Source organism: Parabacteroides faecalis (genome assembly GCF_022809355.1).
GTDB lineage: Bacteria > Bacteroidota > Bacteroidia > Bacteroidales > Tannerellaceae > Parabacteroides > Parabacteroides faecalis.
The window spans coordinates 1-57,671 of record NZ_JAKZMM010000006.1; the positions used below are offsets into that span (position 1 = coordinate 1).

Here is a 57,671-nt window from a genome sequence, read left to right on the forward strand (position 1 = left end):
AGATAAAAAACGCTGGATAATTTTGTTTAATTTATTGATAATGATTATATTTGTGTATATGAAAGCACAAGCATTATACACAAAAGAATTAGCAGCCATGTACTTTGCGAATAGCACGCCGAAGGCTGCTACTACGCATTTAAAGCGTTGGATTGACCGGAACGAATCCTTGAAAAACGAATTGACTGAAACCGGATACATAGAAGGGCAGCGAGTGTTTACGCCACGCCAGGTAGAGTTAGTTTTTCGTTATCTGGGGGAACCGTGAAGCAATTGACAATGGACAATTGACAATTGAGAATTAGGGAAGTGAGTAGAGGCGCAAAACAATTGAAAATTGAAAATTTAGAATTGAAAATTGGACATGATTGTAGAGGCGTAGCGTGCTGCGCCTCCAGGTAACGCGACAGGATAAAACGACGAATAACATAATAAATTCATTCGTTATTTTGTTGATTGTCATTTTGTTGTGAAATGAAGTTATGAGGCGCAGCAGCGCTGCGCCTCTACCGTCGCGGAGCCTGTTCCATTGATAAATGGAAGATGGAAAAATAATTTTCAATTGTCAATTCTCAATTATCCATTGGATTGGCCTCGTTCTGGTGAGCGTTAAGCGGAGGAACGAAGTGAAGCGGCCGGAGCGTCGCTGTTTGAGCCGGAGGCGAGTTTGCGGCGCGCACAGCGAAACGCAGTGACGGAGTAGCTCAGCAGACGCAGCCTTGAACTTTTGGTTCTTTTCTTTCAAGAGAAAAGAACAGGCAATTACTTGATCTTTTGGCACTTTTGCATCAAGGCAAAAGAACGTACACAGTTTGGGTCAAGCCAAAAGAACGAATACGAATATGATTACGAATTAAAACAAGAAAAAGCGATATGAAACTACAATTAATCATAGCCACCCTGTTATGCCTTACAGGAATAACCCTGTTGTTCCTGGGCTTCTGGATACCGCCACAAGGCGAGATTGATCCTTCGGTACTGGTTGCTTTTGGCGAAACCTCTACTTTTGCAGGTGCTTTATTCGGGGTGGACTATAAATATAAACGCAAGTCAATTGACAATTGACAACTTCATCAATTGAAAATTGAAAATTGAGAATTAATTAGGCACGGATTTCACGGATTACACGGATTTATCTGGTGAATATACCGAATGTGTTTTTGTGACACAAAGCAATTCACGATTGACAATTGGTAATAGGAAATGAATGTAGAGGCGCAGCGTGCTGCGCCTCCAGCCAACGCGACAGGATAGAACAACGAATAATAGAATAAATTCATTCGTTATTTTTTTTGATTCCCATTTGATTGTGAAATGAAGTTGTGAGGCGCAGCAGCGCTGCGCCTCTACCGTCGCAAGGTCTGTTTTCCGGATAAAATTATCCATATCTTATAATTTCCAATTGTCCATTCTCAATTGTCCATTGGACCGGCCTCGTTCTGGTGAGCGTTAAGCGTAGGAACGAAGTGAAGCGGCCGGAGCGTCGCTGTCTGAGCGCAGCGAGTTTGCGGCGCGCACAGCGAAACGCAGTGACGGAGTAGCTCAGCAGACGCAGCCTTGATTTTTTGGTACTTTTGCATCAAGGCAAAAGTACGAATACGATCTTGACCTTTTGGTACTTTTGGGCAAGCCAAAAGTACGAATGTAGTATTGAAATAAAAATCAAACATTTATACCCATATGAAACTATCGAAAAACTTTACGTTAAACGAATTTACCCATAGTCAGATGGCTATCGAACGGGGTATTTTGAATGAACCCGATGCCGAACAGCGCGAGGCCATTCAGCAGTTAGTAGATCATTTATTGCAGCCGCTCCGGGAACGAGTAGGCGAAGCCATTGCCATTACCAGCGGTTTCCGGAATCAGGAAGTAAACCGTTTGGTGGGCGGCGTTCCCACCAGTCAGCACACTAAGGGTGAAGCCGCCGACTGTTACTGTGCATCGGGTCCGGAACACCTGTTGCAAGTCTTACTCGACAGCGGCTTGCCTTTTGATCAGGCTATTGTCTATAAGCGGAAACGCTTTCTGCATCTTTCGTATCGACAAGGACGATGCCGGAAGATGGTGTTGTATACATGATGGGTAAAATGTGGGGAGCGATGTAAGTAAACGTCGGCTGTCAAGAGCCGGTTGAGGGTTGCAGTTCCTATTTCGTTCAGTTTTTTTGTGTGCAGGTCCTTTTTTGTTCATAGATTCTGGCAGTTTCCTTCAGGTGATGGACGAAGAATGTTTATTTTTGAGGGGGAAGATGGGGAAAACGGATTCGGCAAACGGCTGATCCCGTCTCCATCGGGAAAGTAGATAATTCTAAAAAACAGATAAACGATGCGCAAACAGATTTTGGGTTTATTCCTCCTGCTGCTGGCAGGAGTGCTGTATGCCGGGGAAGTGGAAGTACCCCGGCTCTCTCCTTTGCCGGAACGGGTGATGGAGGAACGAGTACCGCTGTCCGGGCAGTGGTGGTTTAACCCGGCTCCGGAAGCGGAGTTCTGGGAAAAGGAAACGGTGAAGCACTGGAAGCCGATAGAGGTACCGGGCGAATGGGTGATGCAGGGATTTGAAGTGGAAAAGGGAAAGGCTGCCGGGTATTTCCGGACCTTTACGGTTCCTGCCTCGTGGCAGGGGAAACGGATCAAGCTGCGCTGCAATGCCATTTACAGTGATGCCCGGGTCTATATCAACGGACAAAAGGCGGGCTCACATCTGGGCGGTTTTACGGCTTTCGAACTGGATGTGACGGACTAGGTGCGCTGTGGTGCCGAGAACAGGATGGCGGTGGCGGTTACTTCGGAGACGGTGGCCGACTCGACGTCGAACGCCTCGCGGTATGCCGTTCATCCGCTGGGCGGTATCTCGCGCGATCTGTATTTGTTTGCCTTGCCCGAAACCAACCTGTCGCTGTTTCACGTGAGCACGGCGTTCGATTCGACTTATACGGATGCGACGCTGGTGGCCGAAGTGGATATCACCCATGAGGGAAAGACGGCTTCGGACAAGTATCAGCTGGCGTTTGAACTGAAGGATGCGGAGGGCCGCCCGGTACGGCTGAAAGACGACCGGCTGAAGCTGCGCGAGCTGGCTGCCGGCGAGACGGAAAAGCTGACGGTGCGCTTCCCGGTAACGGCTCCCCGGAAATGGGACCCCGAGCATCCGTATCTGTATCGCCTGACTTGCCGCCTGATGGATGGGAACCGCGTGATGCAGACCAGCGTGCGCCGGGTGGGATTCCGGCAGATTGAAGTACGCGGAAACCAGGTGTTTGTGAATAACCACCCGATCAAGCTGCGGGGTGCCTGCCACCATGAGGTCATGCCCCTGCGCGGCCGTTCGGTGAATAACGATATGTGGCGCCGGGATGTGGAACTTTTCCGTGAAGGAAACGTCAATTATCTGCGTACCTCGCATTATCCGCCTGATGAGGCGTTGCTGGAAGCCTGCGACGAGCTGGGTATGTTTGTCGAGGTGGAAGCTCCTTTCTGCTGGGCACACGAGGCGAAGGTGCCGGATGCGCTGCGGCAGGATATCCTGGTGAACCAGCATCTGGCGATGGTGAACCTGAACCGCAGCCATCCGTCGGTCCTGATGTGGTCGATGGGCAACGAGTCGAACCTGTATGCCGAATATTTCAAGGAAGCGGCCGGGCTGGTGAAACAGATAGACCCGACGCGTCCCCGCATCTTCAGCCAGTGGGGACCGGATGCCGACCAGGGTGAGCTGGAAGTGACCAACCACCATTATCCCGGACCGGAAGGACCGGACAAATACCGGAATTACAGCCGGCCGGTGGTCTTCGACGAGTTCTGCCATCTGAATGCCTATAACCGCCTGGAGCTGGCCGCCGATCCCGGCTTGCGCAATATGTGGGGCGTCTTGCTGGACCGGATGTGGAACGCGATGTATCACAGCCAGGGCGTGCTGGGTGGTGCCATCTGGGCAGGCATTGACGATACCTTCTTCTTGCCCGGCGAGCGTGCCGTGGGATATGGAACCTGGGGACCGATCGACGGATGGCGCCGGCCGAAACCCGAATATTGGGGTATGAAGAAGGCCTTCAGTCCGGTGAAGATCCGCTTGAAGGGAAACCAGGATGCCGACGGGAAGCTCTGCTTTGAGGTGGAGAACCGGCATCTCTTCTCGAACCTGAAAGAGACCCGCTTGGAATGGACCGTAGGAAATCAGCATGGCGTGGTGACGCCGGATGTCGCTCCGGGTGAGACGGGCGAGTTTACCGTGCAGCTGCCCGAAGAGGTCCGCTCGGCCGGAACGATCGACTGGAAGGTGATCGGGGTGCGGGGCTTTGAGATCGATGCCTATCATTTCCAGACCTTGCCCGAACCGTTGGCACAGCCGGCTCTGCTGAGTGCCGGACGTATCCAGACCGAAGAGACGGATGAGGCGTATGTGATCCGGACCATCAGCGGTGGCTTCCGGATCGACAAGCGCAACGGCTTGCTGACCTCGTCGAAAAACAACGGGGCGGTGCTGGTGAAAGCGCCCGAGCTGATGGTCTTGCCGCTGAATGCCGAAGGCGAAGGCATCCAGATGGTGGGGAAAGACCAGAAGTTCGAGCCTTATACGCCGGTGTGCAGCCGCTGGGTAGCCCGGAAGATCGGAAAGACGGGTGCGGACGACGACTGGTGCATCCGGGTGGAAGGCACGTATGCCGAAGCCGAGGGCTATTTTGAATATCGTTTCCGGGCCACAGGCGAAGTGGAGGTGACGTATCACTTCACCTTGCTTGAAGCCGTTTCGCCCCGCCAGGTAGGACTGGTCTTTTCATTGCCGAAGACATACGACCATATCCAGTGGCGCCGTCGGGGCTATTGGAGTGTTTATCCGGAGAATCACCTGGGTTCGTTGAGCGGCGAAGCGGTGGCTTATGATCCGTCGCTGCCGGTTTCGGGTCTGGCAGGACCGTCCAAGCAGCCGGCGAAAGCCTGGTCGTTCGATCAGACGGCGGCCGGTTCCAACCTCTTCCGGGCCACGAAGGAAAATATCTACGAGGCAACCTTGTCGGGTGCCGCTGCCAGCCGGGTGAAAGTCCTTTCCGACGGTACGCAGCATATCCGCGCCTGGAGAGCCGGCGAAGAGATCCGCTTCCTGGTGGCCGACTATAACAATGCCGGAAACGACACCTTCCTCACTTCCCATTCCCGCCTGGATTTCCGTCCGCTGAAACGGGGAGACCAGATCTCGGGTACAGTCACCCTGCTGATTCTGTAAGGAAACGAATATATAAGCATCAGATATGCATCCACGGCAGGCGTCACACCGTCCTGTCGTGGATGTGTTTTTTCAGGCAGCCGGCTTATTTGTTCTCTTTTGCGTATTTGGAAGGACTGACGCCGAACTGGCTGATGAAATTCGTGCTGAAATACGATTGCGAGCGGAAGCCGACAGCCTCGGCGATCTCGTAAATCTTCATGTCGCTTTGCAACAGGAGCTCGGCAGCCCGTTTGAGGCGGGTGATGCGGATGAGATCGTTGGGTGTCATGGCGGAGATCTCCCGGATCTTGCGGTACAAGGTGGGCCGGCTGAGGTGCATGTGTTCGGCGATCTGGTTGACATCCAGATCCGGATCGCTGATATGCTCGAGGATGATGCGGTTCAGCTTCTCGAGGAACTGCTCGTCCGTCTTGGAATAGGCAATCGACTTCATGTTGGCCACCGGCGATTTGAAGTAGAACTGGCGGATATGCTCGCGGTTGGTCAGCAGGTTGGAGATCTGGGCCAGGAGCAGGCTGGACGAGAACGGCTTGTCGATATAGGCATCGGCACCCGATTCCAGTCCTTCCATATGCGACTGGATGGTGGTCTTGGCCGTCAGCAGGATGACGGGAATATGGCTGAACTCCACGTCCGTCTTGATCTTCTTGAGTAGCTCCAGTCCGTCCATGACCGGCATCATCACATCACTGACCACCAGCTGGATGCTTTGCCGGTGCATCCATTCGATGGCTTGGGCACCATTCTCGGCGGTACATACATTGTAATCCTTATTCAGTTCTTCCGCAATGAAGGTCCGCATTTCCGGATGATCTTCCACCACGAGGATGGTGGGGCGTCCTTCCAGGAAGGAGAAGCGGACCGCCTCGGTCTTTGTCTCGGGCACTTCCTCTTGTGGCGGCTGGATGGATTCCGGCTGTTGCAGCGGCAGAAGCAGGCGGAAACAAGTCTGTGCCCCGTCGGTTCCCGGTTTGTCGAGCACAAGCGTCCCGTGGTGCATTTCCGCCAGCGAGCGTGCCAGCGGCAATCCCAGTCCGGTGCCCGTCTTTCCTTCCGTGTTCGGAATCCGGTAGAACGGCTCGAAGATCTTCTCCCGCAGTTCTTCCGGTATGGGCTTTCCGTCGTTGATAAAGTCCATCTCGATCTGTTCCCGGTCGTTGAGGCGGAGATGAATCCGGATGCTGCTCCGGGCATATTTGATGGCATTGGCCAGCAGGTTACTGAAGATCTTCGTCACGGCTTCGCGGTCCACATAAGCATAAAGCTCTGCTGCGGAAGACATCCAGTTGAGCAGCAGCCCTTGCGAGGCGGCAGACTCCTGGAAGCGGTCGGTCGTCTCTTGCAGCAGTTCCACCAGGTTGGTGCGGACAAAATTCAGACGGAAGCCTTCGATCTCGGTCCGCCGGAAGTCGAGCAGCTGATTCACCAGCGACAATAGCCGGGATACATTCTTGTCCATCAGGCGGAGCGACTCTTCCACCTTGTCCGGCAAATGCCCGTCCTGCAACACCCGTTCCAGCGGATTCTTGATCAGCGTGAGCGGTGTGCGGATCTCGTGGGCGATGTTGATGAAGAATTCGATCTTGGCCTGATAGAGCTCTTTCTCTTTCTGGTCTTCAAACAGGCGCATGTTGTAGGCCATTTCCTGCCGGGTCTTGTTGCGCCACCAATAAAGAGCCGATCCGACGAGGGCGAGGGCGACCAGCGCATACACGACCTTGGCCGGGAACGAAGCCCACCAGGCGGGCAATACTTCGATCTCCAGCTGCGTCACCAGCGGACTCCAGCGGTTGGACAAGTTGGTGGCTTTCACCTCGAACAGATAATGCCCCGGCAGCAGGTTGGTGAAATAGACCACATTGCGCTCGTCGATATCGATCCATTTGGGATCACTTCCTTCCAGGCGATACGCATATTGGACAGACGCCGGCGCCATGAAGCTGAGGGTCGAGAAACTCAGGCTGAAAGTCGATTCATCGTCGTTCAGCCGGATCTTCCGGAGCGGAGAATCCGGCGATATGTTCAGGACCTGTTCGCGGTTGCCCAGTTCCAGCGTATGCAGATAGACCCGCGACGGCGCATTGTCCTCTCCTACTGCGTCCGGCCGGAAATGAATGAACCCTTTGATCGAACCGAAGTAGAAATTCCCTTCGGTATCCGTAAAAGCCGAATTCTCGTTGAACTGACGGGAGATCAGTCCGTGACTTTCGGTATAGGTCGTGATCAGTCCGCTTTTCGTCTCGAGCCGCACCAGTCCGTTTGCCGAGCTGATCCACAGGCAGCCTTCCTGGTCGGGCAGAATCTTGAACACCACGTTGCTGGGCATTCCGTTCTTCACCGTGTAATGGACGGACTCGCCGGTCTGGAAGTCGTATTTGATGACACCTTCGAGCGTGGCAAACCACATGTTCCCGTCCGGATCCTCACAAATATCGTTGACGAAGTTATGCCGCTGGGTATTCAGCTTGTCGTACGGAAGATACATCCCGGTGTTGCTGATCGGGTTGTAATAGAAGCTGCGGTTGAACATGCCCGTCCAGATGCGGCCCAGGCGGTCTTCGTAGATACAGCGGACCGAATAAGCCGGAAACTGGGGCGCATAGCGGAAGCAGTCGTTCAGATAATCATATTTGAACACGCCATCGTCGGTGCCCACATAAATCTGTCCTTCGCGCAAGACCTTGATACAACGCACCGAGCTGTTCTTCGTGCTGGTGGAATCTTTGAGCAGGCTGTATCGCTTGACCACTTTCCGGCTCTGGATATCCATCTTGTCGATCCCATGGATGACATGGCCGATCCACAGATAATCGTCGGAAGCTGCCAGACTGCGGATATTGGTATGGGCAATCCCCGAATTGTCCGGTCGCGGCTGATAGTTCGTGAAGAGCGAAGTCTTCTTGTCCAGGCAGTTGATGCCGGCATCTTCGGTGCCGACCCAGATATTTCCCAGCTTGTCTGTACAAATATCGCGGATCACTTCCCCTTTCATGGAGTTGGGGCCGTCATCGGGATAATAGATACGGAAAGGCTGGAACGGCGAGCAGTAATTAATTCCGTTCTGGTGGAAACCGATCCAGATGCCCTGTTCACGATCCCGGTAAAAGGCCGAGATATACTGGCTCGACAAGGCATACGGATCGCGCGGGTCCTGTTGTACCCGATGACATTCTCCGGTATTGACCTGATAGATGATGAGGCCTGAATCTGTTCCGATCCAAAGCTCATTCTCTTCTTTCTCCATCAGGGCATTGATCAGGAAAGTAAGCCGATTGGCTTCCTGGATATGCAGGTCCTGGAACAAATGCGAATCCGTATCAAATATCTTGACATCATCGTGCTCATAAGCCACATAAATCCGATGGGCGAAAGGCGACGGATAAAGCATCAGGATCTTGCGGGCCGGCTCATTGGGAAAGAGCGGGAACGTCTCGATCCGGTCTTCTGCCTCCACGATACGCGAAAGAGAACCGTTGCTGTCGCTCACCCAGATTCCCTGGTTGGATGTGATGCAGAACGAGGTGTAAGACAAATGCTCCGGATGGGCGAAGATGCGGCAGGTCGTGTCGGTCTGGTCATAGCGGATCAGGTTTCCGTCCATCAGCAGCCACAACCGGTTTTGCTGATCGAACTGGAACAAAGAGATGCGCTTGTTGGCTGTCAGGGATAAATGGTGGAACGATTCGCGCTCCTTGTCGTACCGGAAAAGTCCGGCCAGCGTTCCGACCCACAGATTCCCGGTCTGGTCACAGTTCAATGAAGTAATCCAGTTGCTGCCCAGGGTGGAACTGACTTCCGGGTCGTGGCGGAACACCTTGAAGGAATAGCCGTCGAAGCGGTTCAGGCCGTCGCGTGTACCGATCCAGACAAATCCGTCGTTGTCCTGGATGCAGGCAGTAACCATATTATCGCTCAGGCCATGTTCCACCTGATAATGACGGAAGATATAATTCGTCTCTTGGACCGCCCATGTAAACAGCGGAAGAAGACAAGATAAGCAGACGATCCACCAAGTGTTCCTCATACGATTGATTCAAAGATTGACAGCCGAAAGATACATAAAAATATTCCAATCCAAGCGGTCCGCCTAAGGAAAAGAAGGTATGCCGGGCTTTAGATATCGTATCAAAAGTATGCAATATTGTATCAGCCATGAGCTTCCATGCCGTAAATGAGACAAATATGAAAAAGAAAGGTATGATTTCAGGCCGGCATCCAAGCGCCTCCGAACTACATTTGTGATACAAAACCGCGAGATATTAAGCACTAATTTTTATATGTATTATGATTAACACAAGCAACAACGCGACGAGTATGGGCACGAAGATTCAGCTTTGCGTCATGATGTTTCTTCAGTACATGCTGAGCGCCGTATGGTGGGTTCCCTTAGCAGCCTATCTGTCGCATACCCTGAAACTCGAAGTTTACCAGATTTCGCTGGTACTAAGTTCGATGGCCATTGGCGCCATGGCCTCATCTTTTATCGGAGCGATAGCCGACCGCTATTTCGCCGCCGAGAAAATCCTGGCAGTCCTGAATGTACTGACAGGCATCTTCCTGCTGATCGCTGCCCGGCAAGACGCCTTTCCGGGACTGATGGTGAGTGTGGTGCTGGCTATGCTTTGCCACATGCCCACGCAGAGCCTCACGAGTACGATTGCCATGCAGCATGCGCCTGCCGAGCAGTTCCCGCGTATCCGGATGTTTGGTTCGGTGGGCTGGGTCGCATCGGGCATCTTCAGTATCGTCGCCCTGCATTGCCTGCATCTGCCGGCTTTCGATGATACCAATCTCCCGATGTATTGCGGAGCGGCAGTCTGCTTTGTGGCTGCCCTGATGAATCTGCGTCTGCCACATACGCCTCCGGCCACTTCGAAGGCGACTTCCCTTTCCTGGATGGACATAACAGGCTTCAGCGCTTTCTCGCTGATGAAAGACAAGAACTACCGGATCTTCATGATACTGACTTTCCTGTCGATCATCCCGTTCACGCTGTATCATGTGTATGGCTCGATGATTCTGGCCGATGAGCATGTGCAACATATCACCGTCACCCTGAATCTGGGTCAGCTGGCGGAGATGTTCTTTCTGGTCATTACTACTTCTATTCTGGTGAAGTCTGGTATCAAGAAGACGCTGATATATGGTCTGGTGGCCCTGTTTGTGCGCTATTTCGCCTTCTTCCTGGGAGCCGAGACCGACGCGCAGTGGTTTTATTACATCGGAATTATCGTACATGGGCTGATCTTCGGCTTGTTCTATGTAGGCGGACAAGTGTACACTGACCAAGTAGCACCGAAAGAGATGAAAGCCCGTGCGCAAGGACTTTTATTCTTCCTCGTATGGGGAATCGGTTTTCTGATTGGTACGTTATGGAACGGATGGCTGATTGATTTATTCCGGGATGGCGACAAATGCGATTGGCCCGTGCTGTTCCTGATCTCATCGGGTGGATCCTTGATCTTGCTGTTATTATTTGTGTTTGCTTTTAAACCCGTCGAGTTGAAACGGAAAGAAGAATGAGTAACCTCATACGGGGGAGTGAATGGGCGGGAAAGAACAGGCGTGTTTTTTCCCGCCTTTATTATCTGTCGCTGCGATGTGGAATTATTCCGGCATCGGTGGCATAAAGAACAGGTTGTTACAATAATAATCCTGGAAATCGGGCGAAGCTTCCAGGGCAAAATGCCGGGTGGCGGAAAGAATCTCGGCAATGTCCGGTCGGGTTTCCCGATAAAGAAAGAGTTTGCAACCGGCCAGCGCACTGTTGCCAGCCTTCCGGATTTGTTCGGGCGATGAGGCCTGCAGTAATCCGACGGCCAAAGCGTGTTTTACATCCAGATATGTTCCTAATCCGCCCGACACATAGATATGTTCCAAGTCGTCAGTCGTGATGCCCAGCTCTTTCAGCAGCAGTTGGAATCCCGTCGCTATGGCTGCTTTCGCCAGCTGGAATTCCCGGACATCTTTTTCCCACAGTGATACTTTCGGCGTGAGAGGCAGTTCGCCGTGGCGGGATTCGTCGGCAATCGAGCCCGACATATCAATAGCTTCCTGCTGGCAGAAATAATGAATGGCATCGATCAGTCCGCTTCCGCAAAGACCGGAAGCCTCTCCGCCGCCGATCACTTCTACGTGACCGTCCGATTCATTCACCGAGCAGATGGCTCCTGTCACAGCCCGCATTCCTTGTGTGATATTGATTCCCTCGAATGCTGGACCGGCAGCTGTGGAAGTACACAGAATCTCTCCTCTTCGTCCGACGACAATCTCACCATTCGTGCCGAGGTCGATCAGCGCCTGCCATTTCTCCTGCTTGTGGATCTGGATGCTTTCCATGCCTGCCAGGATATCGCTGCCTACGAAATGACTGATGTTTGGCAGGAAGACCACTTCGCACGAGGCCGGAAGCGCCCAATGTAATTCGTCGGTCGAGAAACGGCGGGCAGCATTGTTCGGCGACTGGAATGGATAGGCGGATAAAGGCGTGACATCGAGGTCACAGAACAGATGGTGCATCACGCTATTGCCCACCAAGACCACGCGTCGGACTTCAGCCCGGATTTCCGGCTGCACCAGCGAGGCTATCTGTTCCCCGATTTGCTCCCGGATCAATTCGGAGAGCTGTTTCCGTTCGGCTTCTCCCTGGATGGCATACGATATGCGCGAGATGATATCAGCTCCATGGCGACTTTGCCGATTCAGTTCAGCCGACGAACCCAAGATTTTCCCTGTACTCAGATCAACGAGTTGTACTACGACTGTGGTCGAACCCAGATCGACAGCCAAGGCATAGCCTGTCTCCTCTCCCAGCCGGATTTCCGTCTCGTCGGTCAGAATTTGCTGTTCACCTTGCGGAATACGGATGGTCAGATCGTCCGTCACCAGGCTGAGGCATGCCAGCCGCCAAGAAGCGGGCGATAATCCTTGCCGTTCCAGCAGTGTGCGATGCCATTCGGTCAGTTCCACTTCTCCTTTCAGCAGTTCCACCCGGCACTTGCCGCAGACACCTCGTCCGCCGCAGGCAAAGTCCACGCCCTGCTCGCCAACAATCTGCCCCAATGATGTTCCATGTGGAACTCTCCGTTCGATACCCGCCGGTTCCAACCGCACGGTATGTTCTTGGTTGTTTTGCATGATTTTCCTTTGATTTTGAAGTCTCAAAGATACCGAATTTCCTTCTATTCTACTTGTTTGTCTGCATAAAGAATGGTGTATCTGAGAAGACTAAATTGTAACGAGGCAGAAACCGTCCGGCTCCTGCCTCGTTTGTGTATGCTTTGGTTGCTTTTATTCGTGAGTTGTATTGGATTCACCTACAACAAGCTTCACGGTACCACCAATGGAATCTCCTGTTTTCAAGGGTTTGCGGTAAGGTGCGTAATAACTGCTGAGGAACATCTCGTCGCCCGGAGTGACAAAGTCGGCTACCAGGAAGCGGATCCGGTCTTGCTGTAACCACGAGCGCCAGTGTTGATGACCTTCTGATACGGCAGTAACGGTGTTTCCATCCTCGTTTTTCAGTCCGGCATACCAGATATTCCGGCGGGTAGAACGGAAATCGTTACTTCCCAACTCGTTGAAGTCGCGGCTCCAGGCCCATGAAGGTTTTACCCGTGGATGAATGGTTTCCGGCAGACCTGTATAGAACAACGCCGCCTCTCCTACCGGACGACTGATATGATCTTCGGGATAAACCGTCCATAAACCATCGCGCCGCCAGAAAGTACGGTCGAACGATGCCGGGGCTTCGAATACCAAACCCCATTGACGCGGATTCACGTCCTGCAGTGCTTCGAATGTGTAGCTGACCGCTATCTCTCCGCTGGCATTAATACGCAGTGTATAGTTCCCTTTGAATTCTTTGTATGAACCTTGTACGGTGATGCAGACATCTTCCCCTTCGGTACGGGCTTCGGTTGAAGAAACCGTCCATTCAGTACACAGATCGTTGAAGATAGGTGTATTCGCATTATGATTCGGATAGCAGCCTCCACCTGTCAATGGCAGCGCCATCAGCCACGGACCACCGACGAGACATTCCTTGCCGTCTTTCTTCAACGAGAGAATCTGTCCGTTTGTCCGGCTTACTTCGCAGGTGAAATGCGATCCTGATACAAGATACTGGTCTTTCTTCTCCTTCAGGCGAGTTGGCAGTGCTGAAGGAATTGCCCATACATTTTGGGATTGTTCTCCTACGGGAATCCGATATTCATCGGCTAAGAATCCACGCGGATCGACAAATGAAAGATATAATCCGTTGGCCTGTTCCGGATGTTGCACGTCAATGGTAAACTGTCCGTTCTGTCCGGCCGGGCAATCCACGAAAGCCACTCCTTTCTCATCGCCGAACTGCCAGTTGATCCGCAGTTCATTCAGGTTGGTATATGTATAACGGTTTTCTACTTCGACGGTAAATGTGGAGGCTGGTGATAAGGTTGTCGTCTTCACCCGGATCGGACTGTAAATCTTCTTCATGTCCCAGTATTCCGGTTTCGGACGACGCCAACCGTCAATCGGTCCCCACGGTCCGTATCCCACGGCATCTCCGTTCGGCATTTGGAAAATATCATCAATTCCCGACCAGATAGAACCACCCAACACGCCCGGAGTCTGATACATATTCTCCCAAGTCGGAGCCAAGGCCAAAGCCCAGTCGCTTCGGATACCCGGATCAGTAACCAGTTCGCTTCGGTTATAAACATTCAGGTGACAATATTCGCCATAGATCATGGGGCGTTCGCTTTTTGCTGCCACCTTATATCCGTCCGGTCCCGGATAGTGGATATTCGCAATCGGAGCCGTACTTCCCTGATTATTGAAACCTCCATACGCCTGATCGTGGAAGGTATGCGGACGCGACGGATCGGCTTTCTTTACATAGACTTCCACTTGGGCAAACTCCTTGTTCCAATACGATTCGTTGGCCATCGACCAGAATAGAATGGACGGATGATTCCGGTAGAAATGAATGGTCTCCATGTTGGCTTGCAAGACAGACGCGTAGTATTTCGGGTCACGGTAGTTCAGGCGTTTCCAATTCTCGTTGGCATGATGTCCGATCCAGCAGACAGGAGATTCCACTTCGACAAACATACCCAACTCATCACATACTTCCAATAATTCTTCACAAGGTGGATAATGCGATGTGCGGATGAAGTTACAGTTTCCGCTCCGGTACAGTTCCACGTCTTTCCGTACTAAATCCGGATTCATCACGCGTCCTGTCAGCGGATGAACCTCGTGCCGGCAGACGCCCCGGAGTTTGACCGGAACACCGTTTACCAGTAATCGGTTTCCTTTCAGTCCCACTTCCCGGAAACCAAACCGTTTCTCGGCGATTTCCAGGGTTTCGTCTCCCTGATGCAAGGAAGTCTGCAAAGTATATAAATGCGGATGCTCATTATCCCATTTCTGCGGGTTTGATACTTTCCCGCTGATCCAACCACTCCATGAACCACCGGCAGCTATTTCCGGAACAGGCGCATGCAGATCCACCGGCAGTCCGTCGATGGTTAACTGAAGATGAATATCTTTCTGAGGCTGGTCACTCTGATTCGTAACAGTTGTATAGACTTTCAACTCGGCATCCTGATAATCCGCATCCAAGTCTGTCAGAATCCGCATATCGGATAGATGTACTTTCGGAACAGCCATCAAGGTAACCTTTCGGGTGATACCACCCAACTGATGCGCCGCGTATTGGGTCAGACTGCCTAACATATCTGCCAACGACTCACTTCGTACCCGAAGAGACAGGATATTATCGCCCGGTTGTAAAGCCTGAGTGATATCCAGTTCGAAGGCAGTCATACCGCCCATGTGCGAACCTATTTCTTTTCCGTTCAGATAAACAATCGATTCACTGGAAACTCCGTCGAAACGAAGCTTGATTTGTTTCCCTTTCCAGTCGGCCGGCAACGAGAATCGGGTTTGATATCCGGCAAAAGTAGCTGAGTCCACCTGGAATCCTTGCATGGACCATTCACCCGGGACGGTAATAGGCTTCCATCCTTTGTCTGTCTGGAATGACTGATAGAAGTCTGGAGCCGGTTTCTCATGGAATTGCCAGGTTCCGTTCAACGACATCAAGGGTTGATAGACTCCCGTTACTTGTGAAGGCTTGACCGAATAAACCGGAAGCACCTTTTCGGCACAAACCGTCGTGTCAACTACGTAACTTTGTGTATGAACCAAGTCCGCTTTCTTATCTCCTTCAAATGGAACAGTCTTCAGGGAACTGTTCGTATATAGATTCACTTCCGAAACCAAGGCATTTGGTCCTTTCAAGGCTTCGAATACGAGGACCAGCTGTCCGTACGCATACGCTTTCTTCGGTAAGTCGATCCGATACCTTTGTTCCTTCCCTGCCTGGAGAACAACAGGAGCCTGAACTTCATTTCCGTCGGCAACGATTCGCTGTTCCCGTTCGCTGTCTGCCAGGTAAACGACTTCCAACTGATATGCAGCGTTAATGTCCATCTGGTTAAAGGCATAAATAACAGTCCCTCCGAAGTTACAGGTAAGGGCCTCTTTACTACCTGTAAACTTCTCCGGGAGCGTGTAGTTCTCTCCTTTGATCAAATAAGGCTGGGCGCCTTCTACACCACAATCATTCCGGGCAACGCACGACATCTGTTGTGCCTGGCTGATAGAGAACCATCCGCATGCAGCGGTCAATAAAATACATTTGCGTGTTATGTTTATCCGTTTCTTCATGTTATTTCGATTTACTGATTCAAAGATACGATATTCTACAAAAGAAAACCAGGCATTTGAAACAGAGAAAATAAACGAAAAAGGAACGGATTGGGCCAATCAGGCTTGAAAAACGGAACAAACGCTTTCGGTCTGGCTTTCTCCGCCTGATTGAATCTCTTTATGTCAGTATTGGATTGACAAACTTCTGAGATTGTTTTTTCCCGTTAGCTCTACAATCAGATAACCGGATGAACTTTCCGGTGAAATGGATTGGAACTGGTAATCTGAAGCGGGTTCTATCTTGAGTTGACCTTGTTGGGCTCGCTTCAAATCCGGAATGAACCAGATACTCGCTTTGTCTCCGGAAGGATATTCTCTCCATTGACAAGAAAATCCTTGTGCTGTGTTGGAGTAAGAATCCAATATGCCGCCAATTGCCATGGGATAAGTTCTGGATAAGAACGGAAAGAAGTCTTGGGTTTCAATCTGTGGCCACCAGGAATCGTAATCTAACGATAAGTGGCTGAATATCTTTGATGTATATCTTAGCTAAAGAGGTAATCTCCCGCTATTGCTCCATCTTTGGATTGCTTTGTTTTGCACAAGGTCTCGTGGATGTTTCCTGTTGCAAGGATAGTTTTCTATTCTGAGAATCCCGCATTTCGTATAGATTTTCTTCATTTATCTTTTCAAGTTCATCTTGAAAGCGTTCCCATGTCCTTAAATCCTCATGTCAACTTTCTAATTCTTCCCAATCGTCCATAGCTCTTTATTCTATAATCTGCCAATATCCTTGTTTCCTGCCTCCTACACGTTTCAGTAAGCCAATTTCTTGAAGTCGGGAAAGATTGTACTTTACGCCATCTTCTGTAATGTTAGAAAGACTCTTGCTTATCTCTTTTCGAGTTGCTTCTGGGTGTTCTTTTAAGAATGAAAGTATAGCTTGCTGTTGTTCTGTTAGGTTTTGCATACCCTTTTGGGTAGTCTTTTGGGTAGTCTTTTGGGTAGTCCTCTGGTCGTCTTGGATAGTTGCCCTTTCAGGATACTCAAAATTGAATATAGTCCAAATGCCCGAAGCGTCATAGCGGAACTCAGGTGTGGAAAATCCGTCTTTCTTACAAGCTATAATGATACGCTCAATACCACGTCCCCATGCCTCAATCTCACCGGAACGAAAGAAGGTATTGGCAATGTCGGGGTTATATGGAAAACTGCGATGAGAAGACAACAATGTTTCTACTGTCCATCCGTCTGGCAATACACCTCCATTTACTATTTCCAGTTTGTTCTCATATACACGGATTTGTATGGGAGAAGGCTCTGCATAATCTTTGTTGATACAAGCATTTAGTAATGCTTCACGCAGTGCTTCTCTCGGCATGGGCAATGTTTCGATGCGGTGAATACCCTCGTAGGTAATAATGGCTTTCATGTATTTGGTACACAGTAAGTCCATCAGTTTTATAATTTGCTGGAACAGATTGCCATGTACTTCATCTTGGTATACCAAGTCCATTTCTTCGCGAAAGAAACCTACCTTTACGAAAGCTCCGGTTACATATCGTTCCGGATCGGTATGAAACAGCAAAGCGGCAGCACGTTTCAAATAATCACCTTCATAAAGCCGGAGCTTCTCCAACAAGCCGTGATTATCATCCATCAAATCTGCATCATCCATGCGTCCGCTCCGTTTCGCATACTTACGGAACAAGTCGAATGTGGCATTATCCAAATCCTCTACTTTCAGGTAAGGAACAGGCACACCGTCCCATGTTTTACCTTGTTTGCGAAGCATGAAACGGTCGAGTGCTGCACCTTTCAGTTCCTGATTGGTTGCACCACTTCGCTGGTAATATTTGCCGCGAAAGCTGATAGGATAAGGATATGCTTCTGCCGCAATCTCCAGATATTGTTTATCGTCTTTTTCTTTCAGATTAACCTCTACCAAGATACCAAGCATGTCACGTACCTTGTTGGGAATATCCTCCATCAGTTTCTTTGCATCCTGCACACCGCATACTTCACCACTGTCTTTTATACCGATGTATAGCATACCGCCTTGTGCATTGGAAAAGCCGCATATCCATTTCAGATATTCGTCACGCCAAGATTCTTTGAACTCTATGTTTTGGGATTCGATGTTCATCTTTTATCATAATAATAGTATATGATTATTATAACTCACGATATATCGCAATTGGGTCAATGATGCATTCATTATCAAGCCTTCCTAAAAAGAATTTTTCTACGTTTGTTAGTTTGTCTGACAGATTCAAACAAGCATTCTTTAAACTATTTGGAATATGTTCTGCTAATGGCTCCATTGTTTTTCCAGATTGAGTAACTATGCCTATCATTGTAAAATCATATTCTGTTTGCCTTGAATATTTTGAAACAAATTGCGCTTCTGTATCTCGTAAATACTCTCTATTAAGAATAGCTGAGAATTGGAACGGAAGTTCGTTTGGTGATACTCTAAATTCTAGTTCTCCATGGAATCCATATTCCATAATGTTCAACATATGCTTTATGTCATTTTCTGCTATGTGTAACCCGTTTTTTTGTAAATAAGAAGTAAGAGCTTTATTAGCTTGCTGTTTGATGTTTTTTATTTTTGCTCTTTGATTTCTATCATTCGTAGATTTTAACGCATTTGATGCGATATCATTAAGCGTTGTTATTTCTTCCTTATGCTGAAAATATCCAAAGGACTCACCAAGGCTATTAAAATGAGACATTGTAGACTGTAATGTGCGATAATCATTAAATACAGCACGCCCGATAATTTTAACAATTCCTTTTGTTTGAATTGTATCGGTTGTATCTTCAGGTGTGATGGCATACAGAATACCTCTATTTGTCAATTCAGTTTCTAAAAGATTGAACGCATAGTCGTGTAGATATTTCTTCTCGGCAGAAGCCTTCTCTATTTTCAGAAGGTCACTCATGATTTTCCCACTTGCGAACATTCCTTTCTGACTCTCTTCTTCAGTAAGCGATGCTGCATTTTCCGAGATAATATACTCTGTAAAGCCTTGAAACAATTGCGATGAAAGAGAGTATAATTTATAATCGTCCAGATATATAAATGATTTAATGTTTTGTCCCATAATTCCCAAATTCTATTTTTCTTTTTTCTTTTCTGTCGTTATATTGTTTAATATTTTCCTTTCTCGTTTTTATGATTAATCTAATACCATATACGATACAGCCTAATGAAAATACTCCGACTATTCCTACATATATACAATCAATTGTTCCCATAATAGCGTTGTATTTTTAACATGACATTCCAACTAAAAACAAAGGATGCAACACTCATCAAAATAGAGCATATATAAGTACTAGTAATACTTAAAATTTTAACGGCAAGAAGTTCAGATATATATATCATTCCCAACGTGATTGCAAGTAAAATAATTAATAATAGAGATAGTCCTAATACTCTATCTTTATTAGGTTGAGCTACGTGGCTCTCAACCTTTTTAGATTTGTTTTTCAATCCATTGAGTTCATTTATATTTGAAATATTAAGAGTTAATCCGAAAAATACAATGTCTATAGGACTGACAGCAGAGCCAACAGGATTTTTTAATACCCAAAAACATATCAGTCGAATAAATAGGGGTAAGGCCGCTACCAATACTGTATATATTAGCCAACGTTCAAATTTCATATTTCAATCAATTTGTTATATTATTTCCCTCCTTTAATCCTATTACAATTCTTACAAAGCATCTGGCAGTTCTCTGCCACAGTTGTACCACCTTCTTTCCAAGGCGTGATATGGTCAGCTTCCATTTCCTCCAGTTCAAAATGTTTACCGCAATGTACGCAAATACCTTTCTGACGTTCGTAGGCTTCACGTTTTTGTTTCTTGTCAAAAGTGCGAAAACTTAGGTCGCGCAGGTCTCCACTTAGGACATAACGATAAATACCAGACTTCTTCATAATTTCGTCATCCTCCATTAAGTCGTGTATCTGCTTTTCGAGAGTTGCTGTATTATATACGTTTTCACCAAACTCATCGTACATAGCTCCCCAATCCAAGCCTTTCATTTCGCGGCGGTATTTGATAAATGTTGAACGTATCCATGTGATGATTGATACGAAGTAAGCCCAAAGTTTATTGGCATTCGGGTCAAACTGATGTAGTGCCATGTATTTGTCGATGCTTTCCACACCGTCATGACGAGCCGCCCATTTTAAGATAGTCTCCAAGTATGTCTGCTCTATGGCATTGCCATTCAAGAAGTCGGCTCCCATTTTGTAAGCCGGACATCCATTCTTTGAAAAATGCCTACGTGCGTCTGTCACGAAAGGTCCGGCATAGACGGCATTCAACAATTCTTGGTCGAGAAGTTTTTCTCCTGCAATATTGATTACACGAAACCAATCCAGTTTTTCTTTATCTGTTCCTTCACAAAAATAGACTGTTAATTCATAATTGAGGAACTTTTCTTTTTCTTCAGCTGTAAGTGTTGAAAAATAAAGTGTACCTCGATCAGGGTCAACTATGTTGAAGTCATGAGTATAGAACCCACAGATTGAAAGAGTACGTTGTTGTCCATCAATCATTTCATAATTGTCGTTATTATCCACACTCCAATACATAATATTGAGTGGAAACCCTTTAAGTATAGTGTCTATTACAGCCTGTTGTTGTTTTTCGTCATAACGGAACTCTCGTTGATAGGGTGGACGTATATCCAACTTTCCATGGTAGCCTTTAACACCTGTATCTGGATCATTGACATAACCGTCAATAAGATCTGCTATTTTTATTGATTTTAGTTCTATTTTCATGACTGTTATTTTTTTCTGCGGATAAGTATTCTACTATATGGAACAATAACTTCATCTCCGTTCATCATATATAAATCACCATCAACTGCGCCTCGTTTCTGAACTTCTTTACGGTATTTTTTATGTTCAGGCTTATAAGGTTTGACTCCAGCAGCCAATCCTAATCCTGCGATACCTACTCCAAGAATCTCAAATTGTTCTGGGTTATATTTATCCATAAATGTAATAGGAACTCCCATAACACCATTATAGTCACAAGGAATGTCTTCTGTACGGTTTATATTAATTGCATCAAAATTCTCAAATTTAGGATATTCTTCTGGAGAATAATGCTTATAAAGGATCAAGTTTTCATGACGTTCTTTGTAATCAAGGTTTGTGAACCATCTTACTCCTTTTACCCGAATATATTTTCTACCTGTTTCATCTATTCCACATCCAGCAGCATTCAATTCATAGTCATTTGGAACCCAAAATTTTCTATCTCCGCTATGAATACTTGCACCAAGCCATATTTTATTGTTCATTATTAGGGGAAATAGTTCTTTATATTTAACAGCATTTACATTACCTATAATCAAAAACTTCTTATCATATTCAATCAATTGGGCTACATATTCTCTAAATAATGAGAATGGCGGATTAGTAACCACGATGTCTGCCTCTTTAAGCAATTCAATACATTCTTTACTCCGAAAGTCACCATCACCTTTTAATGGCATTACACCTATTTCATCAGCATTAGGAATATGATCTCCATTCTTGTCTCCTTCATAAACTAAATATACAGCTTTATCACTTTGATTTTGGCTGAATAAGTCCATATCCTGATTTTTATAACATGTGGTAATCAACTTTTTCAGTCCAAGAAATTCGAAGTTATAAGCAAAATAAGTAAAGAAGTTGCTTACACGTGGATCGTCACAGTTGCATAATACTGTTTTACCACGAAAATGTTCGCGGTAATGTTTTAGCTCATTATTGATATCATCAAGCTGAGTATAAAATTCGTCTTTCTTCGCTTCTTTAGCTTTATTCAGATTTTTGTTAGCCATATCCTTTATTCGTTTTTTCCGTTTCTAATCAATCGTCTCGCATCAATATCTAATATGGATGCTATCTTCATCAGCATTTCCAAAGATGGCTGGCTTACATTAGAACACCACCGTGAAACTGTCGCTTCATTCTTCCCTAACTGTCCGGCAAGCCATTTCCCGGTTTTTCCTTGTTCTACCAATACTATTTTTAGTCTGTTTATCTTTTCTGTTCCCATATTTGGCTTATATTGCAAATCTGCGATAATTGATTGATGATATTTGCAAAGTTAATGATTAACAATGAAAATAAAACAAAGTCTTAGCAAGAATCTTCCATTTTTATATTGTAATTGTGCCTATGGAGGTCGTATCAAGTGTCTTATACGTATCATCTACTTTGCTTTCTATTGTTTTTCACTTGTCTTACCTTCAAACTCTCCTGCATCAGGCTGTCAGAAACGGTTTTCAAATCTTTGTCGTAACCGTCAGCTTGTCCTCGTATCCATTCGATGGACTTTTCGTCACGGTGAATGTCGAACACATCATTCAGCCAAAGAATCTCTTTGGGACTGCATCCTCCCCACGAGCGGATGGCACGGAACTTCAGCGCATCGTCCGCATACTGACATCTGGACTGCCAAAGTTCGATGTTGCCCCAGATGCAAATTATTGAAAATAAATCGGATAAACTTCTTTTTCTGAATGGATTAGTTGCATAATTCGGGATACTTTGTTACTTTTGTAACGATAAGTAAAACTTTTCAGCCTAATGAGAAGTCCTTTTCATTCCTATGAAAAACACGTTTCTCCTAAGTGAAAAGCACATATCATCCAGTTGAAAAATAATGTGATAACTTGATTACAAACTCAAAAACTTAACTCAATATGGCTATTGAATTCGAATTTTACCAGTCTCCACATACATTCGGCGAGAAGACAAAAAAGTATTATCCTAAGGTTGTTAACTATCGGACGGTAACTACGCAGGAGTTGGCTGAGGAAATCCATTCCGGTTCTACCCTGACGACGGCAGATATTCGGGCAACAATCGATGCTTTGAGCTATCAAATTGCGCAGCACTTGAGCGAAAGTGAACGGGTTCATGTTGAAGGAATCGGTTTTTTCGAGGTGAGTTTGCAATGTCCGGAAACGGAAAACCCGAAAGAAACACGCGCCGGAAAGGTAAAGTTTAAGTCCGTCAATTTCCGGGCGGATAAGGCTTTGAAGGAGAAGATGCACAAAGCACAGACCATTCGTTCCAAACGCAAGGTACATTCGTCTGCTTTCTCGCCGGAAAAGATGGATGAAAAGCTGACGGTTTATTTCCAGACGAACTTGTTTTTGATGCGTCGTGACTTGGAACAGCTTTGTGGCCTGACTCAAATTACGGCGAACCGCCAACTGAAACGGCTGATCGAGGAAAAGAAACTGAAAAATATGGCCACACGTTATCATCCTGTTTATGTCCCGATGCCGGGCTGGTACGGGAAAGAAGCGGAATAGTCCTCTTTATTATCCGAGGATTAAGTCCTGTTTGAGGGATTGGTAAGGAACATCCCAAAGAATATCGGAATTTACATTTGCGTTTCAAAAGCTTGTTCACCTGCCAATTTCTCTCTAATATTGTAGTTCAAATCGAAATATCATGAATCGACGTATAGCGACACTTATTTTAGTATTTGGGGGAATGATCTCTTCGTTCCTGTATGCCGAAGGACGGCAAGTGATTCCTTTTAACGAGGGTTGGAAATTTAAGAAAGCACCCGTACAACAAGAGCTCTTGGTGAATATGGCAGCTTGGGAAAAGGGTTGGAAAGAAGTAACCTTGCCTCATACGTGGAATAATATTGACATGCAGACAACACCTAATAATTTCTACCAGGGTCCGGCTTATTATCAGAAGACATACGATTGTCCGGCCGACCTGAAAGGAAAACGAGTCTATCTACGTTTCGAAGGTGTGGGCGCTTGTGCTTGGGTTTATGTCAATAACACGTTGGCTACAACCCATAAAGGCGGATATTCGGCTTTCGCCTGTGAGATTACAGACTTATTGAAACCGGGAGCAAAGAATGAGATTGTCGTGAAGGCGGATAATGCTTCCCGTCCGGATGTGATTCCGGTCAATCATCAGTTGTTCGGCGTATATGGTGGTATTTATCGTCCGGTTTCTTTGATTGTGACCGAGGATTGTCATATTTGTCAGACCGATTATGCTTCGCCCGGTGTCTATATTACGCAAAAGCAGGTATCCAAACAATCGGCCGGTGTCCATATCCGTGTGAAATTGGATAACGGAACGCTTTATACGGTTCCGTTAACACTGGAGAATACCATTTATACCCAAGAAGGAGAGCCAGTGGCGAGCCAACAGCAACCTCTTGAATTGACACCACAGGGCATACAGGAGTTTACAGCAGACTTTAAACTTCGGAAACCGACGCTTTGGCAAGGACGAAAGAATCCTTATCTATATAAAGTGGTGACTCGCCTTTTACGTGATGGAAAAGTCATCGATGAGGTTGTACAACCCTTGGGCATCCGTAAGTATGAGCTGATAGCCGGAAAAGGCTTTTTCCTGAATGGCGAGAAGTATCCGATGTATGGCGTGACCCGTCATCAGGACCGTTGGAAACTGGGAAGCGCACTGGAGAATAAGCATCACGACGAAGACCTGTCTTTCATTATGGACATCGGTGCGACGACGGTACGTTTTGCCCATTACCAGCAATCGGATTATTTATATTCGCGGTGCGATAGTCTGGGACTGATCATTTGGGCCGAGATTCCTTTTGTCAACCGGGTAACGGGCGAAGAAGCCGAGAACGCGCGTAACCAGTTACGGGAATTGATCCGGCAGAACCTGAATCATCCGTCGATTTATGTATGGGGATTGCATAATGAAGTTTATCAACCTCATATTTATACACGAGAACTGACGCAATCATTGCATGATCTGGCCAAGACGGAAGATCCAGACCGCTTTACAGCTTCGGTCAATGGATACGGACATATGGAACATCCGGTAAACTTATGTGCCGATATTCAGGGAATGAACCGTTACTTTGGCTGGTACGAAAAGACATTGCAGGATATCGAACCGTGGGTGAAAGGATTGGAAACAAACTATCCGGAAACGAAACTGATGCTGACGGAATATGGAGCGGATGCGAATATCCATCACCAGTCGGAGTATTTGGGTGATGCGTTGAAGTGGGGAAAAGAGTTTTATCCGGAAACCTTTCAGACGAAAACCCACGAATATCATTGGAGTGTGATTGCTCAGCATCCGTATATTCTGGCCTCTTATCTGTGGAATATGTTTGACTTTGCCTGCCCGATGTGGGAACGTGGCGGCGTGGCTTGCCGGAATATGAAGGGACTGGTTACCTTTGATCGGAAGATCAAGAAAGATGCTTATTATTGGTACAAAGCGAACTGGAGTCAAGAGCCTGTTTTGTATCTGACACAGCGCCGTAATGTAGACCGGGAGAAGAAGGTGACTTCCATCACGGTGTATTCGAATATCGGAACGCCCCGGGTGTTCTTGAACGGAAAAGAATTAAGTGGTATCCAGCAAGGATATACGGAGGTACATTACCGGATCGATCCGGTTACGTTGGCCGATGGCGAGAATATCGTACGGGCACAAGTAGAGAAAGACGGGAAAGTCTATGAAGATGAGATCCGTTGGATGTACACAGGAGAGAAAAGACGAGAAGCCGACGCTTCTTATGAAAAAGAAGAACACGCCGGCTTCTGATCAACTGTCTTATTCGGGCTGGTTGACGACAAAGTCGCGGATCACACATTCGGTCCGTTCGCCTTTCGGGATGCGGAGTTTCAGTGTGTGCGATTTGTTCTCCAACTTCTTCTCAAACATATAAACCCAAGGAATGTATAATCCGGAGCTCCATTCGGTATACGTATCGATTTTCTTGTAAGGAGCTCCGTCGATGCTATACTCCAAAACGCAGGCTTTCGGACCGGCAGCGCAGAAGATACCGACGGCTGTTCCGGTGAATGAGAAAGTCAGCGATGACTTCCCTTGAGAAGCATGTAACATGGGGACATGAACGAAGCCCGGCCGGGTAGCGATTTGCGGATCATCGGGTGTCCAGTCGTTGACGATCTCGAAGCCTTTCAGTTTTTGGGCGTCGCTGATCGGAACCAGTTTCCCGTCTGCATAGCTGAACGGATTCAGGGGCGTTGGCAAGGAGTGCTTCTGTTCCTGCAAGGCATCAAACGGCTTTGTCTCCTGATCCAGCAAAAGATTGATGGCAGCCGTATAATATTTGTGTCCGAACCAGCTGGGATGCGTTCCGCCGAATTGGTTCCAGTCGAATTCTCCGGCTTTCATTCGCTCGGCCACTTCCTGTGCCAAATGAATGGAAGGCAGCTGATAATGTTCCGCTACCTTTTCATGGTTGGTAAATACTTCCGGTTGCTCACCTTTCTGTAAAGGTTCGATAAACGGATCATAAATGAAATGAAGGAAGATGATATCCATCTTCGGATTCACCCGAAGGGCATGACGGACGATCCCTTCCATGCCTTGAATCTGTTCTTCTCCCGTAAAGTAGTTGGTATCATCGTTGACAGCCGCTTCGACAAACATCAAGTCGGGCGTTCCGTGTTGCAGCACATCCTGTTCCATGCGGAAAGCATGCGGCGTGGAACCTGCCGAGGGCAACCCGGCTTTGATAAAGGTGAATTGAGTATCGGGGAAGCGTTGTTGCAAGTCTTCCCTGATTTGAGCGCACCAGCCTCTCATTTCTGTGATGGAACCGCCCAGGAAAGCTACGCATCCTTTCTTCTCGATATTGAATTTATGGAAGGCATTATTCAGATTATTCCGTGCTTGGATATGTACTTTGTCGGCATATCCCGGCTGATACCGCTTGATGAAATCGACTACCGGTTCCGGATTCTCCAGACTGTGCGGATGATGGTCGCAGTCCGGTTTGACAATCACTTCGATGACGCCACCGGCTTTCCGATATTTGTCGGCTACCGGCTTCAGATTCTCTTCGTATGGAACGACTTTATCCACTCCTCCGCAAACGGCCATGACCGGAACTTTTCCGGCCACAAGTTTATCTACCAGATAAATGACATTCCCTTGGAAGTCCTCTCCTACTTCCTCATCTTTCAGGTTCCATTCCTTTAGCAGGTCCGGCCAAAGATCCGGAGCTGTCTTTTTAGGCCAGCTGAAGACGTTACAAACGGGCGCGTCCACGTACAGGCAAGCTACTTTCTCCGGATTCTGGGCTGCCCAGTGAAAGGCATATAATCCGCCCCGGCTGAATCCTTCGACCGTTACTTTCGAGGCCAAATGATAGTGGTTCACCATTTCGGCATAGAAATCATTTCCCAGCTTGACTCCATGCGGACTTCCATACAGGTGTGTCAAATCGTAGTAAACGATATGAAATCCTTCTTTCAATAAAGCCTGATCGACCGAAGGAAATGCGCCGAAGAAAGCCGGACGCCAGATCCACGGACGGCCGGGTGCTGCCTTTTTCGGTACAACGACAATTGCATCCCGGTCCTGAAACTTGAAGTCATACCGGTCACATCCTTCCCACTGACTTTTAGTCCCGGGAAAAACGGTTTGCGGAAGTTGTGTTGCTGTCATCACATTCGGATGAGGAAAGGTTGGACTGTCCGTAACCAAAGCGTCCATACGGGTTGCCTGCATATTCGACAGACAAGAGAATCCCGCTACTAAGATACCAAAGAGTGCTCTTTTCATGATAAATACAAATTAGTCTGCTTGTTGATGACAAAGATGCAGAAAAAAGAGAAATAACCCAAAGATATGAGGACAGATTATCGTGCAGTTGGGTTTGAAAACAGAAAATAACGAGAATCGACTTCAATCTTCACCGGATTCGAAATCGATTCTCGTTACTTTTAATTCGGATAATAAGGCTTGTCAGTTTTAATTGGCCGAAATCACCTGGCCTTCTCCACGGTATAGTTTGATCGGACCGTCGAGCAAGACAGCCAATACCGTGATTTGTTCATCCTGAACCCGTTCGGGCACTTCGATGTATAAGTTACCCGGCACCTGGCTCCAGTAACTCTTGTTGTGAATCTTGAAAGGAAGCATGGCTCCGTTTCCTACTACCCAGACACGATTCACCTTATTCATCAATCCTTTGATTTCGATGGGTCCGTTCGGACGATACGGGAGATAGAGATACAGGATATCGCCGGCTTTGTTGAGAGTTGTATATCCTTGGAAGTGCTCTGCCGGAATACCAGCCTGCGTCTCATAAACCGCTTCTTTGTGTTTCTTGATCCACCGTCCGAATTCCTTCAGGATCGCCACTTGCTCTTCCGGGATTGTACCATCTTCCTTCGGACCTATATCCAATAATAAGTTACCGCCCATGCTGAGGCAATCGACAAACGTACGCAACAGGATATGCGGTGTTTTATAATTCGTATCGGCATGCTGAAAGCCCCACGAATCATTCATCGTCATACATAACTCCCAGTATTTGTCTTTCGGACGAACGACCGGAACTCCTTGTTCGGGAGTTGCATAGTCGCCATAGCCTTGGATACGCGAATTAATAATGACATTCGGATTGGTAGAACGAAGCAGATCGACAATTCCTTTGGAGTTCCAAGCCTCGGCACTTTGTTCCCAGTCGCCGTCAAACCAGTATAAATCCGGTTTCCAGGTTTTATTCAGTTCTGCCAATTGGGCAAAGTTGAACTGGACAAACTTATTCCATCGGGCCGGATCGTCTTTATACCGGGTTTCTGTCTTGGTCTTGTTCGGATAATCCGGATGCGACCAGTCGAGGAGTGAATAATAAAATCCCAGTTTCAGTCCGTGTTTGCGTACTTCTTCCACGAAAGGAGCCACCAGATCCTTTCCAGCCGGAGTCGATTTGACAACACTCAAGTCGCCGGCTTTCGTATCCCATAAGGCAACACCGTCGTGATGCTTGGTAGTCAGTACCGTATAGCGGGCACCGCTCTCCTGAATCAGGTCCAGCCATTCTTTCGGATTGTATTTCGAAGCCGTAAAGCCTTTGGTCTGATTCATATATTCCTCATACGGCAGGTAATTATTGTAGAACGACCAACTCTCTGACACACCGTTCACGGCATAAATACCCCAGTGAATGAAAATACCCAGTTTGGCTTCTTCAAACCATTCCATCCGTTTTTCCTTCTGCTCATCTACTTGTGCGCGGCTAACTTCCTGAGCCGGAAGTTGCATTGACATTGCCAGGAAAGCAATGCCTAAACTCATTAAATGTGTTCGCATTGTATTAAAATTTAATGTTTGACACACAAATGTAGTATTTTAGGAAGAATTTTCAAGGAGAATGAGGAAAAATCAGTTATTTCTTATTTCCATAACGGAGTCTGCTCGGTGATGGCTGCGTCGGTAAAGGTAAATTGTTCCAAAGAATGCTGCTTGGCTTGTACGACAATATAATGCATGGGCTCATTAGCTGTATTGCGCATCGAACGGTTTCCTTCGGGAGCTACGCGAACTACACTGCCGCTTTGGATCGGGAAACACTGATCGTCAACCTGAAAATCACCTTTCCCGCTCAGAATAATATAAGTCTCTTCATTCTGCTTGTGGGCATGGAAGAACGGAACAGCCTCATTGGGTTGTAAAGTCGAGATAGAAATCTCGGTAGCTGTTGCACTGGTAACATCTTTCAGGAAGACTTTTTCTTTCCATTCGTTCATCGATCCAGTTTCAATACTTGTAAAATTCTTACCGCTGATTGTAGTCATTTTCTGTTCCATAATCTGTTAAATTTAAAAGTGTTCTTTATATTTGTGATGCAAAGATGAACGAAAGAATAGAAGTAGTCAAGAAGGCACAAAGACGTTCGTCAGTAACATTTTTGTTACGATTATTCGCTTACAGACAGATAGTAAAGGGTTAAAAAAATGAAAGAATTTCATCATCATAAATTTTGTCCGATTCGGGATATCTTGAGTCGTATCGGCAGTAAATGGTCTATGTTGGTTTTGATTACATTGGATGCGAACGGTACGATGCGTTTCAACGAGATTCAGAAGTCTATCGGTGATATTTCCCAGCGCATGCTTACATTAACGGTACGTACGCTCGAAGCAGATGGACTGATAAAACGGGATGTCTATCCGGAAGTCCCGCCACGCGTTGAATACACACTGACCGACCGTGGCCGTAGTCTGATGCCATTATTGAAAGAATTAGTCCGTTGGGCATTGGATAATCAGGAACAGATCCTGGAGGAAAGAGCCAACCTGGATGCTCAGGAAGAAGTGAAAGGATGACTCCGGTGATGAAGGCCACTCCTACTCAATTCTCTTTTGATTTGCTTCTTCCTCTCCTTTCCCGAAGAGAGCAAAATCTCCTAAGCAAGGATCATCTGGGAATATTTCTCTTAACTGTTCCGTAATCTGCTGGGCAATATACTGTGTTTGTGATTTTGTATCTGGAATTAGTCCGAGGCGGATTGCCATTTTGATTACGTGGGTATCTAACGGAATAATCAGATCTTTGGGCTGAAGAGCCTGTTCCCAAATACCTAAATCTACAGTTCTGTCTTGTCGTACCATCCAGCGCAGGAATAGAGCCAGGCGTTTGCAGGCAGAATAGCTGGAAGGCTCAGGGATTCCTTTGATCCCGGAAAATAATGATTGCAATTTATATAGGTGAATATTCGCATGGCGATGTATATCCGACCCTATTTCTGTCTGCATAACGGCTTCTTCCAGAGAATGGTATTCGGTATATATCCGTTGGAGTCTCAAGCATAGCGCTCTTAAATCCTCATAAGAATAGAACCGGTAAAACTTCTTTCCTTTATCCATCTTAGAAATCACTTGGTTGATGTTGTCTGTATTGCGGATAAATTCGAAAGGTCTCCAATCAATAGCCTGATGAAATTCTTCTAATTTTCGAATGATGCATTCCCGTTTCCCGAAAGTAATCCAGGTTGTTATAAAGGCAGAGATCTCAATATCCTTTTTATCGGTGAAATGATGAGGAAACTGTATTGGATCACGGGTGATAAAATCAGGGGTATGATATCTCTTTGCCAGTTCACGAATTTCTTCTGCTATTGTCTTGTTCATAAATTCTTACTTCTTATAGATGATGACAAATCTACTGTTATTTCTTTCTAAGAAAAGCCTGTCTTTCCTCTTCCGGATAATGCTCAATGGCATAACGAAGAGCCGTGCGGGGCAAACGGGTGGCATACTCATCGAGGAAGTCGGTAAGGACATTCCGGTCGCGTTTGCCGATTTCACGGAGCATCCAGCCAACAGCCTTGTGCATGAGGTCGTGTTTATGATTCATCAGTTGCTTGGAAAGGGCAAGGGTGTCAGCAAACTGATCGTGACGGATGAGGGTTATGGTAGAGACAATCGCAATGCGTTGTTCCCACAGATTGTTACTTTCTGCCAAACGATACAGCAGACTATGGTCTGTCTGATGCAGGAGATAACCGCCGAGAAGAGTCGGACAACTTAAATCCACCAGATCCCAGTTGTTACAACGACGGGTATTCTTCAAATAAAACTGGTAGATGATGGTACGTTCCTCATCGGTTGTCTTTCTTTTCTTGAAGCGTTCTACAAGGATGAGAAGCGCACAAAGCCGTGCTTCATGCCATGGAGAATGAAGCAGGATTTGTAATTCTTCCAGAGGCGTTTCCAGGTTTGCCTTGGCAATGTTGCGTGTCAGCGGAACAGGAATACCTAAGAAGCTGTCGCCTTCACCATATTCTCCGGGACCAGTCTTGAAAAAGCGACTCAAATGTGCTGCTTTCTCGGTTGATGCGACCGATTGGAGTTCGTCTAAGATAAAAGATGCCGTTTGCATGAAAATGTGATATTTGGATTTTAGTTATCGAGAAAGTAATTTACAAACGTACAAAAAATCCTCGCTATCTGAAATAGCCGGATATACAAAGAAAAGCTTGGGAATGGAAAATGGAAAGATATTCTTATATTTGCTTCCTAAAAAACGGATCACATGGTACTGAATTATATTTGGATTGCTTTCTTTCTGATTGCTTTTGTCGTAGCTGCCTGCAAATTGATTTTCTTGGGCGATACGAATGTCTTTACAGAGATTGTCAATGCTTCGTTTGCCTCAGCAAAAACAGGCTTTGAGATTTCATTGGGACTGACCGGTATATTATCTCTTTGGTTAGGTATTATGAAGATTGGAGAGAAAGGTGGCGTGATTCAGGCATTTGCCCGGATGGCTTCGCCGGTATTCAGCAAGCTTTTCCCGGATATTCCGAAAGATCATCCGGTGACCGGCTCTATTTTCATGAACTTGTCGGCAAATCTTTTGGGATTGGATAACGCGGCCACGCCGATGGGACTGAAAGCGATGACACAGTTGCAGGAATTCAACCGGGAGAAAGACACTGCCAGTAATCCAATGATTATGTTCCTTTGCATCAATGCTTCCGGATTGACGCTTATTCCCATTACGATCATGATGTATCGGGCGCAATTGGGAGCAGCCAATCCTTCGGATGTCTTCTTGCCTATTATGTTGGCCACATTTATTTCTACCTTGGTGGCTATTCTGGCGGTCTGCTTTAAGCAGAAGATCAATATTCTGCAACGGAACTTATTGCTTTTCTTTGGAGGTATGGCAGCTTTGATTGGTGGCTTGATCTGGTTGTTCCATTCCATGACACAGGAACAGGTTTCCCTCTACTCTACCCTTTTTGCCAATACCTTGCTGTTTACCATTATCTGTGGATTTATCCTGAGTGGTGTCCGTAAAAAGCTGAATGTCTATGATGCTTTTATTGAAGGAGCGAAAGAAGGATTCCAGACAGCCATTACGATTATTCCTTATTTGGTCGCCATTCTGGTTGGAATCGGGATTTTCCGGGCTTCAGGAGCGATGGATTTCCTGATCGAAGGCGTTCGTTTCTGTGTAGGTTCTCTCGGTTTGAATACCGATTTTGTTGAGGCTCTTCCTACTATTCTGATGAAACCGTTAAGCGGAAGTGGTGCGCGCGGTATGATGCTCGATGCGATGAATACGTATGGAGCGGACTCATTTGTCGGTCGTTTGTCTTCTATTGTGCAAGGTTCGTGTGATACTACATTCTACGTTGTCGCACTTTATTATGGCAGTGTAGGCATTAAGAATACCCGATATACGGTTCCCTGTGCTTTACTGGCAGATTTGGCTGGAGCAATTGCGGCTATAGCCATGGCTTATTTATTCTTTGGATAAGACAGAAAACAGAGAGAAAATACTACCTTTGTAAAACGACAATCCTCAAATCAGAGAAGCTATGAACAGAAAGTATCCGATAGGCATTCAGAGTTTTGAGAATATCCGCAAGGAAGGATATTTGTATGTGGACAAGACCGCATTGATTTATCAGCTGGTTCAGACGGGAAAGTATTACTTTCTGAGCCGTCCCCGCCGTTTTGGAAAGAGTCTGTTGCTTTCAACCTTGCAGGCTTACTATGAAGGTAAGAAAGAATTGTTCGATGGTTTGGCAATGGCTTCCTTGGAAAAGGATTGGAAAACTTATCCGGTATTGCTTTTGGATTTGAATGCCCAGCGTTATGATTCGGTCGATAGTTTGACTTCTATTCTGAATGATACCTTATGTGAATGGGAACGTCTCTACGGAACACAGGAAAGTGAAACAACGTTATCTCTTCGCTTTAAGGGTGTTATCCAACGGGCAGCTGAGAAAACAGGCCGGAATGTGGTGGTCTTGATTGACGAATACGATAAGCCGATGCTACAGGCAATCCATAATAAAGAGCTTCAATCCAGCTATCGGAATATCCTGAAGGCATTTTATGGAGTACTGAAAAGCAAGGATGCTTATCTGCAGTTCGCGTTGCTGACTGGCGTAACGAAGTTCAGTAAAGTGAGCGTATTCAGTGATTTGAATAATTTGATGGATATATCCATGGATAATCGTTATGCCGCTATTTGTGGTATCACAGAGCAGGAACTTGTGACGGATTTGGGAGAATATATACGCGATTTATCCGGAACCTTGCAGATGAGTTATGAGGATTTACTGCGGGAATTACAAGAACGTTATGATGGTTATCATTTTGTAGAAGATTCAGAAGGTCTGTATAATCCGTTTAGTTTGTTGAATACTTTCGCCCGAAAGAAATTGGGCAATTACTGGTTCGAGACAGGAACACCAACATATCTGGTAGAATTACTGAAAGAGAATCATTATCCGTTGGAACATCTGACGTATGAACAGGCAACGGCCGATACGCTGACTGGTATTGATACGGTGGATTCATCTCCGATCCCGGTACTTTATCAGAGTGGTTACCTGACGATCAAGGATTATGATCCGGAATTTGAAACTTATACATTGGGTTTCCCGAATAAGGAAGTGGAAGAAGGCTTTACCCGCTTCTTGTTGCCTTATTATGCGCATATCCGTTCAGGAAGTTCTGCTTTCCATATTGTGAACTTTGTCAAGGAAGTGCGTTCGGGGAATATAGATGGATTCATGAAACGTCTTCAGAGTTTCTTCTCGGATACACCTTATGAGCTGGTACGTGACTTGGAATTGCATTACCAGAATGTTCTGTTCATCATCTTCCGTTTGGTAGGATTTTATACCCAGGCCGAATACCATACATCGGAAGGTCGTGTGGATTTGGTTATCCGCACGGACCAGTTCATCTATGTAATGGAATTTAAGTTAGATGGTACAGCCGAGGAAGCCTTGCAGCAGATAGAAGAAAAGCAGTATGCTTTGCCTTTCGCCTCCGATTCGCGTCGCTTGTTCAAGGTAGGTGTGAACTTCAGCAACGCGACTCGGAATATCGAGAAATGGCTGGTGAGATAAACATTTCTTAGAAGGAAATACTACCTTTGTAAAACGACAATCCTCAAATCAGAGAAGCTATGAACAGAAAATATCCGATAGGCATTCAGAGTTTTGAGAATATCCGTAAGGAAGGATATTTGTATGTGGATAAGACCGCATTGATTTATCAGCTGGTTCAGACGGGAAAGTATTACTTCTTGAGCCGTCCCCGCCGTTTTGGAAAGAGTCTGTTGCTTTCAACCTTGCAGGCATACTATGAAGGGAAGAAAGAATTGTTCGATGGTTTGGCAATGGCTTCCTTGGAAAAGGACTGGAAAACTTACCCGGTATTACATTTGGATTTGAATGCCCGTCGGTATGAAGACGTTCATTCGCTGGTGGCTATTCTTAATCAACACTTGGAAAGTTGGGAAGCTGTTTATGGAGATGAGAAAAAAGATCGGGCTCCGGAAGAGCGTTTTGCTTATTTGATTGAGAAGATTTGTCGGGAAACAGGTCAGAAAGTTGTTGTCTTGATTGACGAATACGATAAGCCGATGCTACAGGCAATCCATAATAAAGAGCTTCAATCCAGTTATCGGAATATCCTGAAGGCATTTTATGGAGTACTGAAAAGCAAGGATGCTTATCTGCAGTTCGCGTTGCTGACTGGCGTAACGAAGTTCAGTAAAGTAAGCGTATTCAGTGACTTGAATAATTTGATGGATATATCCATGGATAATCGTTATGCCGCTATTTGTGGTATCACAGAGCAGGAACTTGTGACGGATTTGGGAGAATATATACGCGATTTATCCGAAACCTTGCAGATGAGTTATGAGGATTTACTGCGGGAATTACAAGAACGTTATGATGGTTATCATTTTGTAGAAGATTCAGAAGGCTTATATAATCCGTTTAGTTTGTTGAATACTTTCGCCCGAAAGAAATTAGGCAATTACTGGTTCGAAACAGGAACACCAACATATCTGGTAGAATTATTGAAAGAGAATCATTATCCGTTGGAACATCTGACGTATGAGCAGGCAACAGCCGATACGTTGACCGGCATTGATACAGTAGATTCATCTCCGATTCCGGTACTTTATCAGAGTGGTTACTTGACGATCAAAGATTATGATCCGGAATTTGAGACATATACATTGGGTTTCCCGAATAAGGAAGTGGAAGAAGGCTTCACCCGCTTCTTGTTGCCTTATTATGCGCATATCCGTTCGGGTAGTTCGGCTTTCCATATCGTGAACTTTGTCAAGGAAGTGCGCTCAGGGAATATAGACGGATTTATGAAACGTCTTCAGAGTTTCTTCTCGGATACACCTTACGAGCTGGTACGTGACTTGGAATTGCATTACCAGAATGTTCTGTTCATCATCTTCCGTTTGGTAGGATTTTATACCCAGGCCGAATACCATACATCGGAAGGTCGCGTAGATTTGGTTATCCGCACGGACCAGTTCATCTATGTGATGGAATTTAAGTTAGACGGCACAGCGGAGGAAGCCTTGCAGCAGATAGAAGAAAAGCAGTATGCTTTGCCTTTCGTATCCGATTCGCGCCGCTTGTTCAAGGTAGGTGTGAACTTCAGCAACGCGACTCGGAATATCGAGAAATGGTTGGTGAGATAATCGGCTCTTATCTGTTATCGGTTACTTCTTTTCGTGTTCCCGGATGAATTGCAGGAGTAATGGGAAGGAAGGTGCTGCCATGTTCCCATGATCATACCCGTCCAATTCATACAGTGTTACATCCGGATGTCCTAATAACTTGAATAAACGGTGGAAGAATGCCTGCTCTTCATATCTTCCGTACAGTTCCTTTTCCCTGTCTGCTGAGATAATCAGGATAGGCGGACAGTCTTTCCGTACATAGTAAAGCGGAGCTATCGAGTCGATCAAAGGTTGTAATGGTGGCATTCCCATGCGGCGCCGGGCTTCAAAGTGCGTAATGACTTGTCCGCTGAAGGGAATCAGTCCGGCGATTTGATCGGCATCCTTTCCGTATTTCTTTAATAAGCTTTTATTCAATCCTACTAAATCGATCAGATAACCTCCGGCAGAATGACCGGATAAATAAATCTTTTGGGTACTTCCTCCGTATTGGCTAATGTGATCGAATGTCCAGCTGACGGCTAGTGTTGCGTCATCAATGATCTCCGGGATGGTTACTTTCGGCGACAAGCGGTATTCGACACCTACAACGATCAGACCTTCTTTTAATAACGCTTCTGGTATTTCCCGTTTTCCTCCGGTCAGGCCACCTCCGTGAAACCAGACAACCACGGGTGCGTCCTTAGCATCTGACGGATAAGCAATATCTAGCCGGCACATCGAATCGGCATATGCGTCATTTGTCTGTCGGTAGGCAATGTTTCGTTCGTAACGATAATCGGCAGCGATTGCTTGCCAGGCACAAAGGCAGCTTAGAATAATAAACACAACAATTCTTTTCATGATATTTTAAATTTCTGTTTCCTGCAAAGGTAGAGATATTTGCTTACTTTCGTACCTTTGCAGACAATAAAATCAAGAGATATGGCAATAGCTTTTTATGCGGAAGATACTGAACTTCCGGCAATCAATAAACAGGCAGTGAGCGGTTGGGTGAGAGCTGTGGCTGCGACGTACGGCAAGAAAACGGGCGACATCAGTTATATTTTCTGTTCGGACGAAAAGATCCTGGAAGTCAACCGCCAGTATTTGCAACATGATTATTATACGGATATCATTACGTTCGATTATACGGAGGGAAACAAGATTTCCGGCGATTTGTTCATCAGCCTGGATACGGTCAAGACGAATGCCGAGGCTTTTCATACTTCATATAACGAGGAATTGCACCGGACTATTATCCACGGGATTCTGCATCTTTGCGGAATCAATGACAAAGGTCCGGGCGAACGGGAAATCATGGAGGCAAACGAAAATAAAGCCTTGGCGATTTTACCGGAAGAATGCAAGCAGTAACCTTATTCTCTCTACGTAATAAATCTGAAAACTCCCGATAGATAACTGAAATTCTACCGGGAGTTTTTTGTGTTTCTCCTGAAGAATTCTTTAGTTCACGGCGTGAACTAAGTAATTCTCGTCGTGAACTACTTAATCCACGGCGAGAACTAAGTAATCCACGGCGTGGATTAAAGAATATCTGCCGGGAAAAGAAAGAATGGTTGCCTACCATTGAACGTTTATGTACCGCCCTTCGGAAGTTTAGGGAAAGATGATTCGGAAACAGCAGCCCTGACCATTCTCGGAAGTTGCCGAGATACTGCCTCCATGCAGGGTAATGATTTGTTTACAGAGGCTGAGACCGATGCCTGAACCGCTTGGTTTGGTGGTGAAAAACGGGATGAAAATCCGTTCCAGTACGTCGGGCAGGATGCCTTCTCCGTTGTCTTGGATGATGAAGATCCGTTCTTTTCCGTTCGATTCAGCCAGGACTTGGATAGAAGGTTCGCTTACAGTGGCACAAGCCTCGCGGGCGTTCTTCAGCAAGTTCAGGAAGACTTGCTCCATTTGTGCTCGGTCGGCTTCCCATTCCAGTGATTCGTCGGTCAGCTGGAAGTGGATATATGGTTCCGGATTCAGGCGTTTCAGGTCGGCAAAGAACTCTTTGACGGAAATACGGACTTTAACCGGCGGAGCGATGCGGGTGAGTTTTCGGTAATTCTCAACAAACTCCAGCAGACCTTTGCTGCGACGGCGGATGATGTTCAAGCCTTGTTGCAGGTGCTGGCGGTTCCGGGTTTCTTCCGGAGACTCTTTACATCGTTCGCTTAAGGTCTCGGCCAACGAGATAATGGGTGTAATGGAATTCATGATTTCATGCGTAAGAACACGGATCAGCTTTTGCCAGGCTTCCATCTCATTTCGTTCCAAAGTCGCGTGAATGTTCTTTAAACTGACAATCCATCGTTCACATCCTTGCAGATAAATACGGGTCACGTCGATGGATAAATCCAAAGGAAGGTTTTGCCGGGTATAATGGACTACTGGCAATTGTTTCCGGATCGCCGTCAGAATCTCATCAGGTAGGAATGGCGAGGACGCCAATAACGTATCAGCAGCCCGGTTGGTCCAGTCTATCTTCCCTTGCTTATCGGCAACGAGGACGGCGGTATCGACTTTGTTCAACAGGCTTTCGTAATATTGTCTCTTGACTTCTTCGTTCAGCAATTGCTGGCGCAGCGAACGAAGGGCTGCCGACAAATCGGTAGCCAGTTCCTGCATGGCTTTGTCTTTAAACGGGGCGTGAACCATTTGGGTTAAGTCGTGTTGCAACAGACAATCGACCAGATAACGCCAAGACTTCACCTGCCGCATCTGCAGGATATAAAGCCGGATACTGATACTCACGATAGCCAATACGCTGAATACACTGCAAAAGAACCATTCCTGCAGCAGACTGTAGGCAAGGAACAGAGCCGAAAGGAAAATTCCGGCGATGTGGAGCGCGATTGTCAGCGTATAGGTTTTCATAAGCCTAACTTTTCGATTTTACGGTAAAGGGAGAAACGGGTGATTCCCAATAGCTCGGCGGCATAGGTCATATTGCCATTGCTTTGCCGCAAGGCTCGTTCGATGGTCTTTCGTTCTACCTGTTCCAGATTCAGTTCGTTGTCTTCGGGCTGTTTCCGCTCGTGTGTGGCCGGATACAACGGAAAATCGTTCGGACGCAACAGGCTGCTTTCGTTAAGGATTACGGCGCGTTCCAATACATGCTGTAGCTCGCGGACGTTACCTGGCCATTTGTATTTCATCAACTTGGCACTGGCATCCCGGCTGAAGCCTTTGATCTCTTTCTTGTATTTCCGGTTATAATGTTTCAGGAAATGCTCGGCCAACAACAGAATATCTTCACCCCGTTCGCGCAGCGGCGGAATGATCAGTCCAATGGTATTGATACGATAGAGCAAGTCTGACGGAAATTCCCTTCGGCTACCAGCTGATGCAGATTGGCATTGGTGGCACAAATCAGACGGACGTCGATCGGAATCGGTTCGACAGCTCCCAAACGTGTGATGTAACGCTTCTCTATCGCCGTCAGTAGTTTGGCTTGCATTGGCAACGACAGATTACCGATTTCATCGAGAAACAACGTACCGCCGGAAGCTGTTTCCATCCGTCCGGGTTTCGACTTGCGGGCATCGGTAAACGCTCCTTTCTCGTATCCGAACAGTTCGCTCTCGAAGAGTTGTTCCGGAATACTGCCCAGATCGATGGTAATGAAGGCATCGTCGCGCCGGGGAGAATAATATTTCAGTAATCGGGCCACCAGGTCTTTTCCGGTTCCGTTCTCGCCCGAGATAAGGATATTCGCATCCGTTTCAGAAAGCCGGGTAATCGTTTCTTTCACTTTCTGCATAGCCGGCGATTCACCGATCAGTTCCGGCAGATCAGGCTCTCCTTTCAAGGCATTCATTTGTGCTTGGAGGCGATCCACTTCTTTACGGGAATGGCTCAACTTGATAGCCGAAGAAAGCGTCGCCAATAACTTCTCCGTTTCCCAGGGCTTGGATACAAAGTCGGTCGCTCCGGCTTTAATCGCCCTGACAGCCTTTTCCGTATCCGAATAAGCCGTCATGAAAATGACAACCGCCTGCGGATCAATGTTCAGGATTTGTTCGAGACACTCAAAACCTTCCTGTCCGCTTACGGCATCACGCCTGAAGTTCATATCCAGCAAAACCACATCCGGCTGGAATGTTCGCATAAAGTGTTCGATACGCGCAGGCTGTGTGGTTACTTTGATCTTCTGCATATACGGTTCGAGCAGCATATTCAAAGCAAACAGAACATCTTCGTTATCGTCGATAATCAATATTTTCCCTTTTTCTTCCATACAGGCAAAGATACAAGGAATACAAATACCTTGTGCGTGCGTTCCCGCACGTTTTTTGTGCAGAATCGCACGGAGTTAATTCTCTCCTTTTTCTATATATCGCTATCATATAATAGGTTACGGGTATGGCACGATATTTGAATTTGTGTTTGTGATAAATCGTGTCTATATGAAACTCTATCGGACTATACTTTTATTAAGCGGAAGCCTGTGGCTGACTTTGACAAGTATTGCTCAAGCCCAACATCAATTGACTTTGAAGCAGTCGATTGAATTGGCGCAAGCCTATTCTCCGGAAGCGCAGGCGGCTGCACATACTTATCGGGCTGCTTATTGGAGTTACCGCTACTTTCGGGCCAATTATCTGCCGGGAGTCAGCTTAACCTCTTCGCCTTATCTGAACCGGCAGATTAATAAGGTAACACAACCCGACGGAACCGAACAGTTTATCCGACAAAACCAATTGAGTACGGACCTAGCTCTCTCGATCAGTCAGAATATTTGGTTCACGGGTGGTAACTTGTTTATACAGACAGCTACGCAGCGGATGGATGAACTGACGACAAAAACGAAGGCTTATAATACGCAACCGATTACCATTGGTTACCGTCAGTCGCTTTTCGGTTATAATTCGTTGAAATGGGACCGGCGTATTGAGCCGGTACGTTTTCGGGAAGCCAAGAAAAGCTATGCGGAAACGTTGGAGCTGATTGCTTCTAAAACGTGTGATTTGTTTTTCAGTCTGGCAACGGCGCAGGCAAACCTGCAAATAGCCAAGTCCAATTATGCTTCGGCAGATACATTATACCGGTATGCAAAAGGTCGGTATGAGATAGGAAGCATATCAGAGAATGAGATGTTGCAGCTGGAAGTAAACCGGCTGAATGAAGAAACGAATGTGATGAAGGCTCAGATAGAAGTAGAAGAAGCTGCCTTGACATTCCGTTCTTTTTTAGGTTTGCGGGAAGATGAGAATCTGGAAGTCCTTCCGAGTGTCGAAGATATTGTTGCGTTTGAAGTACCATTAGACCGTGCTTTGGAACTGGCGTATGCGTATAGTCCGGAAATGGAAACTTATGAACGGATGCGACTGGAAAGTAAAAGTAATCTGGCAGCAGCTCGGGCTGAACGGGGACTAAAAGCCGATTTGTATTTGCAGTTTGGTCTTTCGCAGACCGGAGAAGAATTAAGGGCTTCCTATCGGAATCCGTTGAATCAGCAGTATGTGAGTCTTTCATTAGCCATTCCGATTCTGGATTGGGGACGTGGAAAAGGAAAAGTCCGCGTAGCAAAGTCTCAAATGGAGCTGGTTGATACGCAAGTGGGCCAAGCCATGACCGACTTCGAACTGAATGTCCGGAAGATGGTGCGGCAGTTTAACTTGCAGGCGAAGCAAGTACAGGTAGCCCAGAAGACAGATGAAACAGCCCGTAAACGTTATGAAGTAGCCATGAAGTTATACCTGATGGGAAAGTCGTCTATCCTGGATTTGAATGCCGCTACGACCGAAAAGGATGCTGCACAGCGTAATTATCTGTCGGCGATGAAAACCTATTGGACATTGTATTATGGGTTGCGTAGTATGACGCAATATGATTTCCAACAGAATTGCCCGTTAAGTGAAAATTTACCCGAAATATAAACGAATCTCTTATGGATATAAAACTAGAAAAGAAACCTTGGTACATACGTTACCGTTATTACTTGGCCGGAGCTTTCCTGGTATGCTGTGGCCTGATTTATGTGATTGTATTGGCTTCTGGTCCGAGACGGTTGCGGATTAACGCGGAACATATTCAGATAGAAGAAGTAAAACAAGCCGACTTTATGGAATATGTGGATGTAGAAGGCATTGTTCATCCGATTCTGACGATTATTGTCAATACGCGGGAAGCCGGAAATGTGGATCAGATCATCGGGGAAGAAGGCAGTTTGCTGGAGAAAGGTGATACGATTCTGACACTGACGAATCCGAATTTGATGCGCGAGATAGAAGACCAGCAGGATGAATGGGAGAAACAACGGATTTCGTATCAGGAGAAAGCCCTGGAGATGGAACAGAAGAGTCTGACTTTAAAGCAACAGACGTTGGAAGCCGAGTATGAATTGAATAAGATCCGGAAGAGTTTCTCGCTCGAAAAGGAAGAGTATGCGATGGGAATCCGCAGTAAAGCCCAGCTGGAAGTATCGGAAGACGAGTATCGGTATAAGACGGAATCAACTCGCCTGAAGTTGAAAAGCCTTCAGAGTGATTCTTCCATGACGGTTATCCGGAAAGAGTTATTGCAAAACGATCGTGACCGGGAAGAAAAGAAGTTGATACGAAGTCGGCAACGGATTGAGGACTTGGTGGTCCGCTCTCCAATAGACGGGCAGCTGAGTTTCGTGAAAGTAACGCCCGGACAACAGGTGGCTGCCGGAGAGAATATCGCGGAAGTCAAGGTGATGGATCAGTTTAAGATTCATACATCCCTCAGTGAATATTATATTGATCGGGTAACTACCGGTTTACCGGCTGCCATTACTTATCAGGGAAAACGTTATCCGTTGAAGATTAGTAAGGTGATTCCGGAAGTGAAAGATCGTCTCTTTGAAGTGGATTTGGTCTTTACCGGAGAAATGCCGGAGAATGTCCGACTGGGGAAAAGCTTCCGGGTGCAAATTGAATTAGGACAACCCGAGCAGGCGTTAGTCGTTCCACGTGGAAACTTTTATCAGCAAACCGGTGGGCAGTGGATTTATAAAGTCAATGCCGACAAGACGCGGGCTGTAAAAGTTCCGGTAACTATTGGCCGGCAGAATCCTCGTCAATACGAGATCACAGAAGGATTACAACCCGGCGACTTGGTCATTGTTTCCGGATACGATACCTTTGGTGAAGCAGAAGAGCTGGTGTTTTAGATGCCTATGTTATTGATGATAGAAATAAGAGATATATGATACAACATTACCTGAAAGTAGCAATCCGGAATCTGCTGAAGTATAAAGTGCAGACGGGAATTAGTATGCTGGGCTTGGCGGCAGGTTTTATCTGCTTTGTCTTATCGGCTTTTTGGATTCATTATGAGATGACTTACGATCAGTTCCGGAAAGATGCCGACCGGCTTTATTTGGTGCGGGTGAATGATGGTTATGCCGAAGGACGGATTACGTGGCGTGTGCCGATTCCATTAGGTCCGTATCTGAAAGAACACTTTCCGGAGATAGAATCGTTTGCCTATTTCTATTCGTTTGAATATCGGGTGAAGGTAGAAGGAAGGTACGAAAAAGCCTTCTTCTCGTCGGCCGATAGTGCTTGGGTGCAGATGATGGATGTCCAATTAGTAGACGGAAACCGGAACTTTATGCAACAACATTCTACAGAAGTGGCAATTACGGAAGAAACCGCCAAAGCTTGGTTTGGCCAAGAGAATCCGTTAGGAAAGGAATTGGAAATAGGAATAGACGATAAAAGAACGATTGGCGCTGTTGTTCGGGTGAATAACCGGCATACCAATTTCCCAATTGCTTTGATGGGTGATCCGCAAACTGGACGTACGTGGTGGTATCAGAGTTGGAATATATTGGTAAAGGTGAAAGAAGGAACGGATATTCCGGCATTGGAAGTCAAGATAAGCGAAAATCTGCCCTATGAACTCATTCATCCGTCAGAGACAAGGAATACCGGTATTGAACGTTTATATCTTACGCCTTTAACGGAATTGCGCTATGCGAAAGATTTCCGTGATCAAAGTGAAGGTGGCATTACTTTCCGGTACATCGTTTATTTCTCTGTAACCGGTTTATTGGTGATTCTCTGTGCGCTGATGAATTATTTGACCTTGTTTATTAACCGGATGCAAGTCCGGAAACGGGAAATGAAGCTTCGTCTCGTACATGGAGCGTCAATACAGTCGTTAGTCCGTTTGTTGGGTTTGGAGTTCTTACTTCTGTTGATTGGTTCGTTCCTGATCGGGATGTTAGGTATGGAAATTCTTTTCCCGGCCTTCCTGGAGTTGACGGGAACGGATGCCGGTCGAACTTCCTTGTATGGAGAAGCTTTGCTCTTCTTAATACTTATTTCTGTTTTGTTGCTGGGTGTGGCAATCGGTGTGATTTATGGTATCCAACGCAGGCAATTGCAGGGATCAGGAAATGGAGAGAGCGAACGTCGTTTCCGTACGTGGATTCGGAAAGGCAGTATTGTCTTCCAGCTTTTTATCTGTATGCTTTTTATGACGGGCACACAATGGATGAACCGTCAGTTGGATTATTTGCGCCAGCATGATTTAGGAATAGAGTTACACAACCGGGGTTATTTTGCCCTCGATAGGACAGAAAATACTTCACCTTTCGTTGAGAAGTTGAAACAACTACCGATGATTACCGAAGTCCTTCCGGCCGATTATCGTCCCTTGGTGTCGGATATAGGGGCAACTGTTGGGCAGATTTATCAATGGGAAGGATTGGAGCAGAAGCTGGATGTACCGATGCCGATCAACTTGTTTGTAGGAGATGAAACGTTGGCCCGCTTTTATGGGCTTACGCTTTTGGCTGGTGAATGGCTGAACGAATTTTCCGGCTATGGAGAGATAGTGATCAATGAATCGTTGGCTCGGCGTATGGGATATACACCGGAAGAAGCTGTTGGGAAGCATATTCGGATGGGACTACAAACTGCCAACCAAAAGATCAAAGGTGTAGTGAAAGATTTCCAATATAAGGCTCCGACCGAACAAATGCCAAATACAGGTTTTATTATTGGGGATGAAATGGGAATTATGCTCCGGAGCAACGGCATCCTTTTCCGTTTCAAGGAAGGAACATGGGACGCTTGCCGCACGGCAATTGAACAGCTTTGCCGGAAAGAAGCTCCGGATAAAGAAATTAGGCTTGTCAATGAAGAAGAGTCCTATAATAAATACCTGCAATCCGAAGCCATGCTGGCCCGTTTGCTGGCATTCGCCTCGTTGGTTTGTATATTGGTTGCAATCTTTGGCATCTATTCATTGGTGACGCTTACTTGCGAACAACGTCGTAAGGAAATAGCCATTCGGAAAGTCAACGGTGCTACGGTACGGAATATCCTTTCGCTATTCTATCGGGAATATATCGTATTGCTACTGTTAGCGGCATTACCGGCATTTCCGTTGGCTTATATCTTGGTTAAACATTGGATAGAAACCTACACGCGCCAGATGCCGATTCCGATTGCTCCGGCATTGGGCGTTTTTCTTGTCTTGTTATTGGTCGTCGGATTGAGTATTAGTTGGCGTGTCTGGCGTGCCGCCCATGAGAATCCGGCGGAAGTCATCAAGCGGGAATAAAGAAGACAAACAGGTAAGGCAATAAAGTCTGATAGCCTTGTTAAGTTCAAATATAGAAACAGATAAACTGAAAAGATATGATACTACATTACCTGAAAGTGGCTGTGCGTAGCCTGATGAAGTATAAGATGCAGACGGCAATAAGTATTGTCGGTTTGGCTGTTGGTTTTGTATGCTTGGCCTTTTCCATGATTTGGATTCGGTACGAGTTGACGTATGATGATTTCCACCGGGGAGCGGAACGACTCTATGTACCGTATCAAACCAGTGGACTTGATTTGAAAGGCTTTTCTCCCCGTTCAGTTTTCCCAGTGGGTAAGGTGATACGGGAAACTTTCCCGGAAGTGGAAGATGCGGCGTCGTTCTCTTGTTGGACGACTCAAGCCGGACGAACTGAGGATGAACGGATGGAAGTTGAATATATACGAACTGACTCGGCTTTTATCCGGATGTTTGATATCCGTTTGTTACAAGGAAGTTGGGGATTCTTGCATAAGCCGGAGGAGGAAATCGCCTTGACACAGGAAGCGGCGCAACGCTTCTTCGGATCGATAGAGGATGTGTTGGGTAAAGAGTTGTATTTGCTTGGGAAATCGAGGAAGATAACGGCTTTATTATCGGGTTGGAGTAAACACTCCAATTTCTTTTATGAGATTATAGAAGGTGTTCCAGACAAAGCCAATGATAATTGGACGGCGAGTGGCTTTTATTCCTGTCTGCGCTTGAAGGAAGGCGTGGACAGGAAGGTGTTTGCCGAGAAGTTGAAGCAAACAAACCTAAACCCGAAAGGTATTGTCTCTGTGAGTGGATTGATGTTGGAGAGGCTGATGGATTGCCATTATACCCTGTTTCAAGATACAAACCGGATTGCTTTACAATATGTCCAGTTGTTTTCGGTGGTGAGTATGTTGATTATCGGTGTAGCATTGGTTAATTTCTTTTCCATGATGGTGACACGCATTCGCATCCGCCGGAGAGAAATCGGGTTACGTGTGGTTTGCGGTTCGACAACGGGTGGGCTGTTCCGTTTGTTTGTTTCCGAATTGGTGTTGCTTATGTTGGGCAGCGGACTTTTAGGACTGGTGTTTCTGGAGGTCGCTAAAGAAAAGTTTCAGGAACTATCGGCGGTAGAAGGTGGACTTTATCTGCCGGCTTTGGGTTATTTCTTTTTCCTTTTCCTTGTATCTGTATTACTTTCGGTGGTAATTATCCGTTATTATAGCCGGAAATCCATCATGGAAACTTTGCATCATACGATTGGAAATGTACGGGAGCGGATGTTCTTCCAGCAAGGTAGCATTGTTATTCAGTTGACAATCTGTGTCGGTATTTTATGGGGCTTGTCGGTTTTGTTTCTTCAACTGAACCATTTGTCGTATACAGATATTGGTTTCGAACGTGACGGACGGGCAACGTTTTCTTCTGATCCACAAGAAGAAGGTGTGATTGCACAAATCAAACAAATACCGTATGTGCAGGAAGTGAAAGAGCTGGTTTCGCTCTTCCCCCGGCGAAGCATGGCAGCCACGCTTGTCAATGCATGGGACGGAAAGTCGGAGAATGATGAACCTTTCGAGATGCAATATATTCCCGAGGGGCAAGAATTTATGGATTTCTACGGTCTTCGGTTGATTCAAGGCACACCGTTGTCGGAACAGACAGATGGTCATCAGGTTTTGATCAATGAGACGGCGGCGAAACGCCTGGGCTGGGCAGATCCGGTTGGGAAATACTTCGGATATGTGGATCCGGAAGGGAGGTTTCGTCGTGACTTTACCGTGGTAGGTGTGATTAAAGACTTCCACATTTCGGCTCCGACAGATCCGGTACAACCGACTTTGCTGGCGGGTTATGGTGTCGGAGCAATCCGTCTCGGGCGGAATATCCTATTACGTTTCGATGAAACCCGAACGGCTGATTTGCATCGGGCGGTTGAATCCATCATGCAAGGTTTGGACGGTCATCATGATTTCGAATTGAAGACCGTTCGTGAAGCCTATGATGAATACCTGACTTCCGAACGTTCGTTGATGAAGCTGCTCGCTTTTGTATCGGTAGTTTGTATAGTAATTTCTCTGTTTGGTGTGTATTCGCATGTGACGCTTGCTTGTGAACGGCGGCGGAAAGAAATCGCTATCCGAAAAGTAAACGGGGCAACGGCTTGGCTTATCATGCAAAGCTTCCTGAAACAGTATGCTTGGATGTTGCTTCTCTCCTGCCTCATCGCCTTTCCGGTAGGGACGCTGGTGATGCGACGTTGGTTGGAGCAATATGTTGAACAGACCACGATAAATGGTTGGTTGTATGGTTTGATTATGGTAATCTTGGCTTTGTTTATCGGACTTTGTACCGGACGAAGTGTCTGGCGTGCCGCGCATGAGAATCCGGCGGAAGTCATCAAGCGGGAATAGCTCGACGATGCTTCCTGAGCTGCGGAAGGCCTGTCGAGCACTCCGACGATGCTTCCTGAGTCGCGGAAGGTCTGTCGAGCACTCCGACGATGCTTCCTGAGCTGCGGAAGGTCTGTCGGAGTACTCGGATGATGCTTCCTGAGAAAAGGAAGGCCTGTCGGACACTCGGACAGAGCTTCCCGAACAGCGGAAGCATCGTCCGAGGATTTAGAAAAAGGAAAAAGAATTAAAGAAATAGATACAATGAAAACACTTACGTATGCATGGCGTTTCTTGGCTCGGTCCAAGGCATATACGATAATCAATATCTTGGGATTGTCGTTCAGTTTGGCTTGTTGCCTGATTTTAATGAGGTATATCCATCGGGAACTGACGGTTGATACACATTGTGTGGACCGGAATGAGGTGTATGCTGTGATTATGAATATGGAAGGTTACCGAGGATTAAGCAGTTATTCGAACGGAGACGAGAAGGATAGTACTTATATTGATCCTCGTTTTATCGAGATGATCGGGAGCGCAATTACAATGCAAGACGATTATGTATTGTCGGGTAACCAACGTTTCCAGGCGAATGTACTGGCAGTGGACAGTGGTTATCTTCAGTTGTTTCCATATCAGGTAGTTGAAGGAAAGTTGTCATTGGATAATCCGCAGTCGGCTTACCTGATGGAAACTTTTGCCCGTAAACTTTTCGGGAAAGAAAATCCGGTGGGAAAAGTGCTTCGGTATAGCAACGGGAAGGATGTAACGGTGGCAGGCGTATTGGCCGAACCGGCTTGTAAGACTTTGCTTCGATTTGATGTCTTGCTCTCTTCATCTATATCAGAACATTGGGAACGTATCCCGACCGAGTTTTATCGTTTTTCACCGGGCACGGATATGGCAGAAATCAATCGGATTGCTTCGAATCCTCGTTTTGTGAATCCGCATATGAAAGATATAGATACGCGGCAGGAAACTTTTTCCTTTATCCCTTTGAAAGAGATTTATTGGGAAGAATCGGTCATGAAATCACTCCGCGAAGATCAGATGTTCAGTTACGGCGTTCGCTCCTACTTGTATGTGATTGGTGGTATCTGCTTGTTGCTTTTCCTGACAGGTATGATCAATTTCCTGAACTTGTATCTGGTTTCCTCTTTGAAGCGAGGGAAAGAATACGGGGTGAAACGAATCTTCGGGATTCATCCTCAAGGTCTGTTTGGACAAATGTGGCTGGAAAACTTGCTGCTGGTCGGCATTGCTTTGTTCTTTGCCTGGTTATGGATGGAGATTACAACGCCTTGGATAGAACATTTGTTGGCTTGTCACTTTGTTTATACCGTTTTCGATGTTCAGCTTTCGGTTGTGATCTTGGTGTTCCTTCCATTATTGACGGCAGCTTATTCATATCTTAAGTATAGTCGGATGTCGCCGATTGTTTCGATTCAATCTGTCGGACAAAACAGCCGTTCGGTTCGGGTACGTATGGTATTTCTTTTTGTACAGTATCTGTTCTGTTTCTTACTCGTTACTCTTTCTTTATATTTCAACCAACAATTGTCGTTGATGTTGCATACCGATCCGGGAATCCGGACAAAAGATATCATCCAAGCCAATTTGATTTATGAATCGCGCGACATGGCAATCTATCGAGATCCGGCAAAGATTCAGGAACGAATAGACCGTATTTATCACATTGATCAGCAACTGAATGCTTGTCCGCATATTCAACATTGGACAAACGGTTATGACTGGTTGCCGAATCCGGGATACAGTACTCTGTTTACGAACGAAGCAGGTCAGGTTCAGAATGTTCAGGTACATACGATTTGTGTAGAATTCTTTCATCTGTTTGATATACAAGTTTTGGAAGGAGCTTTACCGGAAGCAGATGGTCAAAAAGGCACTTATTTCGTTGTAAACAAAGCAGCGATGAAAGCTTTTGGGTTCGATAGTTGCGAGAATGCTCGGATTGCAGAAGATAGTGATGTGCGTGCTTCCAGAAAAGATCCGTGGAAACCTGTTTGTGCTGTGGTAGAAGATACATATATGAGTCATGTGAGCGAAGGAATCAAGCCAACCGTTTATCGGGTGTTTGTAGGTTATGGCGGTGATTGTTATCAGATAGCTTGCACTCCAGGTCATACGAAAGATGTATTGGATTATTTACGGAAGATAGAGCTTGATACTTATGGATCGGAAGACTTTGAATATTCTTTACTCGAAGATGATATGCAGGCTCTTTACCGGCAAGACCGCCAGGTAGCGTATATTTATACCGTCTTTGCAATGGTGGCCATTGCAGTATCTTGTCTGGGTTTGTTTGGTTTATCTTTGTTTGATGTCCGACAGCGTTACCGTGAAATAGGCATCCGAAAAGTGAATGGCGCCCAGTTGAAAGATATTTACCGCTTGTTGTTCCGGAAATATATGTTCCTGTTGTTGGTATCCTTTGCCGTTTCGATACCGATAGCCGTAGCCGTGATTATCCGTTATACCGAGAATTTCGCGGTCAAAGCGCCGCTGGGAGCAGGAATCTTCCTGTGGTCATTACTGTTGGTATCGGTTATTTCGTTGGGAACATTGTTCTGGCAGGTAAACCGGGCGGCACGGATTAATCCGGCGGATGTAGTGAAGCGGGAATAAGTTGGGATATATTCTTCCGTTTCCCGGGAGATAAAGTTGGAAAGAGGCAGAAGGGAAAGTTGGATTCATTAGACCAATTCTTTAGTTCACGGCGTGAACTAAGTAATCCACGGTGTGAACTAAGTAATTCACGACGTGAACTAAGTAATCCGCGTCGTGAACTAAAGAATGGGATGTCGGATCCTTACTTTTTCTTCCGGGCTTGACAAGTTTATCAGGTGTGAACGATAGATAACGAGGAAGAGTGTGCGTTCGTGCACGTTATTTGTGCGAAGACGCACAGGTGATTATCAGTAGGTAGTTCGTTAAGTTATTGTAAACATAGCATTTATCTGTTTGGCATACGTTTTGTTTATGTGTTTGTAGATATAAAAGAAGAAAACATGAAACACGTGTTGTTATCATTGAGGACAATTTTCCGTTTTAAGACTTATACGGGGATTAATGTAGCAGGCTTGGCACTGAGTTTGGCTTGTGTGTTTATCTTAGTACGTTATATCCATCAGGAAATGACGGTAAACCACTTTGTTCCGGAATTGGATCGGACGTTTCTGACGGCTGAAGTAAAAGAAGACGGAAGTGTTAGGTTGTCGAGTAGCTGGAATCCGAATAAGGATGTGGAATTCCGAAGTCCGTTGGACGATCCGTCTGTTGAACGATATAGCCGGTTCATCTTGTTGGGAGAAGACTTTATCGAAACGGGTGGTTCTCGATATAACTTAAACTCGTTAGTAGTCGATACGTCGTTCTTTCAGTTGATTCCTTATCCTTGTCTGGAAGGAACGATGAGGCTGGCTCCGAATGATACCTTGATTACACATACTTTCGCAAAACGGATTTTTGGAAAAGAAAGTCCGATAGGAAAAGAATTTACAACGTCAACCGGGAAATTGGTTCGGGTCGTAGGTGTAGTTGGTCAACCTTCTACAAAGTCTTCTTTTCAGTTTGATATGGTATTTTCCACTGAATTGACAGATTGGTCACTGGTGCCATACGAAGTAGTACGCCTTTATCGTCCGGAAGATGTTGTGGCATTGAATAAGAAGAATGCGAAACCCATGAAATTAAGTTATACCATGGATGAAGAAATCTTTTATCGGATGTATCCGCTACGAGAACTTTATCTGAATCAAGAGGTACAAATCTACGTTAAGACGTTCTTGCGTGGAAATACGGATGTCTTGAAGTTATTGGCATTGGTATCGGGTTTGATCTTGTTGGTAGGCTTGTTCAATTACGTGAATCTGTACACGGTGGTAATGCAGAAGCGAGGGAAAGAATTAGGTATAAAACAGATCTTCGGAGCCAGTAAGAAGCAAATCTTCGGACAATTGTATGTCGAGAATATGTGTCTGAACGGGATCGCTTTGCTGGTAGTTTGGTTGATCGTAGAAGTCACCCGACAAGTAGTAGCTACGAAGTACGGTATTCCGGTACAATCGGATTCTGGATTTGACTGGCTGTTATCGGGAAGTGTATTGTTTGTCTTGCCTTTCCTGACAGTTCTTTATCCATTCTGGAAATATACTCATGCAATACCTGTCCGTTCGTTGCATTCGGTCTTTGTCGGAGGTAAATCGTTGGCTTCCCGTTTTATCTTTTTGTTTTTCCAATATATTATTACGTTTTGTCTGGTGGTTACGGCGGTCTATTTAAGTCGGCAACTCTATTTCTTACTGCATACAGACGTAGGTTATCAGACAGAGAACGTGATTCAATGCCGTTTCTGGCGGGAGAATCCGTCGATCTATTCCATGTCACCCGAAGAATATGATAAGGAAATGGCTAAAAATAAATCAGTTTGTGCTTTGGTGGAACAACGATTGAAAGAATCTCCTTTGCTGACGGGTTTTGCCTATGGCGAACCTCCTTATCAGTTGAATTGGGAACTGAAGTTCAGTACTGAACAAGGTGAGACAGCTGAAGTCTTATGGATGATGACAGACAAGGAACTGATGGACTTGTTTGGCTTTCAGGTAGTAGAAGGACGAACTTGGAATGAAGAAGACGAGCTTACGCAATACAAGCTGATTGCCAACCGGGCTTTCCTGAATGCCTTGCATATTACAGGCTGGAAATCGACCAAGGTAACGCCCGATCGCCGTTTGTGGTGGAGCAGTCTCGAGAATGCGAAAACACCACTTCCTTATGAAATTGTGGGTGTGATGGAAGACTTCCGGAGTGGACATTTATCCGGTGGGAACAAACCGATCATCTTTGCTTTCGGCAAAGGCGATCCGCGTGATTGGCTTTATATCTCTTTCGTTCCCGGCAAACAAAAAGAAGCGATTGCGTATCTCAAGCAAGTATATGCCGAAGCCATAGGAAGTGGCGAGTTTGCGTATTCATTGGTTACAGACGAGATTGCCAAGCTGCATGCAGAAGACCGGAAAGTGATGTTGGTGATCATCACCTTTGCTTTGATAGCTGTAGGTATTTCCTGTCTGGGTTTGTTCGGCCTTTCGCTGTATGATATTCGTCAACGTTATCGGGAGATTGGTTTGCGGAAAGTGCATGGTGCACAAGTCGGCGATATTTACCGGTTATTGATCAAGAAGTATGTTTACGTCCTGTTGCTGGCCTATCTGGTTGGTTCTACCGTAGCCTATCTCAGTATCGAGCGCTATATGGAAACCTTTGTTCATCGTGCACCTTTATCCTTATGGATATTTCTGGTTGCAGGAGCCTTGATCGCTTTGGTTGCTTTGCTGACTTTGTATGAACAAGTCCGGCGTGCCTCTCGGATTAATCCTGCGGATGTCATCAAACGGGAGTAAATTAGTAAGGCAATCAATTTATACTGTGCGTTCGTGCACGTTATTTGTGCGAAGACGCACAGGTGATTATCAGTCAGTAGTTCGTTAAGTTGTTGTAAACATAGCGTTTATCTGTTTGGCATACGTTTTGTTTATGTGTTTGTAGATATTTCAACTGAGAAGCAATATGATATTACATTACTTGAAAGTTGCTGTACGTAGTCTGATGAAGTATAAGATGCAGAGTTTAATCTCTGCTATTTGTTTGGCTGTCGGGATTGTATGTTTCAGCTATGTCTATTTATTTGTATCGAATGTAGATAAGTCTGATCAACTATCCCGTTACGACCGGCGTGTTTTGATACAGGCTGTTTGGGAAAATCAATTGAGTACGAAGTTTTCTTTCGATGAGGTTTTACGGTTGGAAGAAGAACTGAAGCCGTTGGGTGTCTCTCATGTGGCGGCTTATACATTTGCAAATGAGGGAGAAGTCGAGTTTTTGGATTCAGAAGGAAAAGTTACTCCTTATTTGTTCCGTTACAGTTATGCCAATGCTTATTTCTTTCACTATTATGATATGACTTCGGAATTGGATTTATCGGAATTAAAACCTGATGAAGTTGTTTTGTCGGCAGCCTTTGCCCGTAAGGTATTCGGAGACAAAGATCCGAGAGGAGAAACATTGCGTCTGGCCGGTAAAAAGGGCGAAGGAAAAATCTATCGGATAAGAAGCGTTGTAGATGATTCGAAGATACAAATGGATTATCAACAGGCGGATTGTTATTTCTCTGTGGAAGTACAGCCTCGGATGAATAATATATTTGTTGAATTGTTCTTGCTGGACGGTATGTCGTCTCAGGCATTCGAAGATGTTGTTGGAAAAATGTCTTTTCAGCGGGAAAGCGGAAAGATCTTATTGAGGCCTCAACTTAATAATCAGGATGGAGTGCAGAAAAACATAGCCAAATTTCTTTTACTGATGCTTTCTTCATTGATTCTTGTTTCAGGCATGATCCAGTTTCTGAAGTTTGTTATCCAGTTGTTCTTTACTCGTCAGCGAGAATTGGCCTTGCGTAAATGTATGGGATCAGATAAAAAGGGGATTTTCATGCTCCTGGCTTCCGAAGTATTTGTTGTGATGACATTGGCCTGGCTGTTATCATTATTATTCTCAGAATGGACTTTATTATTACTGAAGAACTACTTGCCGGATCAGATGCTTTCTGCGTTGCCTTGGAAGCATGTATATCTGATTCAATGTGTGGTTTATATACTTGTCATAGGGATCAGCTTGCTTATTATTATTTCTCCTGTATTGAAGTTGCAATGGGTGTCGATGAATCATTTCATTCTGACGGGTCGGAAAAAGCATATATGGCGCAATATCATGATCGGAATACAATGGACCATTTCGATGTTTTTCGTAGGAGGCGTGATCTTGATATGGATGTCGTGGAATGAACTGATATTCGACAAAATGTATATGCCGCTATCTGATCAGGAAGAAGACCATATCGTGATGCTTCCATTAAACAGTTCTCGGCTGAAAGAAAATATAGAACCTATCATTACAGAAGTACGTAAAATGCCGGAAGTAGAGGAGGTTACTTATATTTCAATGTTATCTGATTTGCAGAGTTACACGTACATGAATTATAAACATGCCGACGGAAGAACTTCGCTGGTTCAGATGGGCTCCGGGAATACGGACTATTTTCGTTTCTTTCATATCCCGATGGATGGAAAAGAAGTCGATGTGACCGCAGACGGACAAATCTATGTGAGTGAAAAGGTAAAGCAAGTACTGGATCAGGAAGGCAATATAGGTACTATCCGCTTGGACGATAAGGATTATCAGATTGCCGGTGTTTATAAAGCATTGCATGGAGAGATAGAAGATCCCAGATTTATGGGTTCGGTCTTTATGCCTTCTTCTTCTGCCGGTTATTATTATATCAAACTGAGTGAAGGAACGGATGTCAGTCTTTTAACGGATCAGATTACTGCTGTATGCCGTGAGTTTGTCCCGATCACTTTACCTTTGGAAATTTATTCATTGGAACAAGAAGTTGAGGTTCTTTCTGTTATCAAAACCATGCGTTTGGTTTTGCTTATGTTAGCACTGATCAGTATGATTTTGGTTGTGTTGAGTATTTATTCGGCCATATCAATGGACACATTAGGAAGAAGGAAAGAAGTCGCCATTCGTAAGATCAACGGGGCAAGGTCATGGGATATAGTCTTACTGTTTGGGAAAGTATATATATTCATTTTCTTCCTTTCATTTATTGTTGTCTGTCCGTTATTGAAGATTGCTTTCGATGAAGCTTTCTACGGCATGATAACTTGTATCTACCGTTGGAATTGGATGTTCTATCTATTCATCATTATGGCATTCTTGCTGGTCAGTGTAACTGGTTTCAAGATCTGGCGAGTGGTTTGTTTAAATCCGGCGGATGTAATCAAACGGGAATAATAAATCTAATAAGAATGATATGAAGTACAGTTTTATACTGAAAATGGTTTTACGTGGGTGGTGGCGGAACAAAGTGTTTTTCCTCATCGCCGTGATCAGCTTGTCGATCGGATTGGCAGGGACGAATCTGTTGCTGACTTATTTTATCCATGATTATTTTATGGAACGGGATAATCCGGATAAGGAACGGATCTTCTGCTTGCGGCAGGATAATCCGTTTGATGACGGGCAGAAAGTGGCTTTTGCTTCGGTAGAGGCGGCTTCGGATGTACAGAAGAAGATTCCCGGTGTGGAGAGTTTTATGCAGATACAGGAGTATGTTGTTTCTGTTATGTATAAAGGACAGACATATTCTGATTTGGAAATGATTGGGGCTGATTCTACTTTACCGACTTTCTTCCCGGTAGAAGTTATTTCAGGTGACTTGAAAGAAGCTCTTACGAGTCCGAATAAGATAGCCATTCGGGAATCTGTGGTAAAACGGATCTTTGGAAAAGAAGATCCGTTGGGCAAGACTTTGGAAACAGAATCGGAAGGAAAGAAAACGGCTTATGAAGTGGTTGCGGTGATGGCAGAGCAAACTCAGTCGTTGTTGAAGTATGATGTATTAACAAGTAAGACGGCTGATTATTGGGGTGGAGCCACGTTCTTGAAGTTATTGCCGCATGTTTCAGCAGAACAGGTGGAAAAGGCGATTCGGGCAGACAAGTCGATTCAGACGATGATGCCGGATCGAACTCAATATTATGTGGATTCGTTGTCAGAGCTTTATTTTGTCCAGTCGCAAGGAACGAGTCAGCAACAGCTTCCGTTTATCCAGCAAAGCCAGGTACAGTTATTATATATCGGTTTGCTGGCTGCTATTTTGATCTTGGTGATTGCCTGCTGCAATTATACCAATATGAACTTGAGCCGGCTGATGCAGCAGTTAAAGATGATTCATGTGGAGAAACTAATGGGTGGAACGCTCCGTGAAATCCGGATGCAGTTATTGGGTGATGTGGTGCTGACGGTTGTGATCTCGTTCTTGCTTTCCTTGTTGATCATTGCAGATGTATTACCGGTGTTCAATACGATACTGAAGTCTCGGATGACGTTTGCTTTCTTCTTCAGCGGACAAGTATTTCCGTTATTACTTGGCTTCTTATTGGTGATGGCTCTTGTTCCGGCTTGGTATGCTAGCCGACGTTTGATGCGGTGGTCGTATTCTGAATATAAAATGGTCTCGACCGGAAAGGGAAAACATGTACTGATGGCGGTATTGGTTGTCGTCCAGTTTGCCATTTCCTGTGGTTTGGTATTGGCCACTTGCATCGGAGAAAAGCAACAACGTATGATTCTGCAACAGGCGTCTCATTACGAAGGATTGATCGAAACGGGAGATATGTTTTCGCCTCCGGCAGCACCTTTGAAGGCTGAACTGGAAAAGCGGGTGCCGGGAATCGAATCGATATCTTTGTCGTTAGGCTCTGTGCTGAATTCTCCCATTCGGGAATTGCAGATTCCCCAACCGGACGGTACGGAAAAGCGTACTTATATGCTGACGTTATACAGTGATTCTTCTTTTCTGGAGACGATGCATATCCGACAATTGACGGGACATTCGCCGGCTCGGCTTCAGCAAGAATATGCTTATCCGGTATT

The 57,671-nt window shown here is 45.9% G+C and carries 39 protein-coding genes and 2 pseudogenes (1 of these 41 running past the window's edge); 21 read left to right on the forward strand and 20 right to left on the reverse strand.

Annotated features, from left to right (window positions below; all coding sequences use genetic code 11):
• The first annotated feature begins 58 nt into the window (after positions 1–58).
• From MUN53_RS03250 to MUN53_RS03270, 5 genes are all read left to right on the forward strand, one after another.
• Positions 59–268, forward strand: coding sequence for a DUF4248 domain-containing protein (locus MUN53_RS03250; RefSeq protein ID WP_243323368.1), 210 nt, complete (start codon positions 59–61; stop codon positions 266–268).
• Positions 269–873: 605 nt separating this feature from the next.
• Complete coding sequence (locus MUN53_RS03255; RefSeq protein ID WP_243323370.1) at positions 874–1,065, forward strand: hypothetical protein; 192 nt, start codon at positions 874–876, stop codon at positions 1,063–1,065.
• 615 nt (positions 1,066–1,680) lie between these two features.
• Positions 1,681–2,082 (forward strand): D-Ala-D-Ala carboxypeptidase family metallohydrolase, encoded by a 402-nt coding sequence (locus MUN53_RS03260; protein WP_243323371.1) that lies wholly within the window; start codon positions 1,681–1,683, stop codon positions 2,080–2,082.
• Positions 2,083–2,343: 261 nt separating this feature from the next.
• Positions 2,344–2,748, forward strand: a complete 405-nt coding sequence (locus MUN53_RS03265) for a sugar-binding domain-containing protein (protein WP_243323373.1) — start codon at positions 2,344–2,346, stop codon at positions 2,746–2,748.
• Between the two features lie 24 nt (positions 2,749–2,772).
• Positions 2,773–5,226 (forward strand): glycoside hydrolase family 2 TIM barrel-domain containing protein, encoded by a 2,454-nt coding sequence (locus MUN53_RS03270; protein ID WP_243323375.1) that lies wholly within the window; start codon positions 2,773–2,775, stop codon positions 5,224–5,226.
• Positions 5,227–5,311: 85 nt separating this feature from the next.
• Here the strand turns inward: MUN53_RS03270 and MUN53_RS03275 are convergent, their stop codons facing one another.
• Complete coding sequence (locus tag MUN53_RS03275; protein ID WP_449587421.1) at positions 5,312–9,253, reverse strand: hybrid sensor histidine kinase/response regulator transcription factor; 3,942 nt, start codon at positions 9,251–9,253, stop codon at positions 5,312–5,314.
• The gene (locus tag MUN53_RS03280) at positions 9,135–9,383 is read right to left on the reverse strand and encodes a hypothetical protein (RefSeq protein WP_243323379.1); all 249 of its coding nucleotides are present in this window, start codon (positions 9,381–9,383) and stop codon (positions 9,135–9,137) included. The genes MUN53_RS03275 and MUN53_RS03280 overlap by 119 nt, the downstream gene beginning before the upstream one ends.
• A gap of 160 nt (positions 9,384–9,543) precedes the next feature.
• Here MUN53_RS03280 and MUN53_RS03285 point away from each other — a divergent pair, with 160 nt between their 5' ends.
• Complete coding sequence (locus tag MUN53_RS03285; RefSeq protein WP_243323381.1) at positions 9,544–10,752, forward strand: MFS transporter; 1,209 nt, start codon at positions 9,544–9,546, stop codon at positions 10,750–10,752.
• An 84-nt stretch (positions 10,753–10,836) separates the two neighbouring features.
• On the opposite strand, the gene MUN53_RS03290 is transcribed toward MUN53_RS03285, so the two are convergent.
• The 10 genes and pseudogenes from MUN53_RS03290 to MUN53_RS03335 all read right to left on the reverse strand — a co-directional run.
• On the reverse strand, positions 10,837–12,366 hold the full coding sequence (locus MUN53_RS03290) for an ASKHA domain-containing protein (protein WP_243323382.1): 1,530 nt from the start codon (positions 12,364–12,366) through the stop codon (positions 10,837–10,839).
• Positions 12,367–12,519: 153 nt separating this feature from the next.
• Positions 12,520–15,948, reverse strand: a complete 3,429-nt coding sequence (locus tag MUN53_RS03295) for a glycoside hydrolase family 2 TIM barrel-domain containing protein (protein WP_243323383.1) — start codon at positions 15,946–15,948, stop codon at positions 12,520–12,522.
• A gap of 751 nt (positions 15,949–16,699) precedes the next feature.
• A complete protein-coding gene (locus MUN53_RS03300) occupies positions 16,700–18,076 on the reverse strand; it encodes an ATP-binding protein (protein ID WP_243323384.1) in 1,377 nt (458 codons plus the stop codon).
• A 28-nt stretch (positions 18,077–18,104) separates the two neighbouring features.
• Complete coding sequence (locus MUN53_RS03305) at positions 18,105–19,040, reverse strand: DUF6414 family protein (RefSeq protein ID WP_243323385.1); 936 nt, start codon at positions 19,038–19,040, stop codon at positions 18,105–18,107.
• Positions 19,024–19,194, reverse strand: coding sequence for a hypothetical protein (locus MUN53_RS03310; RefSeq protein WP_243323386.1), 171 nt, complete (start codon positions 19,192–19,194; stop codon positions 19,024–19,026). Before MUN53_RS03310 ends, MUN53_RS03305 begins: the two co-directional genes overlap by 17 nt.
• Positions 19,181–19,606, reverse strand: a complete 426-nt coding sequence (locus MUN53_RS03315) for a hypothetical protein (protein WP_243323387.1) — start codon at positions 19,604–19,606, stop codon at positions 19,181–19,183. Before MUN53_RS03315 ends, MUN53_RS03310 begins: the two co-directional genes overlap by 14 nt.
• A gap of 20 nt (positions 19,607–19,626) precedes the next feature.
• Positions 19,627–20,736, reverse strand: a complete 1,110-nt coding sequence (locus MUN53_RS03320) for an HNH endonuclease family protein (RefSeq protein ID WP_243323389.1) — start codon at positions 20,734–20,736, stop codon at positions 19,627–19,629.
• A 5-nt stretch (positions 20,737–20,741) separates the two neighbouring features.
• Entirely contained in the window at positions 20,742–21,791 is a 1,050-nt protein-coding gene (locus MUN53_RS03325) for an adenine-specific methyltransferase EcoRI family protein (protein WP_243323391.1), read from the reverse strand.
• Between the two features lie 5 nt (positions 21,792–21,796).
• On the reverse strand, positions 21,797–22,009 hold the full coding sequence (locus tag MUN53_RS03330; protein WP_243323393.1) for a helix-turn-helix transcriptional regulator: 213 nt from the start codon (positions 22,007–22,009) through the stop codon (positions 21,797–21,799).
• Between the two features lie 152 nt (positions 22,010–22,161).
• Positions 22,162–22,440, reverse strand: a pseudogene (locus MUN53_RS03335) (hypothetical protein); the annotation flags it as partial.
• A 218-nt stretch (positions 22,441–22,658) separates the two neighbouring features.
• On the opposite strand from MUN53_RS03335, the gene MUN53_RS03340 reads away from it, so the two are divergent.
• Both MUN53_RS03340 and MUN53_RS03345 read left to right on the forward strand, forming a co-directional pair.
• The gene (locus MUN53_RS03340; RefSeq protein ID WP_243323394.1) at positions 22,659–23,276 is read left to right on the forward strand and encodes an HU family DNA-binding protein; all 618 of its coding nucleotides are present in this window, start codon (positions 22,659–22,661) and stop codon (positions 23,274–23,276) included.
• Positions 23,277–23,418: 142 nt separating this feature from the next.
• Complete coding sequence (locus MUN53_RS03345; protein ID WP_243323395.1) at positions 23,419–25,536, forward strand: glycoside hydrolase family 2 protein; 2,118 nt, start codon at positions 23,419–23,421, stop codon at positions 25,534–25,536.
• A gap of 9 nt (positions 25,537–25,545) precedes the next feature.
• On the opposite strand, the gene MUN53_RS03350 is transcribed toward MUN53_RS03345, so the two are convergent.
• From MUN53_RS03350 to MUN53_RS03360, 3 genes are all read right to left on the reverse strand, one after another.
• A complete protein-coding gene (locus MUN53_RS03350; RefSeq protein WP_243323396.1) occupies positions 25,546–27,528 on the reverse strand; it encodes an SGNH/GDSL hydrolase family protein in 1,983 nt (660 codons plus the stop codon).
• Between the two features lie 189 nt (positions 27,529–27,717).
• Complete coding sequence (locus MUN53_RS03355; protein ID WP_394803033.1) at positions 27,718–29,022, reverse strand: alpha-L-fucosidase; 1,305 nt, start codon at positions 29,020–29,022, stop codon at positions 27,718–27,720.
• 125 nt (positions 29,023–29,147) lie between these two features.
• A complete protein-coding gene (locus MUN53_RS03360; RefSeq protein ID WP_022456336.1) occupies positions 29,148–29,561 on the reverse strand; it encodes a cupin domain-containing protein in 414 nt (137 codons plus the stop codon).
• 147 nt (positions 29,562–29,708) lie between these two features.
• Between MUN53_RS03360 and MUN53_RS03365 the strand changes: the two genes are divergently transcribed.
• Positions 29,709–30,080, forward strand: a complete 372-nt coding sequence (locus MUN53_RS03365) for a winged helix-turn-helix transcriptional regulator (protein ID WP_243323397.1) — start codon at positions 29,709–29,711, stop codon at positions 30,078–30,080.
• Between the two features lie 21 nt (positions 30,081–30,101).
• Here the strand turns inward: MUN53_RS03365 and MUN53_RS03370 are convergent, their stop codons facing one another.
• A complete protein-coding gene (locus tag MUN53_RS03370; protein ID WP_243323398.1) occupies positions 30,102–30,884 on the reverse strand; it encodes a TIGR02757 family protein in 783 nt (260 codons plus the stop codon).
• Between the two features lie 37 nt (positions 30,885–30,921).
• Positions 30,922–31,635: a DNA alkylation repair protein gene (locus MUN53_RS03375; protein ID WP_243323399.1), complete on the reverse strand. Its 714-nt coding sequence runs from the start codon at positions 31,633–31,635 to the stop codon at positions 30,922–30,924.
• Positions 31,636–31,788: 153 nt separating this feature from the next.
• On the opposite strand from MUN53_RS03375, the gene MUN53_RS03380 reads away from it, so the two are divergent.
• The 3 genes from MUN53_RS03380 (at position 31,789) to MUN53_RS03390 (ending at position 36,237) form a co-directional block, all read left to right on the forward strand.
• Positions 31,789–33,021, forward strand: coding sequence for a nucleoside recognition domain-containing protein (locus tag MUN53_RS03380; RefSeq protein ID WP_243323400.1), 1,233 nt, complete (start codon positions 31,789–31,791; stop codon positions 33,019–33,021).
• Positions 33,022–33,082: 61 nt separating this feature from the next.
• Positions 33,083–34,630, forward strand: coding sequence for an ATP-binding protein (locus MUN53_RS03385; protein ID WP_243323401.1), 1,548 nt, complete (start codon positions 33,083–33,085; stop codon positions 34,628–34,630).
• 59 nt (positions 34,631–34,689) lie between these two features.
• Positions 34,690–36,237, forward strand: a complete 1,548-nt coding sequence (locus MUN53_RS03390; RefSeq protein WP_243323402.1) for an ATP-binding protein — start codon at positions 34,690–34,692, stop codon at positions 36,235–36,237.
• A gap of 21 nt (positions 36,238–36,258) precedes the next feature.
• Here the strand turns inward: MUN53_RS03390 and MUN53_RS03395 are convergent, their stop codons facing one another.
• On the reverse strand, positions 36,259–37,062 hold the full coding sequence (locus MUN53_RS03395) for an alpha/beta hydrolase (protein WP_243323404.1): 804 nt from the start codon (positions 37,060–37,062) through the stop codon (positions 36,259–36,261).
• A gap of 81 nt (positions 37,063–37,143) precedes the next feature.
• Here MUN53_RS03395 and ybeY point away from each other — a divergent pair, with 81 nt between their 5' ends.
• On the forward strand, positions 37,144–37,575 hold the full coding sequence (gene ybeY / locus MUN53_RS03400) for an rRNA maturation RNase YbeY (protein ID WP_243323405.1): 432 nt from the start codon (positions 37,144–37,146) through the stop codon (positions 37,573–37,575).
• A gap of 243 nt (positions 37,576–37,818) precedes the next feature.
• On the opposite strand, the gene MUN53_RS03405 is transcribed toward ybeY, so the two are convergent.
• A complete protein-coding gene (locus MUN53_RS03405; RefSeq protein ID WP_243323406.1) occupies positions 37,819–39,087 on the reverse strand; it encodes a sensor histidine kinase in 1,269 nt (422 codons plus the stop codon).
• Positions 39,084–40,450 (reverse strand): annotated as a pseudogene (locus MUN53_RS03410) (sigma-54-dependent transcriptional regulator). Before MUN53_RS03410 ends, MUN53_RS03405 begins: the two are co-directional and overlap by 4 nt.
• Positions 40,451–40,619: 169 nt before the next feature.
• On the opposite strand from MUN53_RS03410, the gene MUN53_RS03415 reads away from it, so the two are divergent.
• The 8 genes from MUN53_RS03415 to MUN53_RS03450 form a co-directional block, all read left to right on the forward strand.
• Positions 40,620–42,092, forward strand: coding sequence for a TolC family protein (locus tag MUN53_RS03415; RefSeq protein ID WP_243323407.1), 1,473 nt, complete (start codon positions 40,620–40,622; stop codon positions 42,090–42,092).
• 11 nt (positions 42,093–42,103) lie between these two features.
• Positions 42,104–43,351, forward strand: coding sequence for an efflux RND transporter periplasmic adaptor subunit (locus MUN53_RS03420; RefSeq protein WP_243323408.1), 1,248 nt, complete (start codon positions 42,104–42,106; stop codon positions 43,349–43,351).
• Positions 43,352–43,386: 35 nt separating this feature from the next.
• A complete protein-coding gene (locus tag MUN53_RS03425) occupies positions 43,387–45,756 on the forward strand; it encodes an ABC transporter permease (RefSeq protein WP_243323409.1) in 2,370 nt (789 codons plus the stop codon).
• A gap of 77 nt (positions 45,757–45,833) precedes the next feature.
• On the forward strand, positions 45,834–48,167 hold the full coding sequence (locus MUN53_RS03430; protein WP_243323410.1) for an ABC transporter permease: 2,334 nt from the start codon (positions 45,834–45,836) through the stop codon (positions 48,165–48,167).
• A 243-nt stretch (positions 48,168–48,410) separates the two neighbouring features.
• Positions 48,411–50,795 (forward strand): ABC transporter permease, encoded by a 2,385-nt coding sequence (locus MUN53_RS03435; RefSeq protein ID WP_243323411.1) that lies wholly within the window; start codon positions 48,411–48,413, stop codon positions 50,793–50,795.
• Between the two features lie 383 nt (positions 50,796–51,178).
• Positions 51,179–53,572, forward strand: a complete 2,394-nt coding sequence (locus tag MUN53_RS03440) for an ABC transporter permease (RefSeq protein WP_243323412.1) — start codon at positions 51,179–51,181, stop codon at positions 53,570–53,572.
• A 166-nt stretch (positions 53,573–53,738) separates the two neighbouring features.
• Positions 53,739–56,027, forward strand: a complete 2,289-nt coding sequence (locus MUN53_RS03445) for an ABC transporter permease (RefSeq protein WP_243323414.1) — start codon at positions 53,739–53,741, stop codon at positions 56,025–56,027.
• A 19-nt stretch (positions 56,028–56,046) separates the two neighbouring features.
• Positions 56,047–57,671, forward strand: partial view of an ABC transporter permease gene (locus MUN53_RS03450; RefSeq protein ID WP_243323415.1) — the 5' portion only. Its footprint extends 733 nt past the window's final position; only the first 1,625 of its 2,358 coding nucleotides appear in the window; it begins with the start codon at positions 56,047–56,049; the stop codon falls past the right edge of the window.

What these genes read in the sequence shown, in the direction of transcription:
- MUN53_RS03250 (WP_243323368.1), top strand. Translation starts at nt 59, where the DNA reads ATGAAAGCACAAGCATTATACACAAAAGAATTAGCAGCCATGTACTTT.
- MUN53_RS03255 (WP_243323370.1), top strand. Translation starts at nt 874, where the DNA reads ATGAAACTACAATTAATCATAGCCACCCTGTTATGCCTTACAGGAATA.
- MUN53_RS03260 (WP_243323371.1), top strand. Translation starts at nt 1,681, where the DNA reads ATGAAACTATCGAAAAACTTTACGTTAAACGAATTTACCCATAGTCAG.
- MUN53_RS03270 (WP_243323375.1), top strand. Translation starts at nt 2,773, where the DNA reads ATGGCGGTGGCGGTTACTTCGGAGACGGTGGCCGACTCGACGTCGAAC.
- MUN53_RS03275 (WP_449587421.1), bottom strand. Translation starts at nt 9,253, where the DNA reads ATGAGGAACACTTGGTGGATCGTCTGCTTATCTTGTCTTCTTCCGCTG.
- MUN53_RS03280 (WP_243323379.1), bottom strand. Translation starts at nt 9,383, where the DNA reads ATGGCTGATACAATATTGCATACTTTTGATACGATATCTAAAGCCCGG.
- MUN53_RS03285 (WP_243323381.1), top strand. Translation starts at nt 9,544, where the DNA reads ATGGGCACGAAGATTCAGCTTTGCGTCATGATGTTTCTTCAGTACATG.
- MUN53_RS03290 (WP_243323382.1), bottom strand. Translation starts at nt 12,366, where the DNA reads ATGCAAAACAACCAAGAACATACCGTGCGGTTGGAACCGGCGGGTATC.
- MUN53_RS03295 (WP_243323383.1), bottom strand. Translation starts at nt 15,948, where the DNA reads ATGAAGAAACGGATAAACATAACACGCAAATGTATTTTATTGACCGCT.
- MUN53_RS03300 (WP_243323384.1), bottom strand. Translation starts at nt 18,076, where the DNA reads ATGAACATCGAATCCCAAAACATAGAGTTCAAAGAATCTTGGCGTGAC.
- MUN53_RS03305 (WP_243323385.1), bottom strand. Translation starts at nt 19,040, where the DNA reads ATGGGACAAAACATTAAATCATTTATATATCTGGACGATTATAAATTA.
- MUN53_RS03310 (WP_243323386.1), bottom strand. Translation starts at nt 19,194, where the DNA reads ATGGGAACAATTGATTGTATATATGTAGGAATAGTCGGAGTATTTTCA.
- MUN53_RS03315 (WP_243323387.1), bottom strand. Translation starts at nt 19,606, where the DNA reads ATGAAATTTGAACGTTGGCTAATATATACAGTATTGGTAGCGGCCTTA.
- MUN53_RS03320 (WP_243323389.1), bottom strand. Translation starts at nt 20,736, where the DNA reads ATGAAAATAGAACTAAAATCAATAAAAATAGCAGATCTTATTGACGGT.
- MUN53_RS03325 (WP_243323391.1), bottom strand. Translation starts at nt 21,791, where the DNA reads ATGGCTAACAAAAATCTGAATAAAGCTAAAGAAGCGAAGAAAGACGAA.
- MUN53_RS03330 (WP_243323393.1), bottom strand. Translation starts at nt 22,009, where the DNA reads ATGGGAACAGAAAAGATAAACAGACTAAAAATAGTATTGGTAGAACAA.
- MUN53_RS03340 (WP_243323394.1), top strand. Translation starts at nt 22,659, where the DNA reads ATGGCTATTGAATTCGAATTTTACCAGTCTCCACATACATTCGGCGAG.
- MUN53_RS03345 (WP_243323395.1), top strand. Translation starts at nt 23,419, where the DNA reads ATGAATCGACGTATAGCGACACTTATTTTAGTATTTGGGGGAATGATC.
- MUN53_RS03350 (WP_243323396.1), bottom strand. Translation starts at nt 27,528, where the DNA reads ATGAAAAGAGCACTCTTTGGTATCTTAGTAGCGGGATTCTCTTGTCTG.
- MUN53_RS03355 (WP_394803033.1), bottom strand. Translation starts at nt 29,022, where the DNA reads ATGTCAATGCAACTTCCGGCTCAGGAAGTTAGCCGCGCACAAGTAGAT.
- MUN53_RS03360 (WP_022456336.1), bottom strand. Translation starts at nt 29,561, where the DNA reads ATGGAACAGAAAATGACTACAATCAGCGGTAAGAATTTTACAAGTATT.
- MUN53_RS03365 (WP_243323397.1), top strand. Translation starts at nt 29,709, where the DNA reads ATGAAAGAATTTCATCATCATAAATTTTGTCCGATTCGGGATATCTTG.
- MUN53_RS03370 (WP_243323398.1), bottom strand. Translation starts at nt 30,884, where the DNA reads ATGAACAAGACAATAGCAGAAGAAATTCGTGAACTGGCAAAGAGATAT.
- MUN53_RS03375 (WP_243323399.1), bottom strand. Translation starts at nt 31,635, where the DNA reads ATGCAAACGGCATCTTTTATCTTAGACGAACTCCAATCGGTCGCATCA.
- MUN53_RS03380 (WP_243323400.1), top strand. Translation starts at nt 31,789, where the DNA reads ATGGTACTGAATTATATTTGGATTGCTTTCTTTCTGATTGCTTTTGTC.
- MUN53_RS03385 (WP_243323401.1), top strand. Translation starts at nt 33,083, where the DNA reads ATGAACAGAAAGTATCCGATAGGCATTCAGAGTTTTGAGAATATCCGC.
- MUN53_RS03390 (WP_243323402.1), top strand. Translation starts at nt 34,690, where the DNA reads ATGAACAGAAAATATCCGATAGGCATTCAGAGTTTTGAGAATATCCGT.
- MUN53_RS03395 (WP_243323404.1), bottom strand. Translation starts at nt 37,062, where the DNA reads ATGAAAAGAATTGTTGTGTTTATTATTCTAAGCTGCCTTTGTGCCTGG.
- ybeY (WP_243323405.1), top strand. Translation starts at nt 37,144, where the DNA reads ATGGCAATAGCTTTTTATGCGGAAGATACTGAACTTCCGGCAATCAAT.
- MUN53_RS03405 (WP_243323406.1), bottom strand. Translation starts at nt 39,087, where the DNA reads ATGAAAACCTATACGCTGACAATCGCGCTCCACATCGCCGGAATTTTC.
- MUN53_RS03415 (WP_243323407.1), top strand. Translation starts at nt 40,620, where the DNA reads ATGAAACTCTATCGGACTATACTTTTATTAAGCGGAAGCCTGTGGCTG.
- MUN53_RS03420 (WP_243323408.1), top strand. Translation starts at nt 42,104, where the DNA reads ATGGATATAAAACTAGAAAAGAAACCTTGGTACATACGTTACCGTTAT.
- MUN53_RS03425 (WP_243323409.1), top strand. Translation starts at nt 43,387, where the DNA reads ATGATACAACATTACCTGAAAGTAGCAATCCGGAATCTGCTGAAGTAT.
- MUN53_RS03430 (WP_243323410.1), top strand. Translation starts at nt 45,834, where the DNA reads ATGATACTACATTACCTGAAAGTGGCTGTGCGTAGCCTGATGAAGTAT.
- MUN53_RS03435 (WP_243323411.1), top strand. Translation starts at nt 48,411, where the DNA reads ATGAAAACACTTACGTATGCATGGCGTTTCTTGGCTCGGTCCAAGGCA.
- MUN53_RS03440 (WP_243323412.1), top strand. Translation starts at nt 51,179, where the DNA reads ATGAAACACGTGTTGTTATCATTGAGGACAATTTTCCGTTTTAAGACT.
- MUN53_RS03445 (WP_243323414.1), top strand. Translation starts at nt 53,739, where the DNA reads ATGATATTACATTACTTGAAAGTTGCTGTACGTAGTCTGATGAAGTAT.